Below are 54,911 nucleotides of genomic sequence, written 5' to 3'. Positions count from 1 at the left end.
TGGACATGCACATGTTCGCCCGCGGTGATCGCGCGGCTGGCCTGGCCGATGATCTGGCCATAGCGCCGCACCGGCGCTCCTTCTTCAAGGTTGCGAAGGGCGACCTTGTGGCCGCGCGGCACATGCGAGGTCAGCGTGACACCCGCTATGGCGGCCCCGGCCGGCAGGTCGGCGAGCGCAATCGCGACGTCGTCTTCGGGCGACAGGATGATGTGATCTGGCTTCATTGGCCCACTCCTGCGAGAGCGCGGTCGAGATGGGTATATCCGCCATCGACGAACAGCCATTGGCCGGTCAGATGCCGCGCCCGGCCGGACAGGGCAAAGACCACCATGGAGGCGATCTCCGAGGCTTCGGTCATGCGTTGGCCCAGAGGAATGCGAGCCGTGATCTCGGCAAGCTTTGCGGCAGGGTCTTCGAAGGTCTCGATCCAGCGGGCGTAGAGCGGTGTCATAACCTCGGCCGGGATCACCGCGTTGACGCGCACGCCATGGGGAGCGAAGGCAGCGGCCCATTCCCGCGTCAGGCCTAGCTGCGCCGCCTTGGCCGCGACATAGGCCGAGGTGTTACCCTGGCCGGTGACCGCGGTTTTCGAGCTGATGTTCACGATCGCTCCGGCCTGCGATTTCAGATCCTCGGCCAGGAGGTGGACCAGCGTGTAGTAATGGATGAGGTTGCGGTCGAGCGAGGCACGGAAGGCGGCCGGTCCGGCCTCGATGCCCACGCCGTCGTTGACGCCCGCATTGTTGACGAGCCCGTAGATCTCGCCAAACCGTTTGCGGGCCTCGTCGACCGCCGCGCGACACTGGTCGTCGTCGGAAAGCTCCACCTGCACCCAACCGGCGTCGGGTCCGAGTGCGGCCAGCCAGCTCGCCTCAGGCGCGCGGCGGGCGAAGATCACCGGCACCGCCCCTTCGGCCGCCAGAAGTTCGGAGATCGCGCCGCCGATGCCCGCGGCACCGCCCGTCACAATCACCACCTTGCCCTTTACACCCAGTTCCATCTTATTCTTCCTCGTCAAGGAACCGGCCCCGGACATGCGGGGCCGGCAAGTTTCAGACAGGCCTCAAACGACCTCAGTCGTAGAGAACCGCTGCGATTTCCGGCGCGTCGATGTTGGTCTTGTCGTACCAGGCAAAGCCCGAGTCGATGGTGCCGGCCAGCTTCTCGCCCTTGACGGCGGCGATTGCCGCCTTGACGGTTTCATAACCGATGCCGACAGGGTTCTGGGTGATCGCGCCGGCCATTTCGCCTGCACGGATCGCATCCTTCTGCAGCTTGCCCGAGTCATAGCCGATGACGACAACGCCGGTCTTGCCGGTCTCCTTCACCGCATTCAGCACACCGATGGCCGAACCCTCGTTGGCGCCGAAGATCCCCTTGATGTCAGAGTGAGCGGTCAGGATCGCCTTGGTGATCTCGGTCGACTGCAACTGGTCGCCGGCACCGTACTGGATGTCGACGATTTCGATGTTCGGATAGGCTTCCTTGACGCGGTTGACGAAGCCGTCGCGGCGGTCGATGCCGGTGCGCGAGGTCTGGTCATGCACGACGAGCGCGACCTTGCCGGCCCCACCGATCAGTTCGGCCATCTTGTCGGCGGCGAGCGCCGCAGCGGCCAGGTTGTTGGTGGTGACGGTCGTCGCAGGAATATCGCTGTCGACGCCCGAGTCGAAGGCGATGATCGGGATGCCCGCGTCCTTCGCCTGCTTCAGAAGCGGCGTCGCCGCCTGGCTGTCCAGCGCGGCAAATCCGATCGCGGCCGGCTTCTTCGCCAGCGCGGCTGCCAGCATGTCCATCTGCTTGTCGACCTGGGCTTCGGTATCCGGGCCTTCGAACGTGACCTCCACGCCGAACTCTGTCGCCGCCTTGTCGGCGCCGGCCTTCACCGCCTGCCAGAACTGATGCTGGAAGCCTTTCGAGATCAGCGGAATGTAAAGCTTGTCCTGCGCCAGGGCCATGCCGCTGGATGCAATCAGGCTGCCTGCGCAAAGTGCAGCCATCAGCGCTCTTCTGTTCAACATAGTGTTCTCCTTGAGGTTTTGACGTTGGATATCGGAACGTTACCCGTTCTCTTTCAGTTAGCCGGCACGGCGCCGGCGAAGCATGTCCGCATAGACGGCGGCGATGATGATGACGCCCGTGACAACGGTCTGCCATTCCTGCGCCACCGACATGATGCGAAGCCCGTTGAGCAGCACGCTCATGATCAGCGCGCCGATGATGGTTCCCAGGATCGAGCCGCGCCCGCCGGCGAGCGACGTTCCGCCGATGACCACGGCGGCGATGGCGTCCAGCTCATAGCCAAGGCCGAGCGCCGGCTGGGCCGAATTCAGCCGCGAGGCGATGAGGAGGCCTGCAATGCCGCAGATGCCACCGGCCAGCGCATAGATCGCCACCTTCCAGCCATCGGCATTCACCCCGGAAAGCCGCACCGCTTCTTCGTTCGATCCCAGCGCAAAGCAATAGCGTCCGAGCGTCGTGCGGTTCAGCACCCAGGAAATCGCCAGCGCCAGGATGAAGAGGACCAGAACCCCGTTCGGCACCGGCAGGCCGGGCACTACGGCCCCGATCAGCGAGCCGGTCGAGAGCAGTGGAAAACTCGGCGTGTCGTTGAAATAGATCGGCTTGGTGCCCGAGATCACCAGCGACAGGCCTTTGAGGATCAGCATCATGCCCAGCGTGGCAATGAAGGGCGGGATTTTCATCCGGGCGATCAGCGAGCCCGAAATAAAGCCGCAGGCCGCCCCGGCAGCGATGGCGGCGACGATGCCGAGCGGCATTGCCAGCCCCCACATGGTCAGCACCACCCCGGCGATCACAGCGGTAAACGTCATCAGCGTGCCGACCGACAGGTCGATGCCGCCGGTGATGATGACAAGGGTGGCGGCAATGGCCAGCACGCCGTTCACGCTGGTGGCCTGCAGGATGGCCAGGATATTGGCGGTCTGCAGGAAATTGGGCGAGGCCAGCGAAAAGAACAGCAGGAGCACGATCAGGCTGGCAAAGGCCAGGACCTTCTGTTGCGCACCCGAGGCCATCAGGCGGGGCTTGGCGGCGAGGGTTGCGGTCATGCGGATTCTCCTTCGGATACCGTGTCGCGCTGGGTCGCCAGGCGCATGATTTCGTGCTGGCTTGTGTCGGGGCCGCCGGGCAGGATGCCGGTCAGCCGCCCCTCGCACATCACGGCGATGCGGTGCGAGAGGCGCAGCACCTCGGGCAGTTCCGAGGAAATGACGATGATCGCCTTGCCCGCTGCCGCCAGGCTCTGCAGCAGACGGTAGATCTCGGCCTTGGCCCCGACGTCGATGCCGCGCGTCGGCTCGTCGAAGATCAGGATGTCGCAGTCGCGCAGCAGCCATTTGGCGATGACGACCTTCTGCTGGTTGCCGCCCGACAGCAGCCGGACCTCCTGCCTGTCCGACGGGGTTCGGATGGCCAGGCTTTCGATATAGTCGGCGGCGACCCGGGCGAGCGCCGGCTCGTCCACCCGCAGGAAACGATCCGAGAACCGCTCGAGCGAGGTCAGCGCGATGTTGCCGCGCACGTCGATCCCGAGCGCCAGACCGAAATGCTTGCGGTCCTCGGACAGGTAGCCGATGCCCGCCGCCACCGCATCGCGAGGGCTGCGGATCGAACAGAGCCGACCGTGCACCACGATGTCGCCGGCCTCGCGCGGGTCGGCGCCGAAGATGACCCGGGCCACCTCGGTGCGTCCCGCCCCCATCAGCCCGGCAAAGCCGAGGATTTCGCCCTTGCGCAGATCGAAACTGACATCGCGCACCATCCGCCCGCGCCGCAGCCCGTTCACGGCCAGCGCCACAGGGGCCGAGGACAGGTCGGGGATCTCGGCTGCGGACTGGTCGAGCTCGCGGCCCACCATCATGGAAATGATGGTTTCGATCGGCGTTTCGGCCGCCGCCACCGTGCCGACATAGGCGCCGTCGCGCATGACCGTCACCCGGTCCGAGATGCGGCGGATCTCGTCCATCTTGTGACTGATGTAGACCAGCGCCACGCCTTCCGACTTCAGCTGCCGGATGATGGCGAAGAGTTCCTCGGTCTCGGCGTCGTTGAGGGCGGCGGTGGGTTCGTCCATGATCAGGATGCGCGAACGAAACGACAGCGCCTTGGCGATTTCCACCATCTGCTGCTTGGCGATGGTCAGGCTGCGGACCTCGGCGCGCGGATCGAGCGGCACCTTCATCGCCGCAAAGATCGCCTCGGCGTCACGGTTCAGTTGCGCTTCGTCCAGCACGCCCCAGCGGCTGCGCGGTTCGCGGCCGATGAAGATGTTCTGCGCAACCGTCAGGTCCGGCATCAGCGCCAGTTCCTGGTGGATGATGCCTATGCCGAGCGCCTGGGCCGCGCGGGGTCCGGCAATGCGCACCTCTTCGCCGTTCACCCATATGCTGCCGCTGTCGGGCGCATAGATGCCGGAGAGGATCTTCATCAGCGTCGACTTGCCCGCCCCGTTCTCGCCCATCAGGGCATGAACCTCGCCGGCCATCAGATCGAACCGCGCCGCACGCAGGGCGTGAACCCCGGGGAAACGCTTTTCGATGGCGTTCATGCGGATGACTTCGGTCATGGCCCGGTGCCCAGGATAACGATGGCCTTGATCAGGCGCCCCCGGTCGGCCGCCAGTTCGGGCAGCCGGGTGGGCAGGTCGGCCAGCGCAATCCGCTCCGACAGCAGCGCCTCGGCCCGCACTGCACCGGAGCGCAGCGCCGCCATCACCACTTCGAAATCTTCCGCCGTGGCATTGCGCGAGCCGATCAACTTCGCCTCGCGCTTGTGAAACTCCGGATCCGAAAAGGTGATGCTGTCCTGGACGACAGAAATGAAGACATACGAACCGCCATGGCCGACATGGGCAAAGCCTGCCTCCATCGCACCGGCATGGCCGGTCGCATCGAAGACCACGTCGAAGCCTTCCGCATGGTCGGGGCCAAGGGCGGCATGCAGATGCTCGAAGCCGAATGCCGCAGCCTGCTCCAGCCGGGCGGGTGTGGTATCCAGGAGATGCACCTCGGCACCGCGCATCCGGGCGAAGAGCGCAGCGCCAAGACCGATCGGTCCGGCCCCGGTCACCAGCACCCTGTCGCCCGCCATGACCTCGCCACGCCGCACCGCATGCGCACCGATGGCCAGAAACTCGACCATCGCCGCCGCCTCGAGCGGCAGGTCGCCTGCCGGATAGAGGTTGGTGGCCGGAACCGCGATGCGGGCGCAGATGCCGCCGTCGCGATGGACGCCGAGCACCTCGATCCGAGTGCAGCAATTGGGCTTCCCGCGCAGGCAGGCCCGACAATGACCGCATGATAGATAGGGATTGATCACCACGGGCACGCCCTCGGCCCAGCCGGCGGACGCCACGGCCACACGACCCGAAAGCTCGTGACCGATGACCCGCGGGTAGCTCAGATAGGGCTGCTTGCCCGTAAAGATGTGGTAGTCGGTGCCGCAAAGCCCCGCTGCCGCGATATCGACAAGTACCCAGCCGTCGGGCGCCGTCTGCGGCACGGGTGCCGCCACCAGTTCGAAGCGACCCGGCGCAATGCAGGTACCGCAGAGCATCATCTCGGCCATTCCAGCGCCTCCCGTCGCCTTTGGACTTTTATCATAAAGAACACTAGACGGCGGATATGCGTCGTGTAAACTGTTTTTAATCGTTGAGTACAAAAGAACAGGATACCATGGCCCGGACCGATGCCCGTTTTCGTGCGGCCTACAATCTGATGCTGGATCAATTGGCTGCGCAGTCCCCGGGCGATACGCTGCCCTCGGAACTGAACCTGGCCAAGGGATTGAAAGTCAGCCGAACCGTGGTACGCGCTGTGCTGAAACGGCTGGCCGAAGTGGGAATCATCGACCTCGACGGGCGCCACAAATCACTGTTGCGCACCGCGACCGAGGCCGACCGCCTGCCCGAGCGCGAGGAATATATCTCGTTGCGAGAGCTGGAGGGTCGGTTTCTGGACTGGGTGCTGCGGTTCGACGTGCCCGCCGGCACACCGCTGAACGTGGCGCAACTGGCCAAGCAGTTTTCGGTTCCTCCGCATCTGTTGCAGGAGTTCCTCGCCAGCCTGGATCATTTCGGCCTGGTCGAGAGGCGACCGCGCGGCGGCTGGCGGCTTCTGGGCTTCACCGGCGACTACGCGGTGGAATTGTCCGAATTCCGCACGCTGCTGGAGGTCAATGCCGCCCGCACCGTCAGCGCCCTGCCCGAAACCCATCCCGTCTGGACCGCGATCGACGCGCTGGAGGGCGAGCATATGCAACTGCTGGACCGCATTGACACCGATTTCCGCGACTTTTCGCAGTTGGACGAGAAGTTCCACGCCACCATCAACGCCGTTGTCAAAAACCGTTTCGTCAGCGATTTCCAGAAGGTCATCTCGCTGATTTTCCACTATCACTACCAATGGGACAAACAGCGTGAGCGCGACCGCAACAAGGCGGCCGTGGGAGAGCATCTGCGCATCATCGCCGCCATGCGCTCGCACGATGCCGATGCGGCGCAGGCGGCGGTTCAGGCCCATCTGGCGACCTCGAAGGAAACGCTGCTCGCTTCACTGCGGGTCAATCATCTGGGGTAAGGCTGTTGACCTGAGACCCACTTTCCCTCCAGTTTTCGGGAGAGTCTTGGGTTTTTAATCTGGCCTCATGCGGCCTGTTTTTCCATAGCCATTTTCATTGCGAACTCGCTGGGGGTGATATTGCCCAGCGACGAGTGGGGTCTGCTCCTGTTGTAATCCTCCTTCCATGCGTTGATGGCGGCTCGGGCCTGAGTGAGCGACGAGAACAGGGTCTCGTTGAGGCACTCGTCACGGAAGCTGCCGTTGAAGCTTTCGACGAAGCCGTTCTGCATCGGCTTGCCTGGGGCGATGTAGTGCCATTCGACCTTTGCTTCCTGGCACCATTTGAGGATGGCCATACTGGTCATCTCCGTGCCGTTGTCCGAGACAATCGTCCTCGGCTTTCCCCGTCTGGCGATGAGACTATCCAGTTCGCGGGCAAGCCGTGCCCCCGACAGGGATGTGTCGGCGACCAGGCACAGGCATTCACGGGTGAAGTCGTCGACCACCGCCAGCACCCGAAAGCGACGACCGTCGGTGAAGGCATCGCTGACGAAGTCCAGGCTCCAGCGCTCGCCCGGACGCGACGGCAGAGCCAAAGGACGTCTCGTCCCCAAGGCCCGCTTTCGGCCGCCGCGCTTGCGCACCGTCAGCTTCTCCTCGCGATAGAGACGTCGAAGCTTCTTCAGGTTCATGACCATCCCCTGCCGGTCGAGCATCACGTGGATACGGCGATAGCCGAAGCGACGACGCTCGGACGCCACCTTCTTCATCGCCTCGCGGATGGACGCATCGTCCGGCCGCACGCTCCGATATCGCATGCTCGAACGATCCACCGATAGAACCTCGCACGCCCGACGCTGGCTCACCCCGTGCTGCGCACAGACGTGAGCCACCGCATTCCGCTTCACATCGGGCGTCACCATTTTTTTGCAGCGACATCCTTCAGGATCGCATTGTCCAGCATGGCCTCGGCGAGCAGCTTCTTCAGCTTGGCGTTCTCGTCCTCGAGCGCCTTCAGCTTGCGGGCATCGGACACGTCCATGCCGCCGTACTTCGCCTTGTATTTGTAGAAGGTTGCATCCGAGATGCCGTGCCTGCGGCAGACATCGACTGTCTTCGCGCCCGCCTCCTGCTCCTTCAATATTCCGATGATCTGTTCTTCCGTGAACCGTGAACGCTTCATTCGTCCGTCTCCTTGATGTGACGGACTCTACCAAATTCTGGAGGAAGTTCAGGGTCTCAGGTCACTTTCCCTATCATCGAGAGCTTCAGGCGCTTCGGTGACTCAGATCCATCACCTTAGAAGACTGAGAACTGCATCTATAAGAGGCTAGCGCCTAGAAACGCAAAAACCGCCCTGCGAGACAGAGGCGGTAGTGACGTTTTTACGGTTAAGCCCTTGTTAAATCAATGTAATCAGTGATTTATGTTTGAACTGGTTGCGGGGGCCTGATTGCACGGAGACTTGTACGGAACCTCACTTAAGTAGTGGTTAGTCGGGCATTTTGCGAGATAAGCTTATTTATGGAACAGTGCCGCGCTGATTTCCCCCTGCCCTTATGGGTTTCTGGCGTATTTGTAGACGGTGTTGCGTGAGACGCCGAGCGTCCGTGCCGTTAGGCTGATGTTGTTTCCGTTGCTGCGCAGCATCTCGGTGACTTCCCGGCCGATCTTGGTGCGCAGGGAATGGGTCTGGCGGCCGACGCCTACTCCTGGGTGGCCGAGCAAATCGAGAACATCGGAAGGTGCAATCCTGTTTCCGTCTGCGGCCATCACCAGTTGCAGCAGGGCGGACCGCAGTTCGCGCATGTTTCCGCGCCAGCCGAATGCCGCCATCAGCGTCGCGGCGGCGGGATCGATCTGCGTGCCGGGCGAGATCTCCGCCAGCATGCTGTCGAGGACGGCGCCGAAATCGGTTCGGTCGCGCAGCGCCGGCAGTTCCAGACGAATGACGCCAAGGCGATAGAACAGATCCTCCCTGAAGCGCCTGGTGGCGATCGCCTCCTCGAGGTCGACATTGGTGGCGGCGACGATCTGCGTATCGACCTTGCGCACCTGATGGCCGCCGACCGGACGGACCTCGGAACTGTCGAGGAAGCGCAATAGCGCTACCTGGCTTGATAGCGGCATGTCGGCGATCTCGTCGAGGAAAAGCGTGCCGCGATCGGCGGCGACGGCGAGACCCTCGGCGCCCGTGCGCTGGGCTCCGGTGAAGGCGCCGCCGACATAGCCGAAGAGTTCGGCCTCCAGCAGATGCTCGGGCAGCGCGCCGCAATTGACAGCGATGAAGCTACCCTGGCGCCGGCTTGCCTTGTGGATATGCCGGGCCAGCATTTCCTTGCCGGTGCCACTTTCGCCGCGGATCAGGAAGGGCGGTTTGAAGCGGACGGCGCGGGCAATCTTGTCCAGTTGCTGGCGCACGACCGCATCGTTGGCGACGAAGTCGGGCTTTGCCGACGGCGGAAGGCTGCTGCCGGTCGCATCGGCGCCGGCTGGCTTTCCGGCCTGGGGCTGACGCTTCTCAAAGCTGTGGCGATTGCGCCAGTGGACGGCGTAACGGCTGCCGAAACCATCGCGCAGCGTCGGCTGCCGGCTGTTCGACATCTCCGCCAGAGCCAGATCGAACGGAGTGTCGAAGATAGCGTTGAATTCCGTGCCGGGGCGTAGCGGGATACCGCGCAGGATCTCCCGTGCGCGTTTGTTGACCGCCACCAGCCGTCCATTGGCATCGAACGAGACAAGCCCGCCGCTGACCGAATTCAGCAGTTCCCAGCGGGAATGAAACAGCACGACGATGTGCTTTTCCTGCTGGGCGAGAAACAGCGAGTTCTCGATATGGGTGGCGGCCATGCGCATCAGCGCCAGGGTGTGGCTGTGGCGCGCGCTGCAATCGGACGAGGCGTCGAGCACGCCGGCAAGTTCACCGTCGGAATGCAGGATCGGCGCGGCAAAGCAGCTGACATCGGAATAGGCGGCAAAGAAGTGTTCCTCGCCGTGAACGATCAGCGGCTGGCGACCGGCCGCGCAGGTTCCCAGAGCATTGGTGCCGCGCAGGCTTTCCTTCCACACGGCGCCCGGCACGATCCCTCGACCCGGTCTGCTGGACTGGAAGTCGCCATCGGCGATGGTATCGAGCACCGTTCCTTCGGCATTGCCGAAGGCGATCAGGAAATTGCTCCCGGCGATCTGCTGATAGAGCGAATGCATTTCGGCCACGGCGAAGCGATGGGTCAGTTCATCGCGCTCGCGCAACTGCTTGAGCTCCCGCGTGCCGATCTGGATCGGCGGCGGCGTCACCCGAGGATCGAGCCCGGATTCGATGCAGCGCTGCCAACTCTCGGCGATCTGCGGATTGACGAGATTGCCGTCGACCTGTCCACCCTGCATCAACGTGATCCTGAGCCTCTTCAGGCGCTCAGTCCGTGAAAGCATCTGTCTGTTCCCCCCGGACAGCGCCTCTCCTCAGGCTTTTCAAGGGTTTTGTCCCTTCTTGTCCGGGTCTTAGTGGACCAATTTTCGCTGCCGCTGGCAAGTGTTCATGATTTGAACACGTGAAGCCCTGCCGCTGTTGTGGGCCTGAACATCATGCGCTGCCGCGAGCGCACCGCACCAAAACATCATCTATTTGATTTCACTGATTTCTTTCAGGTGAACAGGCAGTTGGCACGGCAACTGCAATGAGAAAGGCGGAAAGACAATGCGCCGAGTGAGGAGGCTTTGGAATGAAGGCAGCAGTTCTGCACGAATATGACGAGAAGCTCGAGAAGAGCGAATTCGTAGTCTACGAGGATGTGCCCGATCCCCGTATCGAGGGGCCAAACGATGTGATCGTGCGGATCGGGGGGGCGGGCGTCTGCCGCACCGACCTGCACGTCATCGAAGGCCTGTGGCGCAACAATTCCGACGTCCAGCTGCCCTATATCATGGGGCACGAAAATGCCGGATGGGTCGAGGAGGTCGGTCCGGGCGTCACGCACTTCAAGCCGGGCGACGCGGTGATCTGCCATCCGCTGGTCACGTCGGGCCATTGCCTCGCCTGCCGGCGCGGCAACGACATGCATGCCGAGGAAAGCTCCTTTCCCGGAATCAATACCAATGGCGGCTATGCCGAATATCTGCGGACCGGCGCACGCTCGCTGATCAAGCTGCCAAAGACGCTCGCGCCGAAGGATGTGGCGCCCTACACCGATGCCGGCCTCACCGCCTACCGTGCCTGCAAGAAGGCCGCCCAGCACCTTCTGCCCGGACAATATGCCGTGGTGATCGGCGTCGGCGGCCTCGGTCATATCGGCGTCCAGGTGCTGAAATCGCTCTGTGCGGCGAAGGTCATCGCCGTCGACCGCTCGAAGGAAGCGCTGGAGCTTGCCGCCAAGTGCGGCGCCGACGAACTGGTGCTCGCCAATGGCGAACAGGTCGACAAGGTGCTCGCATTGACCGGCGGATGGGGCGCCGAGGCCGTCATCGATTTCGTCGGCGAAGGCACTGCGATCCTGGAGGGGCTCGCCATGACCCGCAACGACGGCGCCTACTACATCGTCGGCTATGGGGGAAAGCTCGAGATCCCGACCATCGACATGATCACGTCGGAAAAACGGATCGTCGGCAATCTCGTCGGCACCTATCCCGAACTGGTCGAACTCATGGCGCTTGCCGATCAGGGCAAGGTCCACCTGGCAACGGCGGAATACCGGCTGGCCGATGCCAACCGCGCCCTGCTCGACCTTCACCACGGCAAGATTCACGGCCGCGCAGTGCTTATTCCTTGAGGAGGAGCCGGCTTTCGCCGGCAAGGATTTTAAACCTGGGAGAGAGAAACATGACATTGAAGACATTGCTTCTGACCGCCAGCACGCTTGCGCTGGCGGCCGCCGCAGCACCCGCCATGGCAGCCGATTACAGTCGCTTCGGCATTCCGGCCGACCTGCCGGGAACCTGCTCCTACGAGGCGATCGACGCCAAGGACTATTCCGGCCGCACGCTCAACATCATCACCCATGCCGTTCCGGTGATCGGCGAGCCGACTGCGCTCCACGCCAAACAGTTCGAGGAACTGACCGGCGCCAAGGTGAGCGTCGTGCATGTACCGTTCGGGGACCTGTTCCAGCGCATCCTGATTCCGTTCCAGACCGGGCAGAATGCCTATGACGTGCTGTTCTACGGCTCTCTATGGATCGGCGACCTCAACCCCTTCCTGGCCCCCGTTCCGGATGCCTATCGCGAGTCGACCGGCATGAAGGATGTCACCCGCAACTACATCGACGTCGCCAAGTGGAGCGACCAGATGGTGCAATATCCGATCGACGGTGACCGGCACTATCTGAAGTACCGCGCCGACATGTTCGAAAACCCGGAGATGCAGGCGAAGTTCAAGGAAGCGACCGGCCGCGACCTGACCGTGCCCGCCACCTGGGAAGAATATAACGAAGTCGCCAAGGTCTTTTCCGGCTGGGACTGGGACGGCGACGGCAATCCCAATTTCGGCTCGGCTGAAGTCGCCAAGCGCGACGACCTGATGTTCTCGGCCTTCATCAGCCGCGCGGCACCCTATGCCAAGAACCCGAACGTCAAGGGCGGCTTCTTCTTCGACCTCGAAACCATGGAACCGCTGATCAATTCGCCCGGCTTCGTGCGCGGCCTTGAGCTGTTCGTCGCGGCCTCGAAGGACTGGGCGCCGGGCGGCGCCAATTTCGGCCTCGGCGACGAGATCTTCGCCTTCGGCGGCGGCCAGTCGCTGATGAGCTATTCCTGGGACGATGCCTTCGTCCAGGCGCAGCAGGCCGACAGCCCGATCCGCAACAAGGTGGCCGCGGCGCCTCTGCCGGGCGCCCGCGAGGTCTGGAACCGCAAGACCAAGCAGTGGGACAAGTTCGAGGAGCCGAACCGCGCGCCCTACATCACCTGGGGCTGGACCTCGGCGGTGTCGGCCAAGTCGAAGAACCAGGACATGGCCTTCGACTATCTGTGCTTCTTCTCCAACGAAGCCAACACACTGTCCGACCTGCAGGTCGGCCGTTTCGGCGTCAATCCCTACCGCACCAGCCATTTCGATCCAGCGCTATGGACCGACAAGCTCGGCTGGGATGCCGATCTTGCCAAGAGCTACGTCGAAACGCTGTCGGGCATGGACACCAGCCAGAACCGTGTCTTCGACCTTCGCGTTCCGGGCGTCAACCAGTTCATGACCTCCATGGCAACGGGAGTCGCCTCGGCGATCGCCGGTCAGGCGACACCGCAGGCAGCGCTGGACCAGGTGGCCAAGGAGTGGAAGGACATCGTCGACCGGATCGGCGTCGACAAGGTGCGCGAGGCCTATGGCCGCGTCGTCGCTCTGGAAGACAACCAGTAACTCCAGGACCGTCGAAAGGGGGCGCATCGCAAGCGGTGCGCCCCTTACCGTGGAGAAGGCTTTTGTCCCGTGTCCTTCGACCGGGGCGGATGTGGCCGTAAACTGAAGGAACGAACCGCGTGTATGGGCTGTCGCGCTACAAACTTTTCTTCCTGCTGCCGGGACTCCTCACCCTGCTGGCGATCATCCTGTTTCCGCTGATCTTCACCATCCGCGTGAGTTTTTCGGGATGGGATGCCGCAAGCCCCGGCCTGAACTTCATCGGCGGCGGCAACTACGGACGCATCTTCAGCGATGCCCGCTTCTGGGAATCTCTCGTCCGGCTCGGCTTCATCGCCACGGCCTGCGTGCTGCTCGAATATGTCATCGCCTTCGCGCTTGCTCTGCTCGTCTGGCATCAGGTGCGGCTGAGGCGGCTGACGCGCGTCCTGTTTCTCATTCCGATGATGACGACACCAGTGGTCATGGCCGTAATCTGGCGCACGATCTTCCACGAATCCCTCGGGCCGGCCAATGACCTGATGCAGATTCTCGGCATTGGAAATATCGCCTGGCTGACAAGCGCCGGCTGGGCGACGGTGGTCGTCATACTCGTCGACGTCTGGCAGTGGACGCCGTTCATGTTCCTGCTGCTGATGGCCGGCCTGCTGTCGCTGCCGAAGGAGCCGTTCCTGGCTGCCGCGATCGATGGCGCCGGACCGATCCGGACCTTCTTCAACGTGACCTTTCCGGCCATGGCACCGATCTCGGCGGGCGCGGTCATCATCCGTCTGATCGAAGCCTCGAAAATCATGGAAACGATCTACGTCGTCACGTCCGGCGGGCCTGGCACGGCCACGGAAACCTCAAGCTACTACATCTTCATCCGGGGTCTGCGCGACTTCCAGATCGGCTACGCGGCGGCGCTGTCGATCACCTATCTGGTGATCATGATCGTGCTCTTGACGATCATCGCCAAGCTTCTCGCCAGATACCTCGTCAAATCGGGAGCCTGATCCATGCCGCGCCTCTTCCGCATCATCAAGACGGCGGCGATCCTCGGATGGAGCGCCTTCGTCATCGCGCCCTTCCTGTGGGCGCTGACGACCTCGTTCAAGACCGCCAACGGGGTTACCGCCGGGCCGACCTATCTGCCCTATGTCGACTACGAGCCTTCGCTCGCCGCCTGGAAGGGTCTGTTCGGATCAGGTGCCGGCAGCATCGACATCGTCCAGCCGTTCGCCGCAAGCATGATCGTCACGCTGTCGGCCAGCGCGATCAGCCTGATCCTCGGTACGTTCGCCGCCTACGGATTGTCGCGCTTCGTCTACAAGGCGGGGCCGATCGGCAACAACGACCTCACCTTCTTCTTCGTCTCGCAGCGGATCATGCCGCCGGTGGTGCTGGCCATCCCGTTCTTCCTGATGCTCGGTTTCTTCGGCCTGCTCGACACGATCCTCGGTCTGGTCACCGTCTACATCGCCCTGCTCCTGCCAATCGCCGTCTGGGTGATGGTCGACTTCTTCAACAATATTCCGCGCGAGCTCGACGAGACGGCGATGATCGACGGCTGCACGCCGATCGAGACCTTCTGGCGGGTGATCCTGCCGAATTCGCTGCCCGGCCTCGTGGTCGCCGGTATCTTCTGCATCGTCTTCGGCTGGAACGACTTCTTCTTCGCCTTCACGTTGACCTTCACCGAGACGCAGTTGCTGCCCGTGGCGATCGTCTCGCTGAATTCCTCGGTGACACCATGGTGGAGCCTTTCCGCCTCGGCACTGGTCTCGGTGGCGCCCCTGATCGTGGTCGCCTTCCTGGTGGAGCGCTACCTTGAAAAAGGCAGCCTCGCCGGCGCACGCAAATAGGAGGCATGATGACCTACGCAATCCGCAATCTGACCGTGGCCGACGGCAACGCCATCCATCTCGACGGGCTGGACGTCGAACTGCCGGCATCTGGCGTCGTCACCGTGATCGGCCGCACGCTCTCCGGCAAGACGACCTTTCTCAAGGTACTGGCCGGGCTGCAGGCAGTACGCTCCGGCAGTCTCGTGCGCGACGGGGTCGATCTGCTGAATATCCCCGCGTGGAAGCGCCGGGTCGGCATGGTCTACCAGCAGTTCGTCAATTATCCGCACCTGAACGTGCGCGACAATATCGTCTTTCCGCTGAGGCGGGCTGGATGCACGCCGTCCGAAATCGAGGCGAAACTCACCTATGTCAGCGACCTGCTCGGCCTGCGCCCCTATCTCGACCGACGTCCGGCGGAGCTTTCCGGCGGCCAGCAGCAGCGCGTGGCGCTTGCCCGGGCGCTGGTAAAGGATACCGATTTCCTGCTGCTCGACGAGCCGCTGGTCAATCTGGACTACAAGCTGCGCGAACAACTGCGCGACGAGTTCCGACGCATCTTCCGCGACAGCAGGGACCGCCTGGTCGTCTATGCGACGACCGAACCGGCCGAGGCGATGATCCTGCAGGGGCATGTCATCATCCTGCACGAGGGCAAGGTGATCCAGACGGGCGACTATCGTGACGTCTTCCACTATCCCGCCAACACGATCGCGGCGCAGGTCTTCAACGATCCGCCGATGAATCTGCTCGAAGGCAAAATCGCGGGCGGCCGGATGATCCTCGGGCCATCGTTCGAAACGCCGCTGCCGGAGCATTTTTCCACGCTTGCGCCGGGTCGCTATACCTTCGGCCTCAGGGCGACCGACCTGGCACTCCACGGAGACTTTTCCGCGACCGTGGCGCTCGCCGAGGTCAACGGCTCGCTGACCGTGCTGCATCTCGATCTGGACGGGCGCAGTCTCGTGCTGGAGGAGGAGGGCGTGCATCTCTTTCAGCCAGGTGACAGGATCGGTTTCACCCCGGACAGCGCGCGTTTCTACGCCTTCGATGCGACCACGGGCACGCTGATTGCCGCCCCGCCCCGCAGAAGCGTCTCCGGCCAGAAGGATTGATTGCATGGCAAAGATCGAACTCAGGAGCCTCGCCCATGCCTACGACATCGTCGACGGCAAGCCGAACTACGCGCTCCATCCGCTGAATCTCACCTGGGAGGACGGCGGCACCTATGCCCTGCTCGGCCCGTCCGGCTGCGGCAAGAGCACGATGCTGAACATCGTCTCCGGCCTGCTGATGCCGAGCGAAGGCAGGGTGCTGATCAACGGGACCGACGTGACCTCGGTCGGCGCGGTGAAGCGTAACATCGCCCAGGTCTTTCAGTTTCCGGTGGTCTATCCGTCGAAGACGGTGTTCGAGAACCTTGCCTTTCCGCTGCGTTGTCGCAACACGCCGAAAGGCGAGATCGACCGGCGGGTCAACGAGGTGGCAAGCCTGCTCAATCTCGACGGAGTGCTGCAGAAGCCGGCGCGGAAGCTCACGCCTGACCTCAAGCAACTGATCTCACTCGGGCGCGGACTGGTGCGCGACGACGTGGCGGTCATCCTCATGGACGAACCCCTGACAGTGATCGATCCGCAGCTGAAATTCAGCCTGAGGCGCAAGCTGCGCGACATCAGCGCCCAGCATGGACACACGCTGGTCTATGTAACGCACGACCAGAACGAGGCGATGACGCTGGCCGAACAGGTCGTGGTCATGGACCATGGCCGCGTCGTACAGATGGGGAGCCCCCAGGCACTGTTCGAAGAACCGGTGCATCGCCACGTCGGCTATTTCATCGGCTCGCCAGCGATGAATTTTCTCGAGGGCAGGGTCGACGGGGGTACGGTGTCGGTCCTCGGACGCGAGGTCGGTGCGCTCCGCTCTGCCGAAGGCCGTTCGCTGAGCGAGGTCGTGGTCGGCATTCGTCCGGAATTCGTCACGCTTACCGACACCCCGCAAGCGGGCACATTGCCTGCGACCGTCATGGATATTCAGGACATGGGCTGCTTCGCCATCGTCAGTGCCGACCTCGGGAACAGCACGATCGTGAAGCTGCGCACTCCCCATCACGTTCCGCCCGTCGGTGCCGCAACCAATCTTGTATTCACGCCCGAGAAGGTTCGCTTCTATAAGGACAATTGGCTCGTGAGCTAGACCGCCGCCCCGCACGCTCTGGTCGGCCAATGGAGCGGATTTTTCCGGTCGGGCTGCATCAGGGCACCGAGAAGGTTGGCAACCTCGTCCGAAGGAAGGGGCCGGCGATCGCCGGCCTCATAGTCATACCAGCCACCGCCGGTCTTCTGGCCCTTGCGGCGGGCACTGACCAGAATATCGCCCAGGGTCTCGGGGATATCCTGGCCCGCGGCACGCGTGGTAACGCTTGAGGATGCGGTTGCCGATGAAGCCTTCGCAAATGCGGGCAAGCCCAAATCCCGTCGCCAGCATCGTGTCCACGAGCTGCTGCGCCGGCACAATCTCCAATAGCATGACGGTGCAGGCAAGCTCGATGCCGGCGAGCGCCCCACCCTCGTGGATCTTGTCGACCATGCGCGACAGCGCCGGAATGTCCCGATCGTCCCACAGGCGCCACCCGGTGTCACGCCTGAAATTTCGCCGCGATCACGCACAGCAGTTCGAACATCATTGTTGCGCCGGCGATCGCCGTCATGCCGGCGAGATCAAACGGAGGCGCTACCTCGACGACGTCGGCACCGACGATATCGACGCCTTCCAGCAGGCGGATCATCTGCTGCGCCTCGCGCGTGGTGAAGCCGCCAACTTCCGGCGTGCCTGTGCCGGGCGCCATGGACGGATCGATACTGTCGATGTCGAAGGTCACATAGGTCGGCGCCGAACCGACGATCGCCTTTGCTTCGGCGATCACCTCGGCCGCGCCGCGTCGGGTAAACTCTTCCATGTAGATGATGCGGATGCCCTGCTCGACCGCCCAGGCATGCTCGTCGGTCTCGTAGATCGAACCGCGAATGCCGATCTGGACCATGCGCTTGGGATCGAGCAGCCCTTCCTCGATGGCGCGCCGGAACGGCGTGCCATGCGTATAGCGATTGCCGCCGAAATAGCTGTCATTGGTGTCGGAATGGGCATCGAAATGAATGAGGCCGACCGGCCGGTGCCGGGCTACCGCGCGCAGCACCGGCAGCGTCGTCAGATGGTCGCCACCGGCGGAAAGCGGAATGGCGCCGACCGCGATGATACTGGCAATACCTTCCTCGATCCGCTTCAGCGCGTCCATCAGGTCGATCGGATTGACGGAGAGATCGCCGACGTCGGCGATATTGGCGAGGCTGAAGGGCGCGATCTTGGAAACGTGATGCACCTTGCGCATCAGGCTGGACTGGCTGCGGATCTCGCGCGGTCCGTGGCGGGCGCCGGCCCGGTTCGTGGTGCCGCCGTCCCAGGGAATGCCAACCAGGGCGATGTCGAGCCCCTCGGCGGACGGCACGGCCGGAAGCCGCATGAACGTCGCCTGACCGGCAAAGCGCGGAACCTCGGCGGCGTCCACCGGCTGATGCTTAGCGTTGATCATGATGGCCTCCAATGCTGAATTCGTCTCGAACGATCTGCGTCATGCGGCTGACCACATCGGTCAGCAGCCAATTGCCTTTTTCCGCCTGCGATCCCGTGGTCATGGACAGCACGCCGGAGGGCGGCACGTCGGCCAGCGGAACGGGATAGCGATCATAGGGCTTGAACTTCGCCGGCCCGTCATGCAGCGATCGATCGAGATCGACCAGTTCCGGGCGCAGCGCCAGCATCATGCACGTCTCGATCACGCTGGCATGTTCGAGTTCGATGCCGGGATAGCCGTCCGGGAAGATGCGATCGATCGTCGACGGCTGGACAAGATCCCAGTGGTCGAGCCTGAGGATCGTCAGCCCGTCTGAGCGGTCGCGGCCGATCGCATCCAGCGCCAGCTCGATGCCTTCGACCGCGGGCCAGATGTTCTCGTAATGGCCGTTGACCACCACGATCTGCCGGACCTTCTGCCGGTAGAGCTCGCACAGCACGTCGCGCACCACGAGCGAAAACGTATGGGCCGTCAGATTGATCGTGCCGCCGAAGGCCGAACCGCCGCCGGTCTTCGGCTGCGATCGGTTGCCATAGGGGATGGTGGGCAGAACGAGCCCGCCGACGGCTCTTGCGACCGTTTCACATATGGAGGTTGGCAGGACGACGTCGACATTGAGTGCCATGTGATGGCCGTGCTGCTCGGTCGCGCCGAGCGGCAGGAATATCGGAGCGCCGCCGGCCACCTTCGCGGCCGCCTCGGGCCAGGTCTGTTCCGCCCAGAATACGCTGTCGTTCATGGTGAAGTCCTCAAATCATCGCCGCGCCGCCATTGGCGCCCAGGCATTGTCCGGTGAAGAAGGTGGCCCCCGGCCCGGCGAGAAAGACCACGGCCGCCGCCACTTCCTCCGGCCTGCCGATCCGTCCCATGGGATTGGCCGTCTCGGCCGCCTTCTGGTCCGCCGTCAAGGTCTCGAAGGCCAGAAGCGGGGTATCGGTCGGACCTGGAGCCACGGCATTGACCAGGATCCTCGGCGCGAGTTCCCTGGCCCAGGACCTGGTCAGGCCGAGGATGGCCGCCTTGGTCGCGCAATAGATGGAGGCGTCCGCCCTGCCGAGATAGGCGAGTTCGGAGGCGATGTTGATGATCCGCCCGCCTGCCGGAAAATGCCGAAGCGCCTCGCGCGCCACCAGCACCGCGCCCCGCACGTTGACCGCGAACATGCGATCGATATGGGCGGCGCTGATGCCGCCCAGCGGGCATTCCTCGAGGATGCCGGCATTGTTGACGAGGATGTCGATCCCGCCCATGCGCCGCGCGGCCTCGCCCACGGCCGAGACGACCTGGCCCTCGTCCGCAAGATCGCAGGCGAGGATGGCAAGGCTTCCCTCCTGCGGCTTGAGATCCAGACCGATCACCGTCGCGCCCTCGGCCATCAGCGCTTCCGCCGCGGCCCGACCGATGCCGCTTGCCGCCCCGGTCACCAGGGCCCTCTTGCCCGTCAACGGTCTTACCATGGAACTTCTCCCCGATCGGCGCCGATCGACTGGCCGGTGATGTTCTTCGCCCTGTCGGAGGCGAGGAACAGATAGACCTCTCCCATGTCGTCCGGCTCCATCAGGCCGGGCAGAGCCTGCCCGCCGACGATGTCTTCGAGAAGACTGTCTTCGCTGACGCCCTGCGCGGAGGCCATGAGCCCCAGCGAACGCATCGAGGCCTCCGTCCTCACCCAGCCGGGGCAGACGGCGTTGACGCGGATATTGCGCGGCCCGAGTTCCTTGGCCCAGGTCTTGGTGAGCCCGATGATCGCGTGTTTCGAGGCCACATAGGCATCGAACTGCGCCTCCGCCACCCTTCCCCAGATCGACGCCGTGTTGACGATCGCCCCGCCGGAAGACATCGACCGGAGCGCCCGCCTGGTGACCAGCGCTGTGCCGGCGATGTTGATGTCGATGATGCGGCGGAAGGTGGCGAACCCCTGGGGGCTCGCATCGTCTAGCGGCGTCAGCCGCTCCAGGCCCGCATTGTTGATCAGCACGTCGATCGGTCCCACGTCCTCCAACGCGGCGTCGACGCGCGCCCCGTCCGATATGTCCGCCTGAGCGGCGGTGGCGCCGAGTTCGGCGGCCCGTTCGTGAACGGCCACATCATCGGCGATCAGGTGCAGCCGCGCGCCCTCGCGGTGGAAGGCCCGGGCGATGCCGAGCCCGATCCCGCGGCTTGCCCCGGTGATCACCACCGTGCGGCCCGAAAACATGCCCTTCATACGGGATCTCCCGTTTCGTTGCGGATGAGATGGAGGATCTTGTTGCGAAGGTCGAAGAAGCTCTGCGTCTCGCGGATCTCGAGCGGCCGCTCGACGCCCAGCGCCGCGTTGACGTCGATGTCGGCGACGATGCGCGCCGGCCGCCTGGAGAACAGCACCACGCGGTCGGCGAGGAATACCGCCTCCTCGACGTCGTGGGTGACGAAGATCACAGTCTTCTGCTCGGAGATCTGCAACGCTCGCAACTGCACCTGCAGGCGTTCGCGGGTCAGCGCATCGAGTGCGCCAAACGGTTCGTCCATCAGCAGGACTTCGGAACCGGCGGCAAGCGTGCGGGCGATGGCGACGCGCTGGCGCATGCCGCCGGAAATGCGCGACGGAGAGGCGTCGGCGAATTCCTCGAGCCCCACAAGCTTCAGATAGTGCGCCTTGCGCTCCGCCTTTTCCTGCGTGGAAATGTCGGAACGGTAGCGCATGCCGAAGGCGATGTTTTCCGCGACCGTCAGCCAGGGAAAGGAGGAATAGGCCTGGAAGACCATGCCGCGGCGGCGGTCGGGAGCGCGCACAATGTCGCCTCCGAGCCGGATCTGGCCGGTAGAGGGCGTATCGAGACCGCCCACCATGCGCATCAGCGTGGTCTTGCCGCAGCCGGAGGGGCCGAGGAAGACGACGAAGCTGCCGCGGCCGATCGATAGATCGGTCTTCGTGACGACGTCCATCGGGCCGAAGCTCTTCGTCACGCCCTCGAATGCCAAGTAGTTCTCTGCCATGGAGGGCTCACACATATTGGAAGATCCTGCGATGCAGGACGCGCAGCAACTGGTCGGTCACCAGGCCAACCAGCCCGATGACGAGAACGCCGGCCATGACCTCTGGCGTCTTGACGTAACGGCGCGCCGACCAGATGACGAAGCCGATGCCGGAATCGGCCGCGACGATTTCGGCGATGATCAGATAGGTCCAGCACCAGCCGAGCGTGATCCGGAGATTGTCGAGCAGCGACGGACCCATGGCCCTGAAGATCACGTCCGTCATCACCTGCCGCGACCGCGCACCCACCGTGCGGGCCACCTCGACATATTCGTTGGGAACCCGGCGGGCATCGTCCGCCACGAACAGCACCAGCTGGAAGAAGGTGCCGAGCCACAGCAGGAAGATCTTGGTGGTCTCGCCCACGCCGAACCAGATGATCGACAAGGGAACGAGAGCCGGCACCGGCAGGTAGCGGATGAAATCGATCATCGGTTCGAGCGACGCCCCGACGACGCGATAGCTGCTCATCATCATGCCGATCGGGATCGCCATGAGCGCCGCCAGCAGGAAGGCCGACCAGACGCGCCCCGCCGAGACCGCGGTATGCCACAGGAGATTCTGCTGCGTCAGCATGCGCCAGAGCGCCGCCAGAACGTCGCCGGGTGACGGTAGGAACTGCGGCTTGACGAGGCCGAGCCGTGCCGCCAGTTCCCAGAACCCCAGCAGGATCGCCGCCGCCGCCAAACCGACAATCAGTTCGGCGACGGGCGACTTCCCGCCTCGAAAGGTGAACAGTTTTCCAAACATCCGCGTATGCCGGTCCGAACTCACTTGCCGACGGTCGCGATGACGGAATTGTCGATCTGCTCGGCGGCCACCAGCTGGTTGTCGGCTGCGCCATTCTCCAGATTGAGCGCCATGACCGTGTCGAATATCCCGAACAGGCTGCCCGGCTTGCCCGGCTCACCCATATAGGCCTTGGCTTCCGCGAGCGTGGTATAGGCAAGGCTGCCATTGACCACGTCCAGCACCTCTTCGGGCGTCAGACCGAAGCTCGGCGCGGCGATCTCGGCGAACTTCTGCGGCTCGGCCTTGATGAAGTCGACGGCCGAATAGATGCACTTCAGGAAACGCCCATACTTGTCCGGCGAGGCCTTGAGGTCGTCGTTGCGCGCAATGATGGCGTCGATGATGAGGCCGCGGTGATCCTTGGAAGAGATCAGCACCTTTGCGCCCTCCCGCGAGGAGGCCTTGATGGCCTGCGACATGAAGGGTTCGTAGGTGGCGATCGCGGCGATGCTTTCGTCGACGAAGACGGCCCCCGTATCGGCGCTGGAAATCTCCTTGATGTCCAGGTCCTTGAGGGTGAGGCCCGCCTGCTTCAGTTCCATCTGCAGCAGGAGACGCGCCGGGATATTGGGCTCGGCGGCGATGGTCTTGCCCTTGAGGTCGGCCACCGTCTTGATGTTGCCGTCGGCGATCACGCCGTCACCGCCGACGGATTCGTCGATCGTGCCGATGATGATGCCGGGGGTCGTCTTGTCGCGCGGACGACCCTGATACTCACCGACGCTGCGCATCTGGATCTCGACGTCGCCGCGCGCCATGGCGGCCATCACATTGCTGAGGTCGTCCTCGAAATTGATGGTGACGTCGAGCTTTTCCTGCTCGAAGCATCCGTTGGCCAGCGCCACGTGGACCGGCGCGAAGCCCAGCCAGGTCGGCGCGAGAATGCGGATCTGGTCCGCAGCGAAAGCGTTCGTCGAAGACACGATCAGGGCGATCGCGGTCGTCAGTCCAAGTGTCTTGTTCATGATGCTCCCCTTTTTTGAATTTGAGGCAGCGTCATGCATTTTTACATTGGAGTAAATCACAATATTTGGGATGTTACATCGAAGAACGTCAATGTGAGTTTCGCCGATGCGCCGCCTCGACAATATCGATATCCGCCTGCTTCGCGTCTTCGTCGCGCTCGCGGACGCCAATGGCTTCTCGGACGCGCAGCTGGCGCTGAACCTGTCGCAATCGACGCTCAGTACGCATCTGGCGGAGCTGGAAAAGCGGATCGGCGGCCAGCTGTGCCATCGCGGCAGGCAGCAGTTTCGCCTGACCGAACTCGGCCGCGCCACCTATGATGCGGCCGTCAAGCTGTTCCGCGACATCGACGACTTCACCCAGCGCGTCAGTGCGGCGAGCGGCAATCTGTCGGGCCGCCTGCGCCTGGGGGCCTCGGACGGCGTGATGACCAGCGAGCAACTCGGGGTGCAACGGGCGATTGCCGAGTTCATGCGGCCGGACGCGGACATCTTCATCGACCTCGAACTGGGTACGCCCTCGGATCTCGAACAGAAGGTGGCGGACGGCGACCGCGATATCGCCATCGGTCCGTTTTCACAGCGTTCTCCGGGCCTGACCTACCGGGACTTTGCCAGCGAGCCGCACAATCTCTACTGCGGACGCGAGCACCCGCTGTTCGACAGGCCGGACCATGAGATCGACCAGCGGGTCATCTCCGGAGCCCGCTTCTCGGTCCGCCGTTACCGCCATTTCGACGATCTCTACCTGGTCGGCCATCCGCGCGCGAGCGCCTCCGTCGTGGCGATGGAAGCGCAGGTCATGCTCATCCTGTCTGGCCAGTTCATCGGTTTCCTGCCGTGCCATTTCGCCGAACCCTGGATGGCGCGCGGCGAACTGCGCGCCATCCGGCCCAGCGCCTTCGGCTTTTCGTCGATGCACAAGGTCGCCTATCGGCGAGACAACAAGAACAGTCCGTTGATCGCAGAGTTTCTGGCGATCCTGGAGCGCTTGAAGAGCGGGGGTTGAGTGTGCCGGAAGGCTCTTCACTGCTCTCCCACTTCGGTTGTTGTCGCTTTTGCGAAGTGGCAATAGGCGCGCGGGGCCAAGGTCCCAGACGCCCGTAGGATCATAGAAATCCGAGAACCACCCTCGGCGCTGGGAACAATCCTCGTGTTTGCACCCGATCTTCGCGTCTCCACGACGATACCAGGGGTGGGAAGAGAGCGGCTCTGGTGGCGACGATTGACCATGCCGATCATCCGATCGGGCTGATGGAAAGTGCAAGTGCAATCATGGCTGGCGCTCCCCTGTTCCGCCGTGTTGGCCGCAAAAGCATGACCTTTTACACGGCATATTGACACAATATGTTCGGTGTAGCGGTCACTTGATCGATGCCAGGCAAACTGGTGAGACAATGGAAGTCATATATGCAGGTCATGCTGACATGCCTTGTGAAATGGTCATTTTGAGGGTCTGATGCGCAAGACGCGGCGAGGGGCTTACGCTGTTGCGTAAAACAGTCCGCCTCGGGCGCAAGCAGCGCAAGATGACCGAGCGCCAGCTGGCCGAGCGTCTTGGCATTGCCCGCAGCACGCTGCAGCGAATGGAGAAGACAATCCCAATGTCGAGATCGACCTGATGTTAGAGGGCGCCTTCATCTCCGACGATCCGGTCGACCAGTGCCGGCAGTCGCTGCGCAACATCGAGGCCATTGCCAGGACCGCCGGCGCCGATCTTTCCAAGGTGGTCAAGACGACTGTCCTCCTGAAGGATCTCGGCAGCTTTGCCGCCGTCAATGCCTCCTATGCCGAGTTTTTTTTCCGAATGTTGCCCCGGCACGCACCCCTTTCGAGGCCGCCGCCCTGCCCAAGGGAGCACTCGTTGAGATCGACGCGATCGTATGCCTGTGACCTGACGGGTGAAGACAATCGCCGGATCGTCCCCACCGCTGCCACAATCCTGCGAACGAAACGGCCGGTGGCCGCGGCAACGCCAGTCGGGCCTATGACGAGAGCGGAAGCGGTCGCGAAAACGCATCCTGTCAAACAAAGGCGACTGTCGGATTTGCCGAAATGCTCCGAGGAACTCCGGCCTTTTGCGGGGTGCGGACGCTGCGGCGGCTCTTCTTATGCGGGAGCGGATCGGCGGCGCGCTGCTTCAGGAGCCTAGCCTGGTCGATGTCTGCCGCCGCCGCTTAGTCGCCGCCGTCCAGGCCTGACGGCCATGTCGCCGTGGTTGTTGTGCAGCGTATTGCTCTTGAACGGATCTGAACCATCGACCCGCTGGGCAATTCTCCAGCATGGAACTGCGAACGGTTACGAACGCCTCGCGGGAAGGTACCAATGCCTAATCCGCGCAAGTGCCGAGGATCGGAGTCATAAGTTGGACTTGCGCATCAATCCGCCCGAGCACCTTTAGGGGAACGACGTCGCGCTCTGGCAGAGACCACCAGAACTGGTTGACGCGTTCCACTGTCTCGGTGAAGGCTTTGAGCACGGCAGCTTCCGGCAGACGTGCTCGATTGGCAAAGGTCTTCCATTGCTGCGCGTTCATCGCCTTGAACGAGCGCTCGCCTGCAAGCGACAGCGCCATGGCATCAGTCGGGATATAGGGAAATGGTCGAAAGCACGTCGTAGACGGGTGCGAGTGCCGGCCTATCGCCCGCGCCGCGATAAATCAGCGACCAGTTTGTGAGGTGCATGTCACCATTGCCCATGATGGGAGGGGGTGTATCCATAGCTTCCAAGGGAAGAATTAACTTGGCTGGGGCAAGTTCTGCCCCAGCCAAGCCCATCCTTTCGCCAAGGGGAGGAGACCCTGCGAGGACGGTCAGTCGATACCGCCGCCGGCCGGTTCCTTGTCGTCGCCGGAGGCCTGCGGCGTCACATCCAGAACCGCTGCATGCATCTTGATCGCGGCCTTGCCGGGCACGCAATTGGACATGCAAGGTTCCGACTTGTCGAGATAATGCGGCTCCTGCAGACGATCGTCGTCGATGAAGTTGGCCTCGTTCGGCAACCTGATCGATGCAAAATTGTCCTTCGAAAGTTCGAAGTCTTCGTCAGTGACCTCGTCATTGAGGTAGAGCAGATAGGCCGTGAGCGCGTAGACATCGTCGTCGGACAGCGAACGGGCATCCCCGAACGGCATGGCACGGCGTACATAGTCGTAGACGGTCGACAGATAGGGCCAGAAGGAGCCGATGGTCTTTTCCGGCCTGTCGGCCTGCAGCGTGCCATGGCCGCCGGCCAGAACCGGTCGCCGACCGACCGCCTCGCCGAAGTCGCCATGGCAGGCGGCGCATTTCTCGTCATAGATGGCCATGCCTTCGGCAACCGTGCCGCGTCCTTCCGGCAAGCCAAGTCCATCAGGGCGGACATCGATGTCCCAGGCGGCGATCTCCTCGGGCGTCGCCTCGCGGCCGAGCCCAAGATGCGCGCCGACACCTGCAGTTGGCAGGCTTGCGGCGGTTGGCGTTTGTTCAGGCGCAGCCTCGGCTTCGGCGACCTCAGCCGGTTTGGCGGCTTCCGGCGCGGCGCTCTCCTCGGTCTTCGGGGCCTCTTCGGCCTTCGGCGCTTCGACGGCGGGGGGTGCGGCCTGCGAGAAGGTGGAAAGATAGGCGATTACATCGGTGATATCGTCCTCCTTCTTCAGCCCGGCGAAGGTCATCTTGGTGCCTTTGACAATATCCTTGGGCTTGGCAAGGTAGGCATGCAGCGTCGGGTCGTCCCAGACGAGCCCGCCCAGCCCGGCATTCTTCATGGCGGGGGAATAGTTGTACCCCTCGGCCGTTCCGGCTTGGCGTCCAACGACATCGTTCAGCGCCGGCCCGACCTTGTGTTTGGCATTTTCGCCAACCATGTGGCACGCGACGCACTTGCCGAAGACCTTCTTGCCAGCGGCGACATCGCCACCAAAGACAATGGCGGTCGAGGCGAGCAGCAGTCCGGCGGTCAGAAGCAGCGGTTTACGAAATTTCGACATTCTCGATGCCTCCGTCCTTGTTGACGTACCAGGTCTGGATGCCATTGTTGTGGTAGATGGAATTGGTGCCGCGCACGCTGCGCAACTGGTCCTTGGTGGGCTGGATCAGGCCCTGCTCGTCGATCGCACGTGATTGCAGGAAGAGCTCCGAGCCGTCCCAGTCGAACTCATAATAGAAGCGATGCAGCGCCTTGGGCAGGCTCGGCCCGTCGATGCGTGCCGTGCGCCAGTTGCGGCCGCCGTCGAGCGAGACATCGACACGCTTGATCGTTCCGTGGCCGGACCAGGCAAGCCCGCTGACGACAAGCGGTCCCTTGCCATGCTTGATCGGCGCCTGAGGGCTGGGATTGGTGATGACGGACTTCACGTCCATCGCCCAGGTGAACCGGCGCGACTTGCCGTCCGGCAGAAGGTCGGTGTATTTCGACGTTTCCTCGCGCTGCTGCCAGGGCTGATCGCCGATCTCGAGCCGCCGCAGCCACTTGACCCACATATTGCCTTCCCAGCCGGGAACGACGAGACGCAGCGGATAGCCCTGCTCGGCGCGCAATGCTTCCCCGTTCATACCAAATGCGACCAGGCAGTCGTCGAGCGCCTTTTCCATCGGGATCGAGCGGGTCATTGCCGAGGCGTCGGCGCCCTCGGCGAGCAGCCATTTGCCTTCCGGTTTCACGCCGGCCTCGGTCAGCAGCGCCTTCAGCGGCACGCCGGTATACATCACGCAATGCAGCATGCCATGGGTGAACTGGCAGCCGTTGAGCTGGGCGCCGCGCCATTCCATGCCGGAATTGGCAGCGCATTCGAGGAAATAGACCCTGTTCTCGCGTGGGAACCGTTTCAGGTCCTCCATGGTGAACACGAGCGGCTTATCGACCATGCCGTTGATCATCAGCCGGTGGGCGCTCGGCTCGATCACCGCGACCCCACCATGGTGGCGCTCGAAGCACAGCCCGCTCGGCGTGATGATCCCGTCAAGCTCGTGCAGCGGTGTGAAATTGATCGACGAAATGGCGTCGGACGTCAGCCATGGCACGTTCTTGCGCACCACATGCGCCTCGAATTGCGAGGGAGTGCCATAGGGCTTCGCATCGACGCCGTCGCCAAGCAGGCGGTTCCAGTCCTGGACCTCGGTGATGAGCGGATCGCCGGCGGCCAGAGCCCTTCCGGCCGTTGCGGCCCCGGCAAGCGCGACGCCCCCCATCAGGCCACCCTTGAGGAAGCTGCGGCGTCCGGCCGACTTCGGGTTTTCAGGATTTTCCATCGGCTCCTCCTTTGGCTCCATTGCATGCAAATATTCGATTATTTCTATGTATCATGCCGCAGATCCGCGCCGCTGGCGCAGCCTCCATTTTTAATCGTCAGATGACCTTCACGGAACGGTTTTCCTGCAGGTTCACGACCGGATTTTTCGTCAGATAGTCCTCGACGACATCCCAGATCGGCGGACCTTCGGTCGCCTCGTTGATCGAGGCCCAGCCGGCAACCACATAGTCTTTTGCCGGATCGACCGCCTCGCCGGTTTTCAGCATTGTCATCTGCGAGATGCGGCTGCCCATGATGCCATTGGGGTCGATCGTATAGCCCATGCCGCCGACGCGGACCATGTCGCCGCCCTGCTGGTAGTAGGGATCCTTGTTGAACAGGTTGTCGGCGACATCCTCGAGGATGTCCTTCAACATTTGGCCGCTCATGTTTGAGCGATAGGCACTCGGATAGGTCATCGAGCAGGCATTGTGCACGTCCTCGACCGTGATCTTCTGGCCGGGCAGGACCGAGGTACCCCAGCGGAAGCCGGGCGAAAGCGAGATATCGGCCTCGCGTACCTCGAGCAGCGCCTGGCAGATGAGATCGTCGAACGTGCCGTTGAAATTGCCGCGCCGATACAGAAGGCTCTCGGCCGTCGCCAGTTCACGGCTCAGCTCCGCCATGTGCGGCGCACGAATCTCCTCGACCAGTTTGGTCATTTCGGCATCCGGCGCAATGACATCGGTAAAGACCGGGATGAGGCGATGGCGATAGGATTTCAGCTTCCCGTCCTGCACGTCGAGATCCAGTCGCGTCAGGAACTTTCCATGCGAGCCGGAGGCGATCACCAGCGTCTGGCCGACGATCACCGGCTCCGGCAGCGCGTCATGCGTATGGCCGGCAAGGATGATGTCGATACCCGGAACGCGTGCCGCCATGGCGCGGTCGACGTCGAAGCCATTGTGCGACAGGAGAACGACCAGATCCGCGCCCTCGGCGCGCGCCGCCGCGACGTTCTTGGCCACCTCTTCCTCGCGGATGCCGAACGACCAGTTCGGAAACATCCAGCGCGGATTGGCGATGGGCGTATAGGGAAACGCCTGCCCGAGCACTGCGATCTTCGCACCGCCCTTTTCGAACATCTTGTAGGCCTCGAAGGCCGGCTCGTTCCACTCCGTGTCGAAGATGTTTCCACCGAGGAAGGCGAATGGCAGTCCGTCGATAATCTCCTTGACCCGCTCGGTGCCGTAGGTGAATTCCCAGTGGCCCGTCATGGCGTCGGGCTGGAGCGCATTCATGGCATCGACCATGTCCTGCCCCTTGGTCTGCAACGACGTATAGCTGCCCTGCCACGTGTCCCCACCGTCCAGCAGGAGAACCTTTTCGCCTCGCTCCGCCCTTACCCGCTTCACGATCGTAGCGATCCGGTCGAGGCCGCCCATCTTGCCGTAGCTCCTGGCAAGCGCGACATAGTCGTCGGACGTCATCGCGTAGGCTTCCGGCGTCCCCGGCTCGATATTGTAGAGCTTGAGGAAATCGGCACCGGTCACATGGGGCGGAAGCCCGGCGACGCCGCCCACGCCAAGATTGATCGACGGTTCACGAAAATAGACCGGCACCAATTGTGCATGCAGGTCGGTGACATGCAGGATCGTGACATTGCCGGTCGACTGGAAGTCAAGAAGGCCGTCCTCGGTCAGCCCCTGTTGCGCGACGGCCTGTGACCAGCGGCCGGAAAGCCCGGAACCGGCGATCGCAGACAGGGCGGCGCCCGCCATCAGCAATTCACGTCTCGAGAACATACACTTCTCCCATGAACACGAGTGCCCCTCGCGGCAAATCTCGCGCTATCCACATCGTCGTTAGCGGGGCGGCGGCGACCTCGCCGCCGGTTTTTACTGGCGGACGGCCGGCGTTTCGACCGACAGGCCGAGGCCGCGCCAGGTGACATAAACTTCAAGCGCCATCAGGTCGTCCGAGAACGCCTTGGGCATTTCGGCACGCGTGTCGCGGATGCAGCCGCGGAAGCGGTTGTGCAGCGAGACCATTGCCGGTGCGCTGAAGCGGTATGTCGGGAAGCCGTTGACCTGGCCCTGGCTCAGATGGTCGGCACGGATGAACTTACCCATGCTGTTCTCGTGACAGTTGGAGCACGACAGGTTCAACTGACCCATGCGGGTATAGTAGAGATCCTTGCCCTTGTTCCACCAGGTCTGCATCTCGCCTTGCTTGAGATCGACGGATACCGGCGTCCCGAGCGACTGGTGCTTGATATAGGTCGTCAGCGCCACCTGCTCCTCGGCATCGAACTTGTAGGCTTCCGCCCCCATGTTCTCGGTGCGGCACTTGTCGATCTGCAACTCGATGTTGATCGGCTTGTTGGCCTTGGCATCCCACTTCGGGTAGCGCGCGCCGATGTCCTTCATCGACACCGAGGCGTCCTCGTGACAGGAGGCGCAGGACTTGCCAGCCGTTCCGTCCACAGTATTCCAGATCTCCTGGCCGCGCTCGACCGCCAGCATACCGGGATTGGCGAAGGAATCCGCCTCCGTCGCCCGCGTTTCCGCCTCGCGGAACAGCCAGCCCGACAGCACCTCCTCGAACGGGTGACCTTCCGGCGCCTTGGTGCGCGTGATCATTTCCTTGTCGTCGATGATCAACTTGTCATCGACCGGATCCGCAAAGGCGGCACCCAGGGGACTGCTCATTGCCAAAAGGCCGGCGGCAAGCGCCAACGAAAGTCTTCTCATGGTTACCCCTCCCAAGATAACGGCGAACGCTCCGCATCGCCCGCGACGGATCGGCTGCGCGCCTCCGCGCGATGCGCAAAGGCGGATGGCTGGCAGCGCCCATGGGGCGCGGCGCGACGGCGAGGCGGTCAATTCACGGTGATGGGCTGCTCGTCGACGTAGACGGAGCCGTCGTCATCGGTCCAGGTGAACTTGAACTTGCCGGTCTCGTTGACGATCGCGCTGAACTCGAAATACGGGTTTGCGGAAACCGCCGGATCGATGTCGCAGGAGAACACCGGCTTACCGTTGAACTCGCAGGCGAACTTGTTGATGATCTTGCGCGGGATCGGCTTGCCGTCCTTGTCCTTGCGCTGGCCGGACTCCATCTCGTGGCTGATCAGGGTCTTGATCAGAACGACTTCGCCGGCTGTTGCCGTCTTAGGGACTTTGATACGTGGTTTGGGTGCTGCTGCCATTTCCTCAATCTCCTCTGTAAAAGCCGCTCAGCCGCCGCAGCCGCCGATGGTGACCTTTACTTCCTTCTTGTCGATATAGACCGAGCCGTCCGCCATCCTGGCGACGGCAATGACGTTCTGGGTCTTGGCCAGGCGAATGCGCGTAGTCGCCGATGCCGAACCGCTGAGCGCGGTAAAGTGGAACGTCACCACCTCGGGATTCGGATTGCCGTCTGCCACGATCATCACCGACTCGACCAGGTCGCCGTCCTTCATGGCGCTCTCGACATCCACGGAGATCGGAACGGTATTGCCGTTTTCGGCGATCTCGGGTGCGGTCAGCGTGATCTTGCCGGTCTCCGGTGTCTTGCCGCCGGCGAAATCGGCGATCCGTTTGTCCGTCGCCGGCACGTCCGCGAAGGCCAAACGCCCGCCGGTTGCCGAGACGGCCGCAGCACCCGCCGTCAGCGCCAGGACCTGTCGCCTTGTCAGTTTCATGATTTTCTCCTCCATGACCGCGCCTACTTGGCGTCCTTCAAGGTGACCAGATAAGCCACCACATCTTCAACCTGCTGTGCGGTCAGGATCGTCTTGCCGACCAGGTCCTTGCGCACATTGATACCCACTTCGAGCGTGTAGAAGCCGGGCATGACCGAATCCGGATTCAGCGAATGCTTGGCGTTGACCACGATGCCGCGCAGATCATCGGGAGACCAACGGTCAGCGACGCCGTCCAGGGTCGGGGCCACATCGCCGTGAAACTGCTCCTTGGCCAGCGGCGTCACCACATGACAGGCGAGACAGTTTCCGAGGCTGCGATTGGCGAGCACCTTTGCGCCCTCCTCCGGATTGCCCGGCACACCGGTCAGCGATGTCTTGATGGTGGCGCCGTCATACGGGACGTCGGCCGGGGCAATCTCGGCGGCCGATGTCGTCCGGATGGGCGCAAGAGCCGCCGTAGCGGCAAAGCAAGCTACGACTAACTTCATTCTTCGAGTCCTCCCAAACTCCCGAACCGGCCAGCGATCCGCTCCTTATGACAAACGATAGACCCGAGATTGATCTAGATCAATAGAAAAATCTAAATTCTTGCATATGTAATCATCCGTCTGATTTTATGGACTATTCTTCAAGTTTTCCCGCCGCTCGCAGCTCATTGACGATCCGGGCGTGGTAGACTTGAAAGTGCTCGCCGCCCTCGTAACCCTTCTCGCGCACCCAGCGGAACATGTTGAGGAACGTCAGTTTCCCGAATGCGCCCGGCATCGTCGCCACGGCTGCCTTGCTCACGGGAACCTTCTCATCGAGCTTCTCAGGAAGGAAGACAATCGTCGGGGTGAAGATGTAGCCCCATTTGCGCGCCGCGGACTTTTCGGTGAGAACCTCGCCATCCGTGTCGGTGACCTCCTCGTCGCCGAACATGTTGTACTGGACCACCATGTAGTTCGCCTTGATGTAGTTGCGCACCTCCGGATCGGAGAGGATCTTCTCGTGCATCTCCCGGCAATAAATGCAGCCGCGTTGCTCGAAGATGATCGCCAGGCGCTTGCCCTCCGCCTGAGCCGCGGCGATGTCTTCCGACACGTCGCGGAAAGTCATCGAGAACCATTCCTCCTTGTGCAACCCGTCATCCCCGACTTCCTCGGCCAAGGCTGGCATCAGGACGAGGGCGAGCACGGCCAACGACAGGCCAAACGACTTCAGCATGGGTTCCTCCTATCCAATCGACTGAAACACGGGAAATGTCTCGAGCAGCCAGAACGAGATCCGGGACATCTGGCCGGTTATGAACAGCAACCCGGTCGCAATCAGGAACAGGCCGAGGGCGATCTCCACCTTGCGCAGATGCCGGCGAAACCGCATCGCCCAGTCCAGGAACCGGCTGGCGAACACCGCGGCAAGGATAAAGGGGATGCCGATACCGAGCGAATAGACCGCAAGGAGAACCGCGCCTTGGGCCGCCGATCCCTCACTGCCGGCGATGAACAGGATTGCCGCGAGGATCGGGCCGACGCAGGGCGTCCAGCCGAAGGCGAAGGCGAGGCCGAGGATATACGCGCCAATCAGTCCGGCCGGCTTCTTCTCCACCTGCACGCGCGCCTCGCGATAGAGGAAGGCGATGCGGAATATCCCGAGGAAGTGCAGTCCCATGATGATGATGATAACGCCGGCGATGATCGACAGGACGTCGAAATACTGGGCGATTGTCTTGCCCACGAGGCTCGCGGTCGCGCCGAGCGCCACGAAAACGGTCGTGAATCCGAGTACGAAGAAAATCGCGGAGAAGACGATCTGCCGGCGCTCCGCCGGCCCGGGCGAAGCATCCTTCAACCGGTCGAAGCTCACGCCGGCCAGCCAAGCCAGGTAAGGCGGCACGATCGGCAGGACGCATGGGGAAATGAAGGAGAGCAATCCCGCCAAGAATGCTCCACCCAGACTGACATCAAGCATCCGATCCCTCCCAAGATCTCCGCACGCGTCAACGAATGTGCTTCCCATGTATGCAAATTTATCTATATATTGCAAACGGCAAATTGAGGGATGTCAATTGCACCTGGTTTTCAGACTGCTCCTGCTTTTCGGGGTCGTATCTGCGGCGTTCCAGACGCACGCGGCAGAGCTCGTCGTTCTCGTGCAGCCTGGCTGTCCGTGGTGCCGGCAGTTCGACTCGCAGATCGCCCCGGCCTGGCCGAAGACGCAGGAAGGCATGCGCGCACCGCTTCGGCGCGTCGATATCACCGAGCCCTGGCCGGACGATCTGGCCGGCATACAACGCGAGCGATTTACACCCAGCTTTATTCTGATGCATGAAGGCAAGGAAATCGGTAGGCTGCGCGGCTATGTTGGAGACGAGTTCTTCTGGTTCAGGATCGCGGAATTGATTGCCAAGCTGCCGCAGTAAGTGCTTCGATCTTCGAAGCTTATGACGAAAGAGGAATTGGGAAATGAGCCTGCCAAAGGTCAACGCATTGCGGTCGCCGGAAACGCGAGACGGTCTTTTCGCCCGGGCGCGCAAGGCAAGCGAACTGCTCAAGGCCTTGTCCCATGAGGATCGGCTGCTGATCCTCTGCCTATTGACCGAGGGCGAGAGGTCAGTGTCGGAGCTTGAGGAGATCATGGACATGCCGCAGGCGGCGGTGTCGCAGCAACTCGCTCGCCTCCGCTTCGATCGGCTGGTCAATACCCGACGCGATGGCAGGACGGTCTACTATTCGCTCGCCGGCAAGGAAGTCTCGTCCGTTATCGAAAACCTCTACGACCTCTTCTGCGCCGAGGTGCGAGGCGAGAAATAGCGCGGCCATCGCCAGGCGGGGGAGCGCCGGGCGACAAACATGCCGCAAGACCATGGGAGGAAGGAAATGGATTTCGCCGCATCGCCGTGGCTTCTGCCCCTTGCCGGACTGCTGGCTGGCACGTTGATGGGCTATGTCGCCCGGGGCCAGCGATTCTGCACCATGTCGTCGCTGGAACGGCTCTGGTATGCTGGAGACGGCACGGGCGTCAGGACCTGGATGCTGGCTGCGGCCATGGCGCTGATTTTTACCCAGACCCTGCATGCGTTCGGCTGGGCCACCCCCAACGAGAGCTTCTATGTCCGATCCGGCTTTGCCTGGAGCGGCGCCATTCTCGGCGGCATCATGTTCGGTTTCGGCATGGCGCTCGTGGGAACCTGCGGGTTTGGTGCTCTCGTTCGACTGGGTGGCGGCAGCCTTCGCTCGCTGATCGTGCTGATCGTCCTGGCGCTGAGCGCGCTTTCGGCGCAGAAGGGCCTTATCGCACAGGCACGCGTGCCCTTCGTTGACGCCCTGGCGATCGACATGAGTTTTGCCGGCGGCCAGTCGCTCGGCCTTATCGTATCGTACCTTGCCGGCGTCGACGTGCAGTTCCTCGTCGCAGCACTCATCGCCGCGGGCATGTTGTGGTGGATATTTGCGGACGCCCGCTATCGCAGGCAGTACCGAGCCGTCGCGACGGGAACCATCATCGGCGGCGTGATCGCCTTCGGCTGGTTCATGACCGCCTGGGCGGCCGAGACCTCGTTCGAGGTGGTGCAGCTCGAAGCCGGTTCCTTCGTCGTGCCAGTCGCCGACACGCTGCTCCATCTCGTCACCTTCACCGGTTCCGTACCCGACTACGGAGTCGGGCTCGTCATCGGGGTGGTGGTTGGTTCCAGCCTCAACGCCCTGTTCCGCCGCCAGGTGCGCTGGGAAGCCTGCGACGATGCCCGGGAACTCAGCCGACACCTGCTTGGCGGCTTCCTGATGGGCGTCGGCGGTGTTCTTTCCATGGGCTGTACGATCGGCCAGGGCGTGACAGCCGTGTCCGCCTTGGCGATTTCCGCCCCATTGGTCCTCGTCTCGATCATCGTCGGCGCCAGGATGGGACTGTCCTACCTGATCGAGGGTTCGCCGCTCGCAGTATTTTCGACGTCAAGATCCTGAGGCCGCAGGATGCCCTTGTCGCTCAGTGCGGGCAAGGTGGACGTCTCCGTCCGATCAGGCCGGGATAAAGGCGTAGGCGCTCCCTTTCCGCTCAGCGTGACCGATGCCCGCATGGTCAAAATGGTAGCCGATGATCGTCGCCTTGTCGGCGACCAAACGATCGAGCAAGGCTTGCCGCGTCTTCACGCCCTGTTCCTGGTCGTGGTCGCTTCCGGTACGCCATTCGGGATGGGCAAACGAGATCGCCGTATTGCTGAGCGCGTCACCGACGATCAGCGTCGGCTCGCTGCCGCCGTGCACGATGAAGGACAGGTGGCCGGGCGTGTGGCCGTTCGTGTCGACCGCTTCGACGCCGGGGAGCACCTCCTGACCGGGCTTGATGAAGTTCACCTTGTCTTCGATGAACTTGAACCGGCTCTGCGCTCCGACGACGAAGCTCTGCCGCTCCACCGGCACACTTGCCAGAGTGTCCGGCGACGACCAGAAATCCCATTCCGTCTGGCTGATGTGATAGGCAGCGTTGGCGAACACGAGTTCGTCGAAGTCGTCCGTGACGCCCCAGAGGTGATCCGGATGGGCATGGGTGAACACGACATCCGTGACGGAAGCCGGATCGATCCCCGCTTCGCCTAGGTTTTCGAGAAGCCGGCCGGCGCTCTTCATGAAGTTCGAGCCCGAGCCGACATCGAACAGCACGACCCGGTCGCCACGCTTCAAGGCGGTGACATTGCAGTCAGGCATCAGCGTATCGGTCGGCAGGCCGTTTGCCGTGAGGAAAGGCTCGAGTTCGGCCTTGGGTACCTCCGGATAGAGGAAGGCCATCGGCAGGCTGAGATTGCCGTCGCTGATCGTCATGATCTCGCCGTCACCCGCTGCGATGCGCCCCAGTGCGACGGCGCGCCGGGGTAGTGCCGCAGATGCCAACAGGCCGAGCCCGCCCAGCAGGACGTTGCGACGACTGATGCGATCGAGCGCAATTTTGGCGTGGGCCTGATGGTGCGTCATGTGTCATTCCTCCCGCAAGACCAAACATATATCTTTTTTTGCATATTTCTACAACTCGGGCTAAGCTGCTTTCTCAGATCCGATTTTTGGGAGGAAATCGCATGCGCCTGCTGACATCCGCAATTCTCGCCGCGTCTGCCCTGTTGCTCGGCACCTCGTTTGCCCGAGCGCAGGACGACGTCACGACCTTTACGACGGAAGCCCCCTTCGCCGAGGTCATCGCCGACCTTGAGGATGCAGTGGTGAACCGCGGCTATGTGGTCGATTATCACGGCCATATCGGCGACATGCTGGCTCGAACGGCCGGGGATATCGCCGGCGCCAAACCTCTCTACAAGGCCGCGGAAATCCTGCAGTTCTGCTCTGCCACGGTATCGCGAAAGGCGATGGAGGAGGATATCGCCAATATCGCCTACTGCCCCTATGTGCTGTTCGCCTACGAGTCCGCCGAAGATGCTGGCAAGGTCACGCTCGGCTTTCGCCGCCTGCCGGACGGCGGGGGACGTGACGAGGTCAACACTCTGCTGGAAGAAATCGCCGGCGAAGCCGCCGGGCAATAGTGGGCAGTCGTCCTATACGACCCAATATGCCGGATGGGCATTCAACCTCGTTGGAAGGCGAAGGCCGTCAGATCTGCATGCCTTGAAAACACGGCGGCACCAAAGTCCAAGGCCAGCCGGCTGGCGCTTCTTGTGCGCTCGGTCTGCCGCTCCTGTCACGGCAATGCGACTGCGCCGCGGCTTTGATAGAGCACGTAGAGTGCCACGACGATGATCAGTACGGCAAAGATCCGGTTGAGCAGGTTCCGTTTCGTCGCCAGACGGGTGGCGAGCAGCATGCCGCCAAGGCCGCCGATCACGCCGCCGCCGATGAATTCGGCGGCGATCGGCCAGTCGATCAGGCCCGAAACGGCGTAGTTGAGGGCTGTCGCCAGGCCGAAGGTGCCGACGGCGAGCAGTGACGACCCGACCGCATGGATCATCGGCATGCCGGTCGAAAGCATCAGGCCGGGCACGATCAGAAAACCACCGCCGATACCGAAGAAGCCGGAGGCAGCGCCGGCGACCAGTGCCACGGCGGCCGTCTTCCAGCAGGTCAGGCGATCCGTCTTGACGATGTTCGAGGCGACGGTGGTCCGCGACCGCAGCATCAGGGCGGCCACGACCAGCATCAAAAGGCCGAACAGAAAAAGCAGCCTTTGCCCATCGAACGTCTTTCCGAGGCTCGAGCCGGCGAGCGCCCCCGCGGTTCCTGTCACAGCAAAGACCATGGCGCAGCGCCACCAGACATGTCCTTTGCGGGCATGTCCGATGAGATTGGCGTAGGCGTTGATCGACACGGCCAGAGCGCCAGTGCCAATCGCCACATGCGGCTGGGATATGCCGACGACATAGAGCAGCAGAGGCGTGGCGAGGATCGAGCCCCCGCCTCCGATCAGGCCGAGGGTGAACCCCACCAGCCCTCCCGAAGCTATCGCCGCCACGCCCTGAGGAATGACTTCGATCATTCCCACGCCGCCCCTGACAGGGCGTTGATCGGTATCTTCAGATAGCGCTCGCCATTGGCCTCCGGCTCCGGCAGGCGGCCGCCGCGGATGTTGACCTGAAGCGCAGGCAGGATCAGCTTCGGCATGGGAAGGCTCCTGTCCCGCTTGTCGCGCAGCGCCACGAAGGCGGCTTCATCCTTGCCGGCGATATGCGGGTTGCTGCGCTTCTGTTCGGCGACGGTGGTCTCCCACAGCGGTTCGCGGCCGTCCGGCTGATAGTCGTGACCGGTGAACAGACGCGTCTTGTCGGGCAGCGACAGGATCTCCTGGATCGAGGCCCACAGCCGCTTGGCGCTGCCGCCGGCAAAATCGGCGCGCGCCGTACCGCTGTCCGGCATGAACAGCGTGTCGTGGACGAAGGCGGCGTCGCCGATCACATAGGTGATGGAGGCCAGCGTATGACCGGGAGAAAACAGCACCCGGCCTTGCAGTTCGCCGATCGAAAAGCTGTCGCCGGCTGCAAACAGGCGATCCCAGTGCGAACCGTCGGCGGGAAAGTCCGGCCAGTTGTAGATGCCTTTCCACAGTTCCTGGACATCGACGACATGCGCGCCGATCGCCGTCGGCGCGCCGGTCTTGCCCTTCAGATAGTGGGCCGCAGAAAAGTGATCGGCATGCGGATGCGTATCGAGGATCCATTCGACCGTCAGCCCCTGCGCGGCGATATAGTCGAGCAGCGCATCGGCATTATCGGTTCCGGTGGTGCCGGACTTTTCGTCATAGTCGAGCACCGGGTCTATGATCGCGCATTTACCGGTCGCCGGGTCGCTGACAACATACTGGACGCTGAACGTGCGCTTGTCGAAGAAGCCCTTCACATCAGGCTTTGCGGTCATGCTTGGTTCCTTCCTGACTCACGGTTGTGTCTATGTCCTCCAGTCCGATCGTTGCTCCTCGGGCGGTTCCGAGTCTCGACCGCTCCGTGGCGCGGTATGGCATCACAACAAGAAGCTACGACTCTCAGCGAAATGTATATACGACAATACGTAATAACGAATAAATGAATTATCTAGACCCCCAGGATAGAAAGGGCAGCTTTCGTGACGCCGCCTCTCCCAATGGCCCCGCCCCCGGTGACCTTCGCCGACAGGCTGGCTCTCGGCAGTGCCGGTGACGCTTTTTGGTCGCCCGGTCCCCCCATAGAGAGAAACCTACGCGCGGCGGGCCAGGCAGATCAGCCGCGCGCCATGGCTATGGCCTCCTTGAGCCCCTTTTCGTCCAGCACGCCTGGATAGATATGCGAGCCGATGACGAAGGAAGGTGTCCCGACGAAATTCAGGGCGAGCGCCTGATTGTAATTGCGGTCGAGCAGACCGGAGATCTTGCCATTGTGTTTGTTCACCGCCGCGGCAATCTCTTTCATTTTCAGACCGGCGCCGGTCAGCGAGCCTTCCACGACCTCTTCAGTCAGCTTGCCGGACGTGCGCATCAATGCCTCCATCGCCTTCTCATATTGGCCGATCTGAGCAGCTCCGAGAACCGCTTGGGCGGCAAAGATCGACGCCCCGCCAAAGACGGGCCAGTCCTTCAGAACCAGGCGGATATTGCCGTCCTCTTCGACCAGTTTCTTCACCATCGGATGCGACTTCTTGCAGTAGGGGCATTGATAGTCGAAGAACTCGACGAGGGTGACATCGCCTTTCGGATTGCCGAGCACCGGGGCGTCCTTGTCGAAGTAGATCTCCTCCTTGGTGACGTCCTGTGCAAACGAGAGACGCGGGATGAGGGTCGTCAGGGCCAAGGTGCCAAGCGTGGCATTGATCAGGTTTCTGCGGGTGACCATCAGATTTCTCCTTTTCCAGATTGTTCGGGGCCGAGCACGACGACGCGCGAGCCCTTCGGCACGCGGCGGTGCAGATCGATGATGTCCTGATTGAGCATGCGGATGCAGCCGGACGAGACGGACTTGCCGATCGACCAGGGCTCGTTGGTTCCATGGATGCGATAGAGCGTGTCCTGCCCGCCCTTGTAGAGATAGAGCGCACGCGCACCGAGCGGGTTCTTGAGCCCGCCCGGCAATCCCTTGGCGAGCGGCTCGTAGCGCTCGGGATCCCGCTTGATCATGTCCTGGGTCGGCGTCCAGCCCGGCCATTGCGCCTTGCGGGCCATGTCCGCCTCGCCGACGAATTCGAGGCCGGCCTTGGCGACGCCAACGCCATAACGCATGGCCTTGCCATTCCCCATCACGAGATAGAGGAAACGGGCATGCGGATCGACGACAATGGTGCCGGTTGGTTCCTTCGTCTGGTAGTCGACCACCTGTCGGACATTCTTCGACGCGATCTTCGTAGCGTCCACCGCCGGAATCAGGTTTCCGCCGTCGTCGATTGCCGAATACATGCTGGCCACCGACGGGTCGACCTTCACCACGTCCGGCTCGACGGCTGGCCGGGTCGTCTGGACACAGGCCGACAGGGATAGCAGGACTACGGGCAGGGCCAGCAGTCGCACCCGGCTCAACGGTCCCGGTTGGTTGGATTTACGCATTCATATGTCCCTTTCCGCAAGCGGAGCTGCAATTTTGCTGATCTGTTCCGACAGGCTCTCGCGCGAAATTTCGCCGAGATGGGAGGCGGCGAGCGTGCCGTCGGGATGGATGAAAAGCGTCGCGGGCAGGCCCGGCGCACCGTAGTGCCGCGACAGGAGCGCGGTTTGGTCGGCGATGACTGCCTCGATCGCGATGCCGGCGTCAGTGAGATAGTCCGCGATGCGGGCGGCCGCCTCCCCCTGGTTGGCGAAGACGAAGTCGACCTTCGGATGGCTGCGCGCCATCTCCGCCATCATCGGCATTTCGCGCCGGCAGGACGGACACCAGCTTGCCCAGAGATTGACGACAAGCGGACGGCCGGCGCGCTCGGAAAGGACGATGGAGCGGCCATCCAGCATCGCCAGCCGGGTGACGGGAGCAGCGATGGCGGCACTGGTACCCAGGAGCGCAATGGTCGAGAACCAGACGAGCGCGCCGGCCGCCAGGCTGCCGGCCGCCCATGGCAGCAGACGGACTGACCGCCGGAGCACGAGCACGGCCGCGATCAAGATGCCGGCCAGGGCCCCGGTCGCCGAAAAGCCGCCCTGCCAGAAGGCCAGGATGCGCCACGGTTCGACGAAAAAGCTCTCCAGATGCGACAGGACGTGGTCGGCGCGCGCGCCGATCAGGCCCAGCACGAGCGTCATCGTCGACCAGAGACCGAGACGGCTGCCGGCGCGGGAGGACAAAAGACTTGCCAGAGCGAGGAAAACGCCGATGCCGAGAATGGCGGCCAGTCTTTCGACGTCGAAGGCAAACGGACCGATCGAAATCGCGTTCATTGCAGGGCCGCCTTTGCCTGGCCGGCAGACAGGACCAGATCGGCCTTGTCGACCTCGCCGACAAGCCGGGTCTCCGCGACTTCCGCAGGCCCATCGAAGAACAGCATGGTCGGCGGACCGACGACATCAAGCGACTTCATCAAGCCCGCGAGATCCGTATTGCTTGTCGTGAGATCCACGCTCAGTCGATCGAAGCCGGCCAGTGCCTGGGCGACCTCGGGTCGCGACAGCACGTTTCTTTCGATCGTTCGGCAACTGACGCACCAATCGGCCGTGACATAGACGAGAGCGGGCCTGTTGCCCTTGGCACCAGCGGCGAGCAGAGCTTCGAGCTCGTGAGCGGATGCGACCGTAGCGAAATCCTTCTTTGAGAGACCGGCCGGGGACAGGACGGCCCTGCTCGCCGAGAACGATGCGAGCGGCGCGAGGGGATCGGTCGCTCCCGCCGCAAGCCCGACGGCAAGCACGGCGCCATACAGGGCCGAGAGCAGGCCCACAGATTTGCCAAGGCGTGGCAGCGCACCAGTCTCGGGGCGCAGGCTGTCGAAAGCGCCGATAAACACACTGAAGGTAACAAGCAGGGCCGACCAGAGCCCAAGAATTCCTGCCGCCGGCAGCAGCGGCTCTGCTAGCCAGATGGCCGTGGCGATAAACAAGAAACCGAAGAGCTGGCGAATGCGCTCCATCCAGGCACCGGCACGCGGCAGCAAGCCTGAGCCGAACGTGGCCATCACGACGAGCGGAACGGATTTACCGAGCCCCAGCGCAAAGAGGGCCGCGGCTCCAAGAACGAGGTCGCCGGAGCGCGCGATATAGAGCAAGGCGCCAGCGAGTGGCGCGGTGACGCAAGGCCCGATGATCAGGGCGGAGGTGAAGCCAAGCGCCGCCGCGGAGCCGATCGATCCGGAGCCGGACGTCCTTTTCCCCGCAAACCGCCGGGTGACCACGGACGGCAACTGCAATTCGAACAGCCCGAAGCTGGCAAGGCCGAGGGCGACGAAGAGCATGGCAGTGAGGGCGATCGTCACCGGCGACTGCAGGGCGAACTGCAGATTCTGCCCGGACCAGGCAGCGAGCAGACCGAGCATGCCGAAGGCAGTCGCAAGCCCCAGCCCATAGGTGAGGGAGAGTGTGAAACCGCGCCGCGCCGTCAACCGGTCGCCCTCGCGCGCCAGGGTCGCAGCCAAAATGGGATACATCGGGAAGACACAAGGCGTGAATGCGAGCAGCATGCCGAGGCCGAGAAAGGCAGTCAGCAACAGCGGCACGCCGCCACGGGCGAGGAAGCCCTCCGCCATGCCGCCGGACGGCGGCGTAGCCGTTGAAAATCCAGTTCCTGTGTCGCCCGAGCGCGTTTCGACCGCTATCGCCGGCGTCTCACCGGAGACCGGCGTCAAGCCTGCCGAGTCAGCCGACCGGGTCGGCGTCCATTTGCGGCCGCCCTCCGTCGCAAAGGCGGCAAGATCTATCTTGCGCGTCGTCGGTGGATAGCAGATGCCCTCCTCCTGGCATCCCTGGTAGGTGACCTCGAACGCCGAAGCGTCCGTCGAGGCAAGCGCCACCGCATGATCGAAGTAGACCTCGACCTTTCCGAAGCCGGGATCATCCTTGAGCGTGCCGGGCCCGGTTTCAAGTACGACAGGCTTGCCGTCCGGGGTCGTGGCGGCAAGGTATTCGCGATAGAGGTAGTAGCCCTTGTGAATCTCCCAATTGAGGGAAACCCGGCCATCCTCGCTTCGCTCAACGCTGAAGACGAATGCCTTGTCCATGTCGAGCGGCCGCTCGAGCGCTGCGGCGGGGCTGGCAAAAAACGCCGAAAAGAGTAGCCCTATGAAGAGTTTCGAATAGTGCATGCCTTGTGTCCTTCCGGCGGCGGACCATTTGTTGTTCGGGACACGGATCGGCCCGCCGCCTTAAGGCAGGCTTAAGGTGAGCGGCGCATTGAGGGCGCCAAGGTCAGGTTCACGGAGGTGTGATGCGTCTACTGGTGGTTGAGGACGACGAGGTGCTGTCGGATGGCTTGAAGGTCGGACTGAACATGCTCGGCTTCACCGTCGACGCGGTCGGCTGCGTTGCGGACGCCTGCGAAGCCGTTGCCGTCAACCGCTTCGATGCAATCGTGCTCGATCTGATGCTGCCCGACGGCTCCGGTCTCGATGTGCTTGCCCAACTGCGCGCCTCCGGCGGGCGCACACCGGTCCTGTTGCTGACTGCCCGCGACGAGGTCGGCGACCGCATTGCCGGTCTCGACGCCGGCGCCGACGACTATCTCGGCAAGCCCTTCGATCTCGACGAACTGGCCGCGCGTCTGCGCGCCATCATCCGCCGGGCGCAAGGACGGGCTGAAAGCCGGCCGCAATGGCGTGGTGTCACCCTCGATCCGGCGCGCATGAGCGCCGAGCAGGACGACCGGACCGTGCCGCTGTCCCGGCGGGAATTCACCATCCTGCAGGCCTTGATGGACAATCCCGGCACGATCCAGTCCAAGACGGCGCTGGAGCAAAAGCTCTATGGCTGGCAGGAGGACGTCGAGAGCAACACGGTCGAGGTCCACGTACACAAGATCCGCGCCAAGCTCGGAGCCGAACTGATCGAAACCGTCCGCGGCGTCGGCTACCGGCTGAAGGACGAAGCGTCATGACCTCGATCCGCCTCAGGCTTTTCGCCATCCTGCTCGCCACCACCGGTGCGGTCTGGCTCTTCGCAGTAATCTGGACCTACGTGAATACCCAGGCCGAGGTCGAGCGGGTACTCGATGCCCGCCTGACCGAAGCCGCGCGCATGGTGAGTTCCCTGATCACCGACCACCATATCGATGTGGCCGCCGCTGTTGATGCCGCCAACGCGCGGGAAGCCGGCGGAGTGTTCGAGCAGGGGGAAGGATATAGCCGCCAGTTGTCTTGCCAGATCTGGTCCTTGCAGGGAACGCTTGTCAGCCGGTCCGAAAGCGCGCCGGCCACCTCCCTCGCCGATCACCGGGAAGGTTTCGCCGAAACCGAGATCAACGGCGAGCGCTGGCGGGTCTTTGCCGTGATCAATCCGACGCTCGGGGTCCGCGTCCTGGTCGGTGACAGCCTCGAAATCCGCGATCGGCTGGTGGGCGACGTGATCAAGGGCCTGCTGCTTCCGGCCCTGGTGATCCTGCCTATGCTGGCATTGCTCATCTGGTTGAGCGTCGGTCGCGGACTTGCCCCGCTGAACCGCATCGCGGCCAGTCTCTCATCTCGATCCGCGACCGAGCTTCATCCCCTCCCCGAGGCCCCCGCGCCCCGCGAGATCCGGCCGATGATAGCCGCCTTGAACAACCTTTTCCGGCGCGTCGAAGATGCGCGTACGAGGGAAAGTGACTTCACCGCCTACGCTGCCCATGAACTAAAAACCCCGCTGGCGGGTCTCAGGACCCAGGCGCAGATAGCCATGCGCAGTGAGGATCCAGACACCCGCCGCCAGGCGCTCAGCCAGATTCTCAGCAGCGTGGACCGCACAAGCCGCATGGTGCGCCAGTTGATCGACATGGTGCGCGTCGATGCGCGGGAAGATGTCGTCACGTGCGACCAGGTCGACGTGCCGCGACTGCTAGAGGAGCTTTCGACAGAATTGTCGCCGGTGGCAGTTCAGCGTGACGTGCAGATCACGGTGCGGTCGGATGTCGAGCAGGGCACGTTGCGTATTGCGACCGATCGGACCCTGTTGCGGCTGGTCTTGCGAAATCTGCTGGAAAATGCGCTCCAGCATGCGCCCGCGGGAACGGAGGCCACCTGCACGGTGCGCGTCGCGGACAATTGCCTGACGATCGAAATCAACGATGTAGGACCCGGCATGTCCGCAGCCGAGCAAAATCGGGCGGTCGATCGCTTCTACCGGGGGCCGTTAAGCGCACCGTCAGGGAGCGGCCTTGGACTATCCATCGTCCAGATGGCGATCGACCGCCTCGACGGACACCTTGATTTCAGCAATCGCGCACAGGGCGGCTTGTCAGTGGCGGTGACGCTGAAACGGTGTGTTACCTAACCTCCACATCCGATGCATGGCATGTTTTTGTGGAAATGCCGTTTCGCTGCAGGGCGGAATAATCGCATGTACCACTTTTCCGCTCCAAGGCTCTTTACCGCGGGGAACAGCACGACGAGGTCACGCCGGCTCCTGGCACACCGCGTTTGGCTCGAGATAGAAATCAGAAGGAGAGCCGGTCCAATCCAGTTGCAGAGCCACGAGCAAGGCGTCGCTGGCCCAGTCGTGCTCGCTGATGTCAGCGAGATGGCCCGAAAGAGTGTGGTCACGATGCAGTGACAGCGAAGGCCAGAAACGCAAAAACCGCCCCCGTTAGACGGAAGCGGTTATTGATTTATGTCTGACTGGTTGCGGGGGCCTGATTGCACAGAGACTTGTCTAAATCCCACTTCCAGAGACCTTGCAACTGGCCTTCTGCGGCGTAAGCATAATTATAGAACTTTCGCGCGCGGGCAAAGATCAAATTGCCAATATCTCTCGCGCTGCCTCTTAGGCACCGCTTAATGACGATCGGGGCAACACCCAACCGCCCCTACAAAGTCACGCGCTGCTGGGCCGGTACCTCCGGAAGTCAGGATCAGGTCGAAGCGATTCTGGTCGCAGAGATCGATCAGTTCATCGCGAACGGAGACAAAACCATCCGGGATGATCCGCTTCGTCAGCCTGTGGGGCGACTTTATCGCGCGCGCCAGCCATGTCTCGGTCAAGGGACCCGACAGATCCTCATATCCTCCGCGACTGGCGCGATCCGATACGGTAACGATCGCAATCTGCATTTCTATCCTCCTAGAACCGACATATGGCGCGCCAGTCCGCTGACGGCCTGGCGCGAGATTTCGAACGAATGTCCCTTCGGCTTGCGACCAAGCGAATCCCGGACCAGGCCACCAACGGTTGCCTCCGGATCCTCGCCGCGCAACGCCTGGCGAAGCCCGACCGTGCCCTCGCTCCCCATGCAGGTGAAGAGATCGCCGGCACAGCTCACCCGCACCCGATTGCAGTTTGCGCAGAAATCGCAAGATAGCGGCGTGATGAAGCCAAGCCGCCCGCCGGTTTCGGCAACGCGAACATAGCGGGCCGGACCTCCGGTCCGGTCATCGATCGGAACAAGCGTCCACCGCCCGGCAAGCGACCGGCGCAGATGATCAAGGGGAAGGAAGCTCTGGCTGCGATCGTGTCCGGTCTGCCCAAGCGGCATCTCCTCGATCAACGTGAGGTCCATGCCTCGCCCATGCGCGAAGCCGATGAGATCGTCCACTTCGCTTTCGAAGTCACCCCGCATGGCAACCGCGTTGAGTTTGACCTTGAGACCGGCGGAAAGCGCTGCGTCGATACCCTTCAGAACCGAATCCAGCCGGCCCCACCGGGTTATCCGCGCATATCTGCCGGCATCGAGACTGTCGAGCGAGACGTTGACGCGGCGCACACCTGTTGCAAACAGGGCTTCGGCATAACGCGAAAGCAGCGTGCCGTTGGTGGTCAGCGTCACCTCATCGAGCTCGCCGCCTTCGAGGTGCGGCGCGAGCAGACTGAACAGCTGAAGGATATTCTTGCGCACCAGCGGCTCTCCGCCGGTCAGCCGGATCTTGCGCACGCCCCCGCGGATGAAGACTCGAGCCAGCCGGTATAGCTCCTCCAGGGACAGGACATCCTGGCGCGGCAGGAATGTCATGTGTTCGGCCATGCAGTAAGTGCAGCGAAGATCGCAGCGATCCGTCACGGAAAGCCGAAGATAGGTGACCTGCCGGCCGAACTGATCGACCAGGGGGAAGTGTGTTGCTCCCGTGCCGGTCGCGATATGCCGTTCATGCCGCATCGCGAAGTCTCCCGGCCGCTGCAACCGCCCGACGGACCCAGTCGACGACCACGTCCAGGTCGGGTGGAAGGAGGAGCCCGAGATCTCCCGCGAACCGCTCCCAGGCCTCGACATAGCTTTCCCGCACCGCGATCAGCACCGGAATGTCCCGTGCGCAGGCCTCCTCCATCACGGCACGAAAACCTTCCCCCTCGGCCTCGCCTTTGCCGAAGCGGTTGAGGATCAAGAGATCTGGATCGTTCTCCAGACCGGACAGGAGGCGCCCGGCCACGTCTGCCAGGGCCTGCGGATCGAGCCGGCAACCGCGCGCACCCGGGCCGAGCGCCTGCGATATCACATGCCGCTCACCGCTGGCCAGATCCTCTAGCTCGATCCGGCCGCAGCACGCGCCGTCGTCCGTGCGTTCCCATTGAAGGAAGCCGGTGACAATCAGCCCTTCGGCCCGCAACAGCTCGGCCACCGCCCCGAAGATATCGTCGACCGGCCGGTCCTTTTCGACCCGAATGGCGGCTTGGAGCGGTATAGCGAAATCGGTCATATGCTCCTCCATGCGAATTCGCGCCTGCAAAAGGGGAACCAGGGAATGGGCGTACCGCATGCGCCTTCGATTGACGACGCATCGAGAACGGCGACGCCGTCGGCCTGGGAAAGCGGCATCAACGAGGCGGAGCCGCCGTGGCCGAGGCGCTCGACGATCGGGCGGCCGGAAGCATCATGCGCGACGATACGCGCCGGCAGATATTCCGCGCGACCTGCCTTCCGCTTCCAGCCGAAGCCGGCCACTGCCTTCTCGACCGACATTTCACCTCGCGAAAAGCCCAGCATCGCGGCAATCTGCCGGGCGACAAAGAGCTGGAATCCCATATAGGCCGACAGCGGATTGCCAGGCAGCCCGGTCAGCAAGGCATCGCCGAGCCGGCCGAAAAAGACCGGCTTTCCGGGCTTCAGGGCCACCCGGCAGGCCTCCACCGATCCGCCGGCCGCGTGAAGGGCCGGCCGAACGAAGTCCCGGCCTCCGACCGAAGCCGCGCCCGAGGTGAGGATCATGTCGAATTGCGTCGCGTTCGCGCGCAGCAGCCTGGTCATGGCGCCGAGATCGTCGGCACAGATACCGAGATCCGTCACCTCCGCACCGAGCCCTTCGCACAATGCAAGCAGCATGGGCCGATTGGCGTCATGGATGCTTGCGCTGCCGCTGCCCGCATCGACGAGTTCATCGCCGGTGGACAGCACCGCGATCCGTGGTCGGCGCCTCACCTGGATCGAAGCATGGCCATTGCCCGCGAGCAACCCGATATGGCGCGCCTCGATAATCGTGCCCTGCCTTACGAGAAGGGCGCCGGCGCCAATGTCCTCGCCTGCGCGACGTATGTTCTCGCCCATCGCCGGGCGGGTAAAAATCCATACATGCTCGCCCTGATCGTCGCAGTTTTCCTGCATCACCACGGCATCGTAGAGAGCGTGAACCGGCGCGCCGGTGAAGATACGCAAGGCCGCGTCGACAGCAACTCCGGCCAGCCCCAGGGCAGCGCCGGCCGCGATTGTGCCTACGACCGGCAATCGCCACGGCCCCGTTCCCCGAATATCCTGAAGCCGCACGGCAAAGCCGTCCATGGCGGAATTGTCGAAAGCCGGCATGGCCCGCGGCGCATGCAGATCCGCCGCGAGTATCCGGCCACGGGCGAACGGGAGGGCGACCTCTTGCGCCCCGGTGATCGGCCTTGCCATGCCGACCGCGATTTCGATAGCCCTCTCCACCGACATCAGGTCGGAGCCGGCCGGTTGAAGGTCGCAGTTGCAGGCGGCTCTAGGCATGACAGGCATGGGGCACCTTTCCATCTCGCGCAAAGCCCGGCGCGTTCGCCTCGTCGCATCGAAACGCAGCGGCGCTTCTGTCGCAATCGCATTTAAGGTCGCGGAGCAGACCATCCTTCAGACCATAGATCCAGCCGTGGATCGTGAGCGGACGCCCCCCCTTCCAGGCTGATTGCAGGATCGGTGTCTGCGACAGACTGGCCACCTGCGAGGCGACCGTCAGTTCGCAGAGCCGATTCAGCTTCTCTTCCGTCTCGTCAATCCTCGATAGCTCCGCGCAGTTCGCTTCCGCCACGTCGCGGATCGGCTGCAGCCAGTGATCGATGATGCCATGCCGCTGCCCATCCATGGCGGCGCGGATCCCGCCGCAGCCATAGTGTCCGCAGACGATGATGTGCTTGACCTCGAGGGTCTCCACGGCAAATTCCACCACCGACAGCAGGTTGAGGTCCGCCCGGTGGACGAGGTTGGCGACGTTGCGATGGACGAAGACCTCGCCCGGCTCAAGCCCGGTGATGACATTGGCGGGAACCCGGCTGTCGGAGCAGCCGATCCAGAGATATTCCGGTCGCTGCAATGCCGACAGCCTGTCGAAATAATGCGGGTCCTCGGCGCATTTCGCCGACGCCCAGCGGACATTGTGTTCGAAGAGATCAGAAAGCATCGGGGTACTCCAGCCCTGACGTCCGTTCCGGCGGGTCGGCCAAGGCTTCGCGCGACATCCCGGATCCTGCCCGCTTCGCCTTGCCGCTTCCTTCCGTCATCGCCATTGCATCACTGCATCAAGTGTCCGTCGGCACCGAGCACATCGATCCCGGTGATGGTTGCGTCTGCCGCCAAGATGGCGATGAACTGCGATACGGCTTTCGACCAGGCGGAGGCTTCGAGCCAACCGGCGATCCGGTCCTGCACGAAGTCGAACGGCAGTTGTTCACCATCAATCCGCCGTTCCAGCCGGATGATGTGGAAGCCGAACCGGCTTTCGACCGGTGCGGAGGTAATCTGGCCCTCCTCCATCCGGGCAAGGCAACGCTCGAACTCCGCAACCGTGCTGCCACGGGTCAACTGGCCGAGATTGCCGCCCTGCGCGGCCGAGGGACAGGCCGAATGGGTTCGCGCCATCGTTGCAAACTCGCTCGGGTGCTCGACGAGGACAGCCGCCAGACGTTCCGCGTCGTTACGGGCCGCATCGCGCGCGCGCTGGTCCGCAGGATCGGCGGCGATCAGGATATGGCTCGCCTCGAAGATCGGTTCGCTGCGGAATTTCGCCCGGTTGTTCTCGTAGAAACGCAGGCACTCCTCCGCCGTGGCCGATGGAACCGTAACCTCTCTCTCGATCAACATTCGGATGGCTGCGTCCTCGTCGGTTTCATGACGCCCATCCGCCGTTTCCTCTCGCGCAGGCGCAAGGTTCAGTTCGACCGCCCATTGCAGAAGGAGTTCGCGCACGACCAGCGCCCTTGCCGCCGCCAGAAGTGCCGCCCCCGGGTTTTCGGCCGGATGGTTCTGCGCCTCGGCGAGGATCTCGCTTTCATCGATTTCCACGCCGTTGACCGAGACGGCGTCGAGCACCGGCCGGGCCTTGGGTGGAATGCGGGTGTCCGGTTCCTGGTAGGTCGAATAGCTGTCCTTCTTCCCGGACACTTCGGAAGCGGTCGAACCCTTGTCCGCATTGTTGAAGAGCGTGACCATGGGCTTACTCCGCCGGAGCGCGATTGACGGAACTGCCGTTCCGCTGCCGGACGACCTGATAGCCCGGGCGCCAGAGATAGCGCACCGGCGCGCTCAGCATGTGAACCAGCCGGGTGAACGGGAAGAGCAGGAAGATCGTCAGGCCGAGGAAGAGGTGCAGCTTGAACACCAGCGCCGCGTCGGCGACGTAGGAGGCTGCTTCCGGGTTGAAGGTGAAGATACCCTGGGCCCAGTTCATAAACTTCACCATTTCATGGCCGTCGAGATGGGCAAGCGAGGTCGGGATGGTCGAGAGCCCAAGGAAGAGCTGGACCCAAAGCAGGATGATGATCAGCGTGTCGGTCGTGCTCGACGATGCCCTGACGCGCGGATCGAATAGCCGGCGATGGACGAGAAGCGTCGCGCCGACGATCGCCATGGTACCGGCAATGCCGCCGGCAACCACCGCCAGCGTCTGCTTGGCGCTGTGGCTGATGCCGAGCGTGTCGAAGATCACGATCGGCGTCAGCAGGCCGACTAAGTGGCCTGCGAAGATGAACAGCACGCCGAGATGGAAGAGCACCGAGCCCCAGATTAGCTGCCTGCGACGCAAGAGCTGGCTCGACCCCGAGCGCCATGTATAGGGCTCGCGGTCATAGCGGATGATCGAGCCGAGGATCAGCACCACGAGCGCGATGTATGGGTAGATGCCGAACCAGAGTGAATTGAAAAAGTCAGACATGTCCGCCCTCCTAAACCGGTATCGTGTTCAAGGGATCGTTCGGCTTGCGCGCCGCGGCCCTCATCTGTGTGCGCAGCCGGTCAGGGCCGCAGCTGTTGTCACCCGCATTGCCGCCGAAAGTGACGACCTCGTCCTCCCAGATGCGGTCCATCGCTTCGAGGTCGTTCGGATCGTCCTCGGCGCCGTCCAGAAGCTCCTTCAGGAGCTTCTGGTCCGGCTTGCTTTTCGATACGAGGCCGAGAGCAGCAAATGCGTTGGAATAGACCGATTCCCGTTTCCGCAGCCGCTCGCCGATCGCCGCCGTGATATGGCCGGTCTGGGCGAGGAGGTCATCGACCTCTTCCGTTGTCAGGGTAGCAAGGAATTCGAGGAACAGCGGCAGATAGTCCGGCAATTCCTTTGCGTCGATTTCGAAGCCCTGGTCCTCGTACATGGTCTTCACGTCGACCATGGCCTGCCCACGGTCGCGGCTTTCGCCATGCACGTGCTCGAACAAGCTCAGCGAGAGCGACCGGCTACGGTCGAACAGGTACACGTAGCGCTCCTGAGCGTCGTAGAGGTCCTGTCCGGCGAGATCGTCGATCAGGCGGCCAAGCAGCAGCCTAACCTCCCGGGAGATCGCGTCATCGGCGTCAAGCGCCGTCTTGAGCTCCGGCGCCCCCGCGATGAGTTCCTCGGTCGGATAGCTGAGCAACAGCGATATTGCCTTCAGTGCCTTGTGCATCAGACATGCTCCTTGAAGAGATCGGTCGGGGTCTGGACCACCTTGCGGCGCTTGGCACCGAAGAGGTCGCTGTCCGACGTGCCGCCCGAGCAGCCATTGCCGAAGGAGAAGCCACAGGAGCCACGAACGTCATAGGCGTCCTCGGTCACCTCGCGATGCGTGGTCGGAATGACGAAGCGGTCCTCGTAGTTGGCGATCGCCATGATGTGATACATTTCCTCGATCATCTCGGCACTCATGCCAACCTTGGCGGCGATCGACGTGTCGATGACGCCGTCGATGGTCTTCGAGCGCATGTAGGCGCGCATGGCGAGCATGCGCTCCAGTGCCGAGATCACGGGGGCTTCCTTGCCGGCCGTCAGCAGGTTGGCGAGATAGCGAACCGGGATGCGCAGCGACCGCACATCCGGCAGCGGGCCGTCCATGCCGAGTTTGCCCGACTGGGCCGCCGACTGCAGCGGCGAAAGCGGCGGGATGTACCAGACCATCGGCAGCGTGCGGTATTCCGGGTGGAGCGGGAAAGCGATCTTCCAGTCCATCGCCATCTTGTAGACCGGCGACCGTTTCGCCGCTTCCAGCCAGGCATCCGGAATGCCATCCTTGCGCGCCTGCTCGATGACGGCAGGATCGTTGGGATCGAGGAAGATTTTGAGCTGTTCCTCGTATAGGTCCTGCTCATTCGCCGTGGATGCGGCCTCCGAGATCCGGTCGGCATCGTAAAGGATGACGCCGAGATAGCGGATGCGCCCGACGCAGGTTTCCGAGCAAACGGTCGGATGGCCGGCCTCGATGCGAGGATAGCAGAAGATGCACTTCTCGGATTTTCCCGAGTTCCAGTTGTAGTAGATCTTCTTGTAGGGACAGCCGGAGACGCACATGCGCCAGCCCCGGCATTTTTCCTGGTCGATCAGGACGATGCCGTCATCCTCGCGCTTGTAGATCGCCCCCGACGGGCAGGCCGCCGCACAGGTCGGGTTGAGGCAGTGCTCGCACAGCCTCGGCAGGTACATCATGAAGGTGTTCTCGAATTGGCCGTAGATCTCCTTCTGGATGCCCTCGAAATTGTAGTCCTTCGAGCGCTTCTCGAACTCGCCGCCGAGGATCTCCTCCCAGTTCGGACCCCATTCGATCTTTTCCATCCGCTCGCCGGTGATCATCGAGCGAGGCCGTGCCGTCGGCATGGCGCGGCTTTCGCCGGCTGTCTGCAGGTGGCCATAGTCAAAGTCGAAGGGCTCGTAATAGTCATCGATTTCCGGCAGGTCCGGATTGGCGAAAATCTTGGCGAGGATGCGCCACTTGGCGCCCATCTTCGGCTCGATCTTGCCGTTCGACTTCCTCACCCAGCCGCCGTTCCACTTCTTCTGGTTTTCCCATTCCTTGGGGAAACCGATGCCGGGCTTGGTCTCGACATTGTTGAACCAGGCGTATTCAACGCCTTCGCGGTTGGTCCAGACATTCTTGCAGGTGACCGAGCAGGTATGACACCCGATGCACTTGTCGAGGTTGAGGACCATGCCGATTTGCGCGCGGATCTTCATTCTGCCGGCTCCTTGTTGTATGGGGTGCTTTCGGTGTGCGGCCCTTCCAGCCAGTCCACCTTGTCGAGTTTGCGGACCACGACGAACTCGTCCCGGTTGGAGCCGACCGTGCCGTAGTAGTTGAAACCGTAAGCCTGATGGGCGTAGCCGCCGATCATGTGGGTCGGCTTGGTGATCACCCGCGTGACCGAGTTGTGGATGCCGCCACGCTGGCCGGTGATCGGCGAACCGGGCGTGTTCACGATCTTTTCCTGGGCGTGATACATGAAGATCGTTCCGTCCTTCATGCGCTGGGAAACAACTGCGCGGGCGACGATGGCGCCGTTGGCGTTGTAGACCTCAAGCCAGTCATTGTCGGCAATGCCGGCCTTCTTGGCGTCCGGTTCGGAAATCCAGACCACCGGGCCGCCGCGATTGAGCGTCAGCATCATCAGGTTGTCGCTATAGGTGGAGTGGATGCCCCACTTCTGGTGCGGTGTGATGAAATTCAGTACCAGGTGCGGCTTGCCGTCCGACTTGGCCTCGATCGCCGGATTGACGGTCTTGGTGTCGATCGGCGGTCGATAGACGCAGAAACCTTCACCGAAGGCCCGCATCCACAGGTGATCCTGATAGAGCTGCTGGCGGCCGGTCAGGGTGCGCCACGGGATCAACTCGTGGACGTTGGTATAGCCGGCATTGTAGCAAACCGTGTCCGATTCAATGCCCGACCAGGTTGGGGAGGAGATGATCT

Annotated in this window: 57 protein-coding genes and 3 pseudogenes (1 of these 60 running past the window's edge); 17 read left to right on the top strand and 43 right to left on the bottom strand. The window is 62.9% G+C overall.

From position 1 onward, the window contains the following. The 6 genes from AC07Y0_RS00300 to AC07Y0_RS00275 all read right to left on the bottom strand — a co-directional run. Positions 1–227, bottom strand: the 5' end (the start) of a protein-coding gene (locus AC07Y0_RS00300; RefSeq protein WP_498673399.1) for a UxaA family hydrolase. 1,282 nt of this gene lie to the left of the window's left edge; only the first 227 of its 1,509 coding nucleotides appear in the window; the start codon lies at positions 225–227; its stop codon lies beyond the left edge, outside the window. After that, on the bottom strand, positions 224–1,003 hold the full coding sequence (locus tag AC07Y0_RS00295; RefSeq protein ID WP_498673397.1) for an L-fucose dehydrogenase: 780 nt from the start codon (positions 1,001–1,003) through the stop codon (positions 224–226). Before AC07Y0_RS00295 ends, AC07Y0_RS00300 begins: the two co-directional genes overlap by 4 nt. Positions 1,004–1,076: 73 nt before the next feature. Continuing rightward, a complete protein-coding gene (locus AC07Y0_RS00290) occupies positions 1,077–2,024 on the bottom strand; it encodes an ABC transporter substrate-binding protein (RefSeq protein WP_498673395.1) in 948 nt (315 codons plus the stop codon). A 57-nt stretch (positions 2,025–2,081) separates the two neighbouring features. Further along, positions 2,082–3,074, bottom strand: coding sequence for an ABC transporter permease (locus AC07Y0_RS00285; RefSeq protein ID WP_498673394.1), 993 nt, complete (start codon positions 3,072–3,074; stop codon positions 2,082–2,084). Beyond that, positions 3,071–4,591: a sugar ABC transporter ATP-binding protein gene (locus AC07Y0_RS00280; protein WP_498673392.1), complete on the bottom strand. Its 1,521-nt coding sequence runs from the start codon at positions 4,589–4,591 to the stop codon at positions 3,071–3,073. Before AC07Y0_RS00280 ends, AC07Y0_RS00285 begins: the two co-directional genes overlap by 4 nt. Next, a complete protein-coding gene (locus AC07Y0_RS00275; RefSeq protein WP_498680148.1) occupies positions 4,588–5,580 on the bottom strand; it encodes a zinc-binding alcohol dehydrogenase family protein in 993 nt (330 codons plus the stop codon). Before AC07Y0_RS00275 ends, AC07Y0_RS00280 begins: the two co-directional genes overlap by 4 nt. Positions 5,581–5,699: 119 nt before the next feature. Between AC07Y0_RS00275 and AC07Y0_RS00270 the strand changes: the two genes are divergently transcribed. Next, on the top strand, positions 5,700–6,602 hold the full coding sequence (locus AC07Y0_RS00270) for a GntR family transcriptional regulator (RefSeq protein ID WP_498673388.1): 903 nt from the start codon (positions 5,700–5,702) through the stop codon (positions 6,600–6,602). 65 nt (positions 6,603–6,667) lie between these two features. Here the strand turns inward: AC07Y0_RS00270 and AC07Y0_RS00265 are convergent. After that, a protein-coding gene (locus tag AC07Y0_RS00265; protein WP_498673386.1) for an IS3 family transposase occupies positions 6,668–7,767 on the bottom strand; the annotation gives its coding sequence in 2 pieces (ribosomal slippage) (positions 6,668–7,515 and positions 7,515–7,767; 1,101 coding nt in all). A 374-nt stretch (positions 7,768–8,141) separates the two neighbouring features. Next, the gene (locus AC07Y0_RS00260) at positions 8,142–10,016 is read right to left on the bottom strand and encodes a sigma-54-dependent Fis family transcriptional regulator (protein ID WP_498673385.1); all 1,875 of its coding nucleotides are present in this window, start codon (positions 10,014–10,016) and stop codon (positions 8,142–8,144) included. A gap of 290 nt (positions 10,017–10,306) precedes the next feature. Here AC07Y0_RS00260 and AC07Y0_RS00255 point away from each other — a divergent pair, with 290 nt between their 5' ends. The 6 genes from AC07Y0_RS00255 (at position 10,307) to AC07Y0_RS00230 (ending at position 16,952) form a co-directional block, all read left to right on the top strand. Next, positions 10,307–11,350 carry an NAD(P)-dependent alcohol dehydrogenase gene (locus AC07Y0_RS00255; RefSeq protein ID WP_498673383.1) on the top strand — a complete coding sequence of 348 codons (1,044 nt, stop codon included), beginning with the start codon at positions 10,307–10,309 and terminating at the stop codon, positions 11,348–11,350. A 50-nt stretch (positions 11,351–11,400) separates the two neighbouring features. Next, a complete protein-coding gene (locus AC07Y0_RS00250; protein ID WP_498673382.1) occupies positions 11,401–12,930 on the top strand; it encodes an extracellular solute-binding protein in 1,530 nt (509 codons plus the stop codon). A 119-nt stretch (positions 12,931–13,049) separates the two neighbouring features. Further along, positions 13,050–13,925, top strand: coding sequence for a carbohydrate ABC transporter permease (locus AC07Y0_RS00245; protein ID WP_454285794.1), 876 nt, complete (start codon positions 13,050–13,052; stop codon positions 13,923–13,925). Positions 13,926–13,928: 3 nt separating this feature from the next. Next, positions 13,929–14,774, top strand: a complete 846-nt coding sequence (locus AC07Y0_RS00240) for a carbohydrate ABC transporter permease (RefSeq protein WP_498673377.1) — start codon at positions 13,929–13,931, stop codon at positions 14,772–14,774. Positions 14,775–14,782: 8 nt separating this feature from the next. Continuing rightward, a complete protein-coding gene (locus AC07Y0_RS00235) occupies positions 14,783–15,871 on the top strand; it encodes an ABC transporter ATP-binding protein (RefSeq protein ID WP_498673374.1) in 1,089 nt (362 codons plus the stop codon). Positions 15,872–15,875: 4 nt separating this feature from the next. Next, positions 15,876–16,952, top strand: a complete 1,077-nt coding sequence (locus AC07Y0_RS00230) for an ABC transporter ATP-binding protein (protein WP_498673373.1) — start codon at positions 15,876–15,878, stop codon at positions 16,950–16,952. Positions 16,953–17,075: 123 nt separating this feature from the next. On the opposite strand, the gene AC07Y0_RS00225 is transcribed toward AC07Y0_RS00230, so the two are convergent. The 8 genes from AC07Y0_RS00225 to AC07Y0_RS00190 are packed head-to-tail and all read right to left on the bottom strand — an operon-like array spanning position 17,076 to position 23,160. Beyond that, the gene (locus AC07Y0_RS00225; protein ID WP_498673371.1) at positions 17,076–17,345 is read right to left on the bottom strand and encodes a hypothetical protein; all 270 of its coding nucleotides are present in this window, start codon (positions 17,343–17,345) and stop codon (positions 17,076–17,078) included. Positions 17,346–17,394: 49 nt separating this feature from the next. Beyond that, positions 17,395–18,345: an agmatinase gene (gene speB / locus AC07Y0_RS00220; protein ID WP_498673369.1), complete on the bottom strand. Its 951-nt coding sequence runs from the start codon at positions 18,343–18,345 to the stop codon at positions 17,395–17,397. After that, complete coding sequence (locus AC07Y0_RS00215; RefSeq protein WP_498673366.1) at positions 18,332–19,126, bottom strand: creatininase; 795 nt, start codon at positions 19,124–19,126, stop codon at positions 18,332–18,334. Before AC07Y0_RS00215 ends, speB begins: the two co-directional genes overlap by 14 nt. A 10-nt stretch (positions 19,127–19,136) precedes the next feature. Then, positions 19,137–19,844, bottom strand: a complete 708-nt coding sequence (locus AC07Y0_RS00210) for an SDR family NAD(P)-dependent oxidoreductase (protein ID WP_498673364.1) — start codon at positions 19,842–19,844, stop codon at positions 19,137–19,139. After that, on the bottom strand, positions 19,838–20,593 hold the full coding sequence (locus tag AC07Y0_RS00205; protein WP_498673361.1) for an SDR family NAD(P)-dependent oxidoreductase: 756 nt from the start codon (positions 20,591–20,593) through the stop codon (positions 19,838–19,840). The genes AC07Y0_RS00210 and AC07Y0_RS00205 overlap by 7 nt, the downstream gene beginning before the upstream one ends. Continuing rightward, the gene (locus tag AC07Y0_RS00200; protein ID WP_498673359.1) at positions 20,590–21,363 is read right to left on the bottom strand and encodes an ABC transporter ATP-binding protein; all 774 of its coding nucleotides are present in this window, start codon (positions 21,361–21,363) and stop codon (positions 20,590–20,592) included. Before AC07Y0_RS00200 ends, AC07Y0_RS00205 begins: the two co-directional genes overlap by 4 nt. A 7-nt stretch (positions 21,364–21,370) precedes the next feature. Continuing rightward, positions 21,371–22,153: an ABC transporter permease gene (locus AC07Y0_RS00195; protein ID WP_498673358.1), complete on the bottom strand. Its 783-nt coding sequence runs from the start codon at positions 22,151–22,153 to the stop codon at positions 21,371–21,373. Between the two features lie 20 nt (positions 22,154–22,173). Then, positions 22,174–23,160, bottom strand: coding sequence for an ABC transporter substrate-binding protein (locus AC07Y0_RS00190; protein WP_498673357.1), 987 nt, complete (start codon positions 23,158–23,160; stop codon positions 22,174–22,176). 106 nt (positions 23,161–23,266) lie between these two features. Between AC07Y0_RS00190 and AC07Y0_RS00185 the strand changes: the two genes are divergently transcribed. From AC07Y0_RS00185 to AC07Y0_RS00170, 4 genes are all read left to right on the top strand, one after another. Beyond that, a complete protein-coding gene (locus AC07Y0_RS00185; RefSeq protein WP_498673355.1) occupies positions 23,267–24,169 on the top strand; it encodes a LysR family transcriptional regulator in 903 nt (300 codons plus the stop codon). A gap of 206 nt (positions 24,170–24,375) precedes the next feature. Beyond that, complete coding sequence (locus tag AC07Y0_RS00180) at positions 24,376–24,501, top strand: hypothetical protein (RefSeq protein ID WP_498673353.1); 126 nt, start codon at positions 24,376–24,378, stop codon at positions 24,499–24,501. Between the two features lie 149 nt (positions 24,502–24,650). Further along, positions 24,651–24,782 carry a helix-turn-helix domain-containing protein gene (locus AC07Y0_RS00175; protein WP_498673352.1) on the top strand — a complete coding sequence of 44 codons (132 nt, stop codon included), beginning with the start codon at positions 24,651–24,653 and terminating at the stop codon, positions 24,780–24,782. After that, positions 24,782–25,312, top strand: a complete 531-nt coding sequence (locus AC07Y0_RS00170; protein WP_498673351.1) for a Rid family hydrolase — start codon at positions 24,782–24,784, stop codon at positions 25,310–25,312. The genes AC07Y0_RS00175 and AC07Y0_RS00170 overlap by 1 nt, the downstream gene beginning before the upstream one ends. A gap of 177 nt (positions 25,313–25,489) precedes the next feature. Here AC07Y0_RS00170 and AC07Y0_RS00165 read toward each other — a convergent pair. The 10 genes and pseudogenes from AC07Y0_RS00165 to AC07Y0_RS00120 all read right to left on the bottom strand — a co-directional run. Next, positions 25,490–25,862 (bottom strand): annotated as a pseudogene (locus AC07Y0_RS00165) (HipA domain-containing protein); the annotation flags it as partial. A 110-nt stretch (positions 25,863–25,972) separates the two neighbouring features. Beyond that, entirely contained in the window at positions 25,973–27,127 is a 1,155-nt protein-coding gene (locus tag AC07Y0_RS00160; RefSeq protein ID WP_498673349.1) for a c-type cytochrome, read from the bottom strand. Continuing rightward, complete coding sequence (gene soxC / locus AC07Y0_RS00155; RefSeq protein WP_498673347.1) at positions 27,111–28,388, bottom strand: sulfite dehydrogenase; 1,278 nt, start codon at positions 28,386–28,388, stop codon at positions 27,111–27,113. The genes AC07Y0_RS00160 and soxC overlap by 17 nt, the downstream gene beginning before the upstream one ends. Before the next feature lie 97 nt (positions 28,389–28,485). Continuing rightward, positions 28,486–30,174 (bottom strand): thiosulfohydrolase SoxB, encoded by a 1,689-nt coding sequence (gene soxB, locus AC07Y0_RS00150; protein ID WP_498673344.1) that lies wholly within the window; start codon positions 30,172–30,174, stop codon positions 28,486–28,488. Positions 30,175–30,267: 93 nt separating this feature from the next. Next, positions 30,268–31,122, bottom strand: coding sequence for a sulfur oxidation c-type cytochrome SoxA (gene soxA / locus AC07Y0_RS00145; RefSeq protein ID WP_498673343.1), 855 nt, complete (start codon positions 31,120–31,122; stop codon positions 30,268–30,270). A gap of 128 nt (positions 31,123–31,250) precedes the next feature. Then, positions 31,251–31,580: a thiosulfate oxidation carrier complex protein SoxZ gene (gene soxZ, locus AC07Y0_RS00140; protein WP_498673341.1), complete on the bottom strand. Its 330-nt coding sequence runs from the start codon at positions 31,578–31,580 to the stop codon at positions 31,251–31,253. Between the two features lie 27 nt (positions 31,581–31,607). Beyond that, entirely contained in the window at positions 31,608–32,057 is a 450-nt protein-coding gene (gene soxY, locus AC07Y0_RS00135) for a thiosulfate oxidation carrier protein SoxY (protein ID WP_498673339.1), read from the bottom strand. 23 nt (positions 32,058–32,080) lie between these two features. Further along, the gene (gene soxX / locus AC07Y0_RS00130; RefSeq protein ID WP_498673337.1) at positions 32,081–32,548 is read right to left on the bottom strand and encodes a sulfur oxidation c-type cytochrome SoxX; all 468 of its coding nucleotides are present in this window, start codon (positions 32,546–32,548) and stop codon (positions 32,081–32,083) included. 133 nt (positions 32,549–32,681) lie between these two features. Next, entirely contained in the window at positions 32,682–33,266 is a 585-nt protein-coding gene (locus tag AC07Y0_RS00125) for a SoxW family protein (RefSeq protein ID WP_498673336.1), read from the bottom strand. Positions 33,267–33,275: 9 nt separating this feature from the next. Next, positions 33,276–34,010 (bottom strand): cytochrome c biogenesis CcdA family protein, encoded by a 735-nt coding sequence (locus AC07Y0_RS00120; RefSeq protein WP_498673333.1) that lies wholly within the window; start codon positions 34,008–34,010, stop codon positions 33,276–33,278. A gap of 97 nt (positions 34,011–34,107) precedes the next feature. Between AC07Y0_RS00120 and AC07Y0_RS00115 the strand changes: the two genes are divergently transcribed. The 3 genes from AC07Y0_RS00115 (at position 34,108) to AC07Y0_RS00105 (ending at position 36,001) form a co-directional block, all read left to right on the top strand. Beyond that, complete coding sequence (locus AC07Y0_RS00115; RefSeq protein WP_498673332.1) at positions 34,108–34,461, top strand: thioredoxin domain-containing protein; 354 nt, start codon at positions 34,108–34,110, stop codon at positions 34,459–34,461. Positions 34,462–34,504: 43 nt separating this feature from the next. Beyond that, the gene (locus AC07Y0_RS00110) at positions 34,505–34,852 is read left to right on the top strand and encodes an ArsR/SmtB family transcription factor (RefSeq protein ID WP_498673329.1); all 348 of its coding nucleotides are present in this window, start codon (positions 34,505–34,507) and stop codon (positions 34,850–34,852) included. A 66-nt stretch (positions 34,853–34,918) separates the two neighbouring features. Next, on the top strand, positions 34,919–36,001 hold the full coding sequence (locus AC07Y0_RS00105) for a YeeE/YedE family protein (RefSeq protein ID WP_498673328.1): 1,083 nt from the start codon (positions 34,919–34,921) through the stop codon (positions 35,999–36,001). 54 nt (positions 36,002–36,055) lie between these two features. On the opposite strand, the gene AC07Y0_RS00100 is transcribed toward AC07Y0_RS00105, so the two are convergent. Continuing rightward, positions 36,056–37,006 (bottom strand): MBL fold metallo-hydrolase, encoded by a 951-nt coding sequence (locus AC07Y0_RS00100; RefSeq protein WP_498673326.1) that lies wholly within the window; start codon positions 37,004–37,006, stop codon positions 36,056–36,058. A gap of 101 nt (positions 37,007–37,107) precedes the next feature. Here AC07Y0_RS00100 and AC07Y0_RS00095 point away from each other — a divergent pair, with 101 nt between their 5' ends. Continuing rightward, on the top strand, positions 37,108–37,566 hold the full coding sequence (locus AC07Y0_RS00095) for a DUF302 domain-containing protein (RefSeq protein ID WP_498673324.1): 459 nt from the start codon (positions 37,108–37,110) through the stop codon (positions 37,564–37,566). Between the two features lie 155 nt (positions 37,567–37,721). Here AC07Y0_RS00095 and AC07Y0_RS00090 read toward each other — a convergent pair whose 3' ends face one another. The 6 genes and pseudogenes from AC07Y0_RS00090 to dsbD form a co-directional block, all read right to left on the bottom strand. Continuing rightward, the gene (locus AC07Y0_RS00090; protein WP_498673322.1) at positions 37,722–38,513 is read right to left on the bottom strand and encodes a sulfite exporter TauE/SafE family protein; all 792 of its coding nucleotides are present in this window, start codon (positions 38,511–38,513) and stop codon (positions 37,722–37,724) included. Next, positions 38,510–39,379: pseudogene (locus AC07Y0_RS00085) on the bottom strand (MBL fold metallo-hydrolase); the annotation flags it as partial. The gene AC07Y0_RS00090 and the pseudogene AC07Y0_RS00085, both read right to left, overlap by 4 nt. A 347-nt stretch (positions 39,380–39,726) precedes the next feature. After that, a complete protein-coding gene (locus AC07Y0_RS00080; RefSeq protein WP_498673320.1) occupies positions 39,727–40,335 on the bottom strand; it encodes a DsbA family protein in 609 nt (202 codons plus the stop codon). Then, complete coding sequence (locus AC07Y0_RS00075) at positions 40,335–41,039, bottom strand: L,D-transpeptidase (RefSeq protein ID WP_498673318.1); 705 nt, start codon at positions 41,037–41,039, stop codon at positions 40,335–40,337. Before AC07Y0_RS00075 ends, AC07Y0_RS00080 begins: the two co-directional genes overlap by 1 nt. Beyond that, positions 41,040–41,861, bottom strand: a complete 822-nt coding sequence (locus AC07Y0_RS00070; protein ID WP_498673316.1) for a prolipoprotein diacylglyceryl transferase family protein — start codon at positions 41,859–41,861, stop codon at positions 41,040–41,042. After that, a complete protein-coding gene (dsbD, locus tag AC07Y0_RS00065; protein WP_498673313.1) occupies positions 41,858–43,714 on the bottom strand; it encodes a protein-disulfide reductase DsbD in 1,857 nt (618 codons plus the stop codon). The genes AC07Y0_RS00070 and dsbD overlap by 4 nt, the downstream gene beginning before the upstream one ends. Positions 43,715–43,836: 122 nt before the next feature. On the opposite strand from dsbD, the gene AC07Y0_RS00060 reads away from it, so the two are divergent. Both AC07Y0_RS00060 and AC07Y0_RS00055 read left to right on the top strand, forming a co-directional pair. After that, positions 43,837–44,502 (top strand): response regulator transcription factor, encoded by a 666-nt coding sequence (locus AC07Y0_RS00060; protein WP_498673312.1) that lies wholly within the window; start codon positions 43,837–43,839, stop codon positions 44,500–44,502. Then, positions 44,499–45,872, top strand: a complete 1,374-nt coding sequence (locus AC07Y0_RS00055; protein ID WP_498673310.1) for an ATP-binding protein — start codon at positions 44,499–44,501, stop codon at positions 45,870–45,872. The genes AC07Y0_RS00060 and AC07Y0_RS00055 overlap by 4 nt, the downstream gene beginning before the upstream one ends. Before the next feature lie 539 nt (positions 45,873–46,411). On the opposite strand, the pseudogene AC07Y0_RS00050 reads toward AC07Y0_RS00055, so the two are convergent. The 10 genes and pseudogenes from AC07Y0_RS00050 to AC07Y0_RS00005 all read right to left on the bottom strand — a co-directional run. Then, positions 46,412–46,648 (bottom strand): annotated as a pseudogene (locus AC07Y0_RS00050) (molybdopterin-binding protein); the annotation flags it as partial. Between the two features lie 2 nt (positions 46,649–46,650). Next, the gene (gene moaA, locus AC07Y0_RS00045; protein ID WP_498673308.1) at positions 46,651–47,688 is read right to left on the bottom strand and encodes a GTP 3',8-cyclase MoaA; all 1,038 of its coding nucleotides are present in this window, start codon (positions 47,686–47,688) and stop codon (positions 46,651–46,653) included. Continuing rightward, positions 47,678–48,226, bottom strand: coding sequence for a DUF2478 domain-containing protein (locus AC07Y0_RS00040; RefSeq protein ID WP_498673306.1), 549 nt, complete (start codon positions 48,224–48,226; stop codon positions 47,678–47,680). The genes moaA and AC07Y0_RS00040 overlap by 11 nt, the downstream gene beginning before the upstream one ends. Then, complete coding sequence (locus AC07Y0_RS00035) at positions 48,223–49,452, bottom strand: molybdopterin molybdotransferase MoeA (RefSeq protein WP_498680147.1); 1,230 nt, start codon at positions 49,450–49,452, stop codon at positions 48,223–48,225. Before AC07Y0_RS00035 ends, AC07Y0_RS00040 begins: the two co-directional genes overlap by 4 nt. Before the next feature lie 43 nt (positions 49,453–49,495). Next, a complete protein-coding gene (gene can, locus AC07Y0_RS00030; RefSeq protein WP_498673304.1) occupies positions 49,496–50,167 on the bottom strand; it encodes a carbonate dehydratase in 672 nt (223 codons plus the stop codon). A gap of 110 nt (positions 50,168–50,277) precedes the next feature. After that, positions 50,278–51,195, bottom strand: a complete 918-nt coding sequence (locus AC07Y0_RS00025) for a peptidylprolyl isomerase (protein ID WP_498673301.1) — start codon at positions 51,193–51,195, stop codon at positions 50,278–50,280. 4 nt (positions 51,196–51,199) lie between these two features. Next, a complete protein-coding gene (gene narI, locus AC07Y0_RS00020; protein WP_498673300.1) occupies positions 51,200–51,916 on the bottom strand; it encodes a respiratory nitrate reductase subunit gamma in 717 nt (238 codons plus the stop codon). 10 nt (positions 51,917–51,926) lie between these two features. Then, positions 51,927–52,640 (bottom strand): nitrate reductase molybdenum cofactor assembly chaperone, encoded by a 714-nt coding sequence (gene narJ / locus AC07Y0_RS00015; protein ID WP_498673298.1) that lies wholly within the window; start codon positions 52,638–52,640, stop codon positions 51,927–51,929. Then, positions 52,640–54,178: a nitrate reductase subunit beta gene (gene narH / locus AC07Y0_RS00010; RefSeq protein ID WP_498673296.1), complete on the bottom strand. Its 1,539-nt coding sequence runs from the start codon at positions 54,176–54,178 to the stop codon at positions 52,640–52,642. Before narH ends, narJ begins: the two co-directional genes overlap by 1 nt. Then, the coding region (locus AC07Y0_RS00005; protein ID WP_498673293.1) for a molybdopterin dinucleotide binding domain-containing protein at positions 54,175–54,911 on the bottom strand (737 nt) is incomplete at its 5' end. The genes narH and AC07Y0_RS00005, both read right to left, overlap by 4 nt.

The organism is Allorhizobium sp. GW101-3B10 (assembly GCF_059424725.1).
Note: the sequence above shows the minus strand (reverse complement) of the source record. Positions and strands in the feature narration are given on the sequence as shown.

Excerpts from the sequence above, each read along its gene's own strand:
- AC07Y0_RS00295 (WP_498673397.1), bottom strand. The coding sequence starts at position 1,003 with ATGGAACTGGGTGTAAAGGGCAAGGTGGTGATTGTGACGGGCGGTGCC.
- AC07Y0_RS00290 (WP_498673395.1), bottom strand. The coding sequence starts at position 2,024 with ATGTTGAACAGAAGAGCGCTGATGGCTGCACTTTGCGCAGGCAGCCTG.
- AC07Y0_RS00285 (WP_498673394.1), bottom strand. The coding sequence starts at position 3,074 with ATGACCGCAACCCTCGCCGCCAAGCCCCGCCTGATGGCCTCGGGTGCG.
- AC07Y0_RS00280 (WP_498673392.1), bottom strand. The coding sequence starts at position 4,591 with ATGACCGAAGTCATCCGCATGAACGCCATCGAAAAGCGTTTCCCCGGG.
- AC07Y0_RS00275 (WP_498680148.1), bottom strand. The coding sequence starts at position 5,580 with ATGCTCTGCGGTACCTGCATTGCGCCGGGTCGCTTCGAACTGGTGGCG.
- AC07Y0_RS00270 (WP_498673388.1), top strand. The coding sequence starts at position 5,700 with ATGGCCCGGACCGATGCCCGTTTTCGTGCGGCCTACAATCTGATGCTG.
- AC07Y0_RS00260 (WP_498673385.1), bottom strand. The coding sequence starts at position 10,016 with ATGCTTTCACGGACTGAGCGCCTGAAGAGGCTCAGGATCACGTTGATG.
- AC07Y0_RS00255 (WP_498673383.1), top strand. The coding sequence starts at position 10,307 with ATGAAGGCAGCAGTTCTGCACGAATATGACGAGAAGCTCGAGAAGAGC.
- AC07Y0_RS00250 (WP_498673382.1), top strand. The coding sequence starts at position 11,401 with ATGACATTGAAGACATTGCTTCTGACCGCCAGCACGCTTGCGCTGGCG.
- AC07Y0_RS00240 (WP_498673377.1), top strand. The coding sequence starts at position 13,929 with ATGCCGCGCCTCTTCCGCATCATCAAGACGGCGGCGATCCTCGGATGG.
- AC07Y0_RS00235 (WP_498673374.1), top strand. The coding sequence starts at position 14,783 with ATGACCTACGCAATCCGCAATCTGACCGTGGCCGACGGCAACGCCATC.
- AC07Y0_RS00230 (WP_498673373.1), top strand. The coding sequence starts at position 15,876 with ATGGCAAAGATCGAACTCAGGAGCCTCGCCCATGCCTACGACATCGTC.
- AC07Y0_RS00225 (WP_498673371.1), bottom strand. The coding sequence starts at position 17,345 with ATGGTCGACAAGATCCACGAGGGTGGGGCGCTCGCCGGCATCGAGCTT.
- speB (WP_498673369.1), bottom strand. The coding sequence starts at position 18,345 with ATGATCAACGCTAAGCATCAGCCGGTGGACGCCGCCGAGGTTCCGCGC.
- AC07Y0_RS00215 (WP_498673366.1), bottom strand. The coding sequence starts at position 19,126 with ATGAACGACAGCGTATTCTGGGCGGAACAGACCTGGCCCGAGGCGGCC.
- AC07Y0_RS00210 (WP_498673364.1), bottom strand. The coding sequence starts at position 19,844 with ATGGTAAGACCGTTGACGGGCAAGAGGGCCCTGGTGACCGGGGCGGCA.
- AC07Y0_RS00205 (WP_498673361.1), bottom strand. The coding sequence starts at position 20,593 with ATGAAGGGCATGTTTTCGGGCCGCACGGTGGTGATCACCGGGGCAAGC.
- AC07Y0_RS00200 (WP_498673359.1), bottom strand. The coding sequence starts at position 21,363 with ATGGCAGAGAACTACTTGGCATTCGAGGGCGTGACGAAGAGCTTCGGC.
- AC07Y0_RS00195 (WP_498673358.1), bottom strand. The coding sequence starts at position 22,153 with ATGTTTGGAAAACTGTTCACCTTTCGAGGCGGGAAGTCGCCCGTCGCC.
- AC07Y0_RS00190 (WP_498673357.1), bottom strand. The coding sequence starts at position 23,160 with ATGAACAAGACACTTGGACTGACGACCGCGATCGCCCTGATCGTGTCT.
- AC07Y0_RS00185 (WP_498673355.1), top strand. The coding sequence starts at position 23,267 with ATGCGCCGCCTCGACAATATCGATATCCGCCTGCTTCGCGTCTTCGTC.
- AC07Y0_RS00170 (WP_498673351.1), top strand. The coding sequence starts at position 24,782 with ATGTTAGAGGGCGCCTTCATCTCCGACGATCCGGTCGACCAGTGCCGG.
- AC07Y0_RS00160 (WP_498673349.1), bottom strand. The coding sequence starts at position 27,127 with ATGTCGAAATTTCGTAAACCGCTGCTTCTGACCGCCGGACTGCTGCTC.
- soxC (WP_498673347.1), bottom strand. The coding sequence starts at position 28,388 with ATGGAAAATCCTGAAAACCCGAAGTCGGCCGGACGCCGCAGCTTCCTC.
- soxB (WP_498673344.1), bottom strand. The coding sequence starts at position 30,174 with ATGTTCTCGAGACGTGAATTGCTGATGGCGGGCGCCGCCCTGTCTGCG.
- soxA (WP_498673343.1), bottom strand. The coding sequence starts at position 31,122 with ATGAGAAGACTTTCGTTGGCGCTTGCCGCCGGCCTTTTGGCAATGAGC.
- soxZ (WP_498673341.1), bottom strand. The coding sequence starts at position 31,580 with ATGGCAGCAGCACCCAAACCACGTATCAAAGTCCCTAAGACGGCAACA.
- soxY (WP_498673339.1), bottom strand. The coding sequence starts at position 32,057 with ATGAAACTGACAAGGCGACAGGTCCTGGCGCTGACGGCGGGTGCTGCG.
- soxX (WP_498673337.1), bottom strand. The coding sequence starts at position 32,548 with ATGAAGTTAGTCGTAGCTTGCTTTGCCGCTACGGCGGCTCTTGCGCCC.
- AC07Y0_RS00125 (WP_498673336.1), bottom strand. The coding sequence starts at position 33,266 with ATGCTGAAGTCGTTTGGCCTGTCGTTGGCCGTGCTCGCCCTCGTCCTG.
- AC07Y0_RS00120 (WP_498673333.1), bottom strand. The coding sequence starts at position 34,010 with ATGCTTGATGTCAGTCTGGGTGGAGCATTCTTGGCGGGATTGCTCTCC.
- AC07Y0_RS00110 (WP_498673329.1), top strand. The coding sequence starts at position 34,505 with ATGAGCCTGCCAAAGGTCAACGCATTGCGGTCGCCGGAAACGCGAGAC.
- AC07Y0_RS00105 (WP_498673328.1), top strand. The coding sequence starts at position 34,919 with ATGGATTTCGCCGCATCGCCGTGGCTTCTGCCCCTTGCCGGACTGCTG.
- AC07Y0_RS00100 (WP_498673326.1), bottom strand. The coding sequence starts at position 37,006 with ATGACGCACCATCAGGCCCACGCCAAAATTGCGCTCGATCGCATCAGT.
- AC07Y0_RS00095 (WP_498673324.1), top strand. The coding sequence starts at position 37,108 with ATGCGCCTGCTGACATCCGCAATTCTCGCCGCGTCTGCCCTGTTGCTC.
- AC07Y0_RS00090 (WP_498673322.1), bottom strand. The coding sequence starts at position 38,513 with ATGATCGAAGTCATTCCTCAGGGCGTGGCGGCGATAGCTTCGGGAGGG.
- AC07Y0_RS00080 (WP_498673320.1), bottom strand. The coding sequence starts at position 40,335 with ATGGTCACCCGCAGAAACCTGATCAATGCCACGCTTGGCACCTTGGCC.
- AC07Y0_RS00075 (WP_498673318.1), bottom strand. The coding sequence starts at position 41,039 with ATGCGTAAATCCAACCAACCGGGACCGTTGAGCCGGGTGCGACTGCTG.
- AC07Y0_RS00070 (WP_498673316.1), bottom strand. The coding sequence starts at position 41,861 with ATGAACGCGATTTCGATCGGTCCGTTTGCCTTCGACGTCGAAAGACTG.
- dsbD (WP_498673313.1), bottom strand. The coding sequence starts at position 43,714 with ATGCACTATTCGAAACTCTTCATAGGGCTACTCTTTTCGGCGTTTTTT.
- AC07Y0_RS00060 (WP_498673312.1), top strand. The coding sequence starts at position 43,837 with ATGCGTCTACTGGTGGTTGAGGACGACGAGGTGCTGTCGGATGGCTTG.
- AC07Y0_RS00055 (WP_498673310.1), top strand. The coding sequence starts at position 44,499 with ATGACCTCGATCCGCCTCAGGCTTTTCGCCATCCTGCTCGCCACCACC.
- moaA (WP_498673308.1), bottom strand. The coding sequence starts at position 47,688 with ATGCGGCATGAACGGCATATCGCGACCGGCACGGGAGCAACACACTTC.
- AC07Y0_RS00040 (WP_498673306.1), bottom strand. The coding sequence starts at position 48,226 with ATGACCGATTTCGCTATACCGCTCCAAGCCGCCATTCGGGTCGAAAAG.
- AC07Y0_RS00035 (WP_498680147.1), bottom strand. The coding sequence starts at position 49,452 with ATGTCGGTGGAGAGGGCTATCGAAATCGCGGTCGGCATGGCAAGGCCG.
- can (WP_498673304.1), bottom strand. The coding sequence starts at position 50,167 with ATGCTTTCTGATCTCTTCGAACACAATGTCCGCTGGGCGTCGGCGAAA.
- AC07Y0_RS00025 (WP_498673301.1), bottom strand. The coding sequence starts at position 51,195 with ATGGTCACGCTCTTCAACAATGCGGACAAGGGTTCGACCGCTTCCGAA.
- narI (WP_498673300.1), bottom strand. The coding sequence starts at position 51,916 with ATGTCTGACTTTTTCAATTCACTCTGGTTCGGCATCTACCCATACATC.
- narJ (WP_498673298.1), bottom strand. The coding sequence starts at position 52,640 with ATGCACAAGGCACTGAAGGCAATATCGCTGTTGCTCAGCTATCCGACC.
- narH (WP_498673296.1), bottom strand. The coding sequence starts at position 54,178 with ATGAAGATCCGCGCGCAAATCGGCATGGTCCTCAACCTCGACAAGTGC.